The sequence below is a fragment of the Microbacterium hibisci genome (assembly GCF_015278255.1).
GTDB lineage: Bacteria > Actinomycetota > Actinomycetes > Actinomycetales > Microbacteriaceae > Microbacterium > Microbacterium hibisci.
In genome coordinates this window covers 227,968-285,019 of record NZ_JADIJC010000005.1, presented here as the reverse complement: position 1 = coordinate 285,019, position 57,052 = coordinate 227,968, and the positions used below count along the sequence as shown (strand labels likewise).

The 57,052-nt window shown below is 72.0% G+C and carries 51 protein-coding genes and 2 tRNA genes (2 of these 53 running past the window's edge); 15 read left to right on the top strand and 38 right to left on the bottom strand.

The window, feature by feature from the left end:
• Window positions 1-1,132, bottom strand: partial view of an AI-2E family transporter gene (locus IM770_RS11695; RefSeq protein WP_203581390.1) — the 5' portion only. The gene continues 59 nt to the left of window position 1, outside the view; only the first 1,132 of its 1,191 coding nucleotides appear in the window; it begins with the start codon at window positions 1,130-1,132; the stop codon falls past the left edge of the window.
• Between the two features lie 95 nt (window positions 1,133-1,227).
• Between IM770_RS11695 and IM770_RS11690 the strand changes: the two genes are divergently transcribed.
• Window positions 1,228-2,544, top strand: a complete 1,317-nt coding sequence (locus IM770_RS11690; protein ID WP_203581309.1) for a winged helix-turn-helix domain-containing protein — start codon at window positions 1,228-1,230, stop codon at window positions 2,542-2,544.
• 24 nt (window positions 2,545-2,568) lie between these two features.
• On the opposite strand, the gene IM770_RS11685 is transcribed toward IM770_RS11690, so the two are convergent.
• From IM770_RS11685 to IM770_RS11620, 14 genes are all read right to left on the bottom strand, one after another.
• Window positions 2,569-3,666 carry a DNA glycosylase AlkZ-like family protein gene (locus IM770_RS11685; protein ID WP_203581308.1) on the bottom strand — a complete coding sequence of 366 codons (1,098 nt, stop codon included), beginning with the start codon at window positions 3,664-3,666 and terminating at the stop codon, window positions 2,569-2,571.
• Between the two features lie 45 nt (window positions 3,667-3,711).
• On the bottom strand, window positions 3,712-4,278 hold the full coding sequence (locus IM770_RS11680) for a LemA family protein (protein WP_203581307.1): 567 nt from the start codon (window positions 4,276-4,278) through the stop codon (window positions 3,712-3,714).
• Between the two features lie 82 nt (window positions 4,279-4,360).
• A complete protein-coding gene (locus IM770_RS11675; RefSeq protein ID WP_203581306.1) occupies window positions 4,361-5,674 on the bottom strand; it encodes a D-arabinono-1,4-lactone oxidase in 1,314 nt (437 codons plus the stop codon).
• Complete coding sequence (locus tag IM770_RS11670) at window positions 5,671-6,900, bottom strand: alanine racemase (RefSeq protein ID WP_203581305.1); 1,230 nt, start codon at window positions 6,898-6,900, stop codon at window positions 5,671-5,673. The genes IM770_RS11675 and IM770_RS11670 overlap by 4 nt, the downstream gene beginning before the upstream one ends.
• 112 nt (window positions 6,901-7,012) lie before the next feature.
• Window positions 7,013-7,177: a hypothetical protein gene (locus tag IM770_RS11665; RefSeq protein WP_203581304.1), complete on the bottom strand. Its 165-nt coding sequence runs from the start codon at window positions 7,175-7,177 to the stop codon at window positions 7,013-7,015.
• Between the two features lie 86 nt (window positions 7,178-7,263).
• Window positions 7,264-7,336, bottom strand: a tRNA-Leu gene (locus IM770_RS11660).
• Between the two features lie 73 nt (window positions 7,337-7,409).
• Window positions 7,410-8,852 carry an NAD(P)/FAD-dependent oxidoreductase gene (locus tag IM770_RS11655; protein ID WP_372430670.1) on the bottom strand — a complete coding sequence of 481 codons (1,443 nt, stop codon included), beginning with the start codon at window positions 8,850-8,852 and terminating at the stop codon, window positions 7,410-7,412.
• Window positions 8,853-8,874: 22 nt separating this feature from the next.
• Complete coding sequence (locus IM770_RS11650) at window positions 8,875-10,155, bottom strand: S8 family serine peptidase (protein ID WP_203581303.1); 1,281 nt, start codon at window positions 10,153-10,155, stop codon at window positions 8,875-8,877.
• The gene (locus IM770_RS11645) at window positions 10,152-10,670 is read right to left on the bottom strand and encodes a DUF501 domain-containing protein (RefSeq protein ID WP_203581302.1); all 519 of its coding nucleotides are present in this window, start codon (window positions 10,668-10,670) and stop codon (window positions 10,152-10,154) included. Before IM770_RS11645 ends, IM770_RS11650 begins: the two co-directional genes overlap by 4 nt.
• Window positions 10,671-10,754: 84 nt before the next feature.
• Window positions 10,755-11,225 (bottom strand): FtsB family cell division protein, encoded by a 471-nt coding sequence (locus IM770_RS11640; RefSeq protein WP_203581301.1) that lies wholly within the window; start codon window positions 11,223-11,225, stop codon window positions 10,755-10,757.
• A 146-nt stretch (window positions 11,226-11,371) separates the two neighbouring features.
• Window positions 11,372-12,652, bottom strand: a complete 1,281-nt coding sequence (gene eno, locus IM770_RS11635) for a phosphopyruvate hydratase (protein WP_203581300.1) — start codon at window positions 12,650-12,652, stop codon at window positions 11,372-11,374.
• 128 nt (window positions 12,653-12,780) lie between these two features.
• Window positions 12,781-13,449 (bottom strand): O-methyltransferase, encoded by a 669-nt coding sequence (locus IM770_RS11630; RefSeq protein WP_203581299.1) that lies wholly within the window; start codon window positions 13,447-13,449, stop codon window positions 12,781-12,783.
• Between the two features lie 32 nt (window positions 13,450-13,481).
• Window positions 13,482-14,507, bottom strand: a complete 1,026-nt coding sequence (locus IM770_RS11625) for a DUF1648 domain-containing protein (protein WP_203581298.1) — start codon at window positions 14,505-14,507, stop codon at window positions 13,482-13,484.
• A complete protein-coding gene (locus IM770_RS11620) occupies window positions 14,485-14,856 on the bottom strand; it encodes a GntR family transcriptional regulator (RefSeq protein ID WP_203581297.1) in 372 nt (123 codons plus the stop codon). The genes IM770_RS11625 and IM770_RS11620 overlap by 23 nt, the downstream gene beginning before the upstream one ends.
• A 98-nt stretch (window positions 14,857-14,954) precedes the next feature.
• On the opposite strand from IM770_RS11620, the gene IM770_RS11615 reads away from it, so the two are divergent.
• Window positions 14,955-15,431, top strand: coding sequence for a PaaI family thioesterase (locus tag IM770_RS11615; RefSeq protein ID WP_203581296.1), 477 nt, complete (start codon window positions 14,955-14,957; stop codon window positions 15,429-15,431).
• Here IM770_RS11615 and IM770_RS11610 read toward each other — a convergent pair.
• Window positions 15,428-16,195 (bottom strand): AraC family transcriptional regulator, encoded by a 768-nt coding sequence (locus tag IM770_RS11610; protein ID WP_203581295.1) that lies wholly within the window; start codon window positions 16,193-16,195, stop codon window positions 15,428-15,430. The genes IM770_RS11615 and IM770_RS11610 overlap by 4 nt on opposite strands.
• An 89-nt stretch (window positions 16,196-16,284) precedes the next feature.
• On the opposite strand from IM770_RS11610, the gene IM770_RS11605 reads away from it, so the two are divergent.
• On the top strand, window positions 16,285-16,791 hold the full coding sequence (locus tag IM770_RS11605; RefSeq protein WP_203581294.1) for a VOC family protein: 507 nt from the start codon (window positions 16,285-16,287) through the stop codon (window positions 16,789-16,791).
• Window positions 16,792-16,938: 147 nt separating this feature from the next.
• Here IM770_RS11605 and IM770_RS11600 read toward each other — a convergent pair whose 3' ends face one another.
• Both IM770_RS11600 and IM770_RS11595 read right to left on the bottom strand, forming a co-directional pair.
• The gene (locus tag IM770_RS11600) at window positions 16,939-17,757 is read right to left on the bottom strand and encodes an SGNH/GDSL hydrolase family protein (protein ID WP_203581293.1); all 819 of its coding nucleotides are present in this window, start codon (window positions 17,755-17,757) and stop codon (window positions 16,939-16,941) included.
• 96 nt (window positions 17,758-17,853) lie between these two features.
• On the bottom strand, window positions 17,854-18,294 hold the full coding sequence (locus tag IM770_RS11595) for a YdeI/OmpD-associated family protein (protein WP_203581292.1): 441 nt from the start codon (window positions 18,292-18,294) through the stop codon (window positions 17,854-17,856).
• A gap of 78 nt (window positions 18,295-18,372) precedes the next feature.
• On the opposite strand from IM770_RS11595, the gene IM770_RS11590 reads away from it, so the two are divergent.
• Window positions 18,373-19,626, top strand: coding sequence for an APC family permease (locus tag IM770_RS11590; RefSeq protein ID WP_203581291.1), 1,254 nt, complete (start codon window positions 18,373-18,375; stop codon window positions 19,624-19,626).
• Between the two features lie 126 nt (window positions 19,627-19,752).
• On the opposite strand, the gene hisS is transcribed toward IM770_RS11590, so the two are convergent.
• The 3 genes from hisS to nhaA are packed head-to-tail and all read right to left on the bottom strand — an operon-like array spanning window position 19,753 to window position 22,971.
• Complete coding sequence (gene hisS, locus IM770_RS11585) at window positions 19,753-21,036, bottom strand: histidine--tRNA ligase (RefSeq protein WP_239066132.1); 1,284 nt, start codon at window positions 21,034-21,036, stop codon at window positions 19,753-19,755.
• Between the two features lie 31 nt (window positions 21,037-21,067).
• A complete protein-coding gene (locus IM770_RS11580) occupies window positions 21,068-21,856 on the bottom strand; it encodes a nucleoside triphosphate pyrophosphohydrolase (RefSeq protein ID WP_203581289.1) in 789 nt (262 codons plus the stop codon).
• Complete coding sequence (nhaA, locus tag IM770_RS11575; protein ID WP_203581288.1) at window positions 21,811-22,971, bottom strand: Na+/H+ antiporter NhaA; 1,161 nt, start codon at window positions 22,969-22,971, stop codon at window positions 21,811-21,813. Before nhaA ends, IM770_RS11580 begins: the two co-directional genes overlap by 46 nt.
• 177 nt (window positions 22,972-23,148) lie before the next feature.
• Here nhaA and IM770_RS11570 point away from each other — a divergent pair, with 177 nt between their 5' ends.
• Window positions 23,149-25,848: a phosphoenolpyruvate carboxylase gene (locus tag IM770_RS11570; RefSeq protein WP_203581287.1), complete on the top strand. Its 2,700-nt coding sequence runs from the start codon at window positions 23,149-23,151 to the stop codon at window positions 25,846-25,848.
• 97 nt (window positions 25,849-25,945) lie between these two features.
• Window positions 25,946-26,116 carry a hypothetical protein gene (locus IM770_RS11565; protein ID WP_203581286.1) on the top strand — a complete coding sequence of 57 codons (171 nt, stop codon included), beginning with the start codon at window positions 25,946-25,948 and terminating at the stop codon, window positions 26,114-26,116.
• A gap of 57 nt (window positions 26,117-26,173) precedes the next feature.
• Here IM770_RS11565 and IM770_RS11560 read toward each other — a convergent pair whose 3' ends face one another.
• Window positions 26,174-27,868, bottom strand: a complete 1,695-nt coding sequence (locus tag IM770_RS11560; protein ID WP_203581285.1) for an MFS transporter — start codon at window positions 27,866-27,868, stop codon at window positions 26,174-26,176.
• Between the two features lie 39 nt (window positions 27,869-27,907).
• On the bottom strand, window positions 27,908-28,507 hold the full coding sequence (locus tag IM770_RS11555) for a gamma carbonic anhydrase family protein (protein WP_203581284.1): 600 nt from the start codon (window positions 28,505-28,507) through the stop codon (window positions 27,908-27,910).
• Window positions 28,508-28,641: 134 nt separating this feature from the next.
• Between IM770_RS11555 and gdhA the strand changes: the two genes are divergently transcribed.
• Window positions 28,642-30,000: an NADP-specific glutamate dehydrogenase gene (gene gdhA / locus IM770_RS11550; RefSeq protein WP_203581283.1), complete on the top strand. Its 1,359-nt coding sequence runs from the start codon at window positions 28,642-28,644 to the stop codon at window positions 29,998-30,000.
• A 142-nt stretch (window positions 30,001-30,142) separates the two neighbouring features.
• On the opposite strand, the gene mfd is transcribed toward gdhA, so the two are convergent.
• Entirely contained in the window at window positions 30,143-33,760 is a 3,618-nt protein-coding gene (gene mfd / locus IM770_RS11545; protein ID WP_203581282.1) for a transcription-repair coupling factor, read from the bottom strand.
• Window positions 33,761-33,855: 95 nt separating this feature from the next.
• On the opposite strand from mfd, the gene IM770_RS11540 reads away from it, so the two are divergent.
• A complete protein-coding gene (locus IM770_RS11540) occupies window positions 33,856-34,488 on the top strand; it encodes a hypothetical protein (RefSeq protein WP_203581281.1) in 633 nt (210 codons plus the stop codon).
• A 21-nt stretch (window positions 34,489-34,509) separates the two neighbouring features.
• On the opposite strand, the gene pth is transcribed toward IM770_RS11540, so the two are convergent.
• Together pth and IM770_RS11530 are read right to left on the bottom strand one after the other, a co-directional pair.
• Complete coding sequence (gene pth / locus IM770_RS11535) at window positions 34,510-35,094, bottom strand: aminoacyl-tRNA hydrolase (RefSeq protein ID WP_203581280.1); 585 nt, start codon at window positions 35,092-35,094, stop codon at window positions 34,510-34,512.
• Between the two features lie 103 nt (window positions 35,095-35,197).
• Window positions 35,198-35,842, bottom strand: a complete 645-nt coding sequence (locus IM770_RS11530; RefSeq protein WP_203581279.1) for a 50S ribosomal protein L25/general stress protein Ctc — start codon at window positions 35,840-35,842, stop codon at window positions 35,198-35,200.
• A gap of 257 nt (window positions 35,843-36,099) precedes the next feature.
• On the opposite strand from IM770_RS11530, the gene IM770_RS18060 reads away from it, so the two are divergent.
• The 3 genes from IM770_RS18060 (at window position 36,100) to gnd (ending at window position 38,616) form a co-directional block, all read left to right on the top strand.
• Window positions 36,100-36,222, top strand: coding sequence for a hypothetical protein (locus tag IM770_RS18060; protein ID WP_275403153.1), 123 nt, complete (start codon window positions 36,100-36,102; stop codon window positions 36,220-36,222).
• Between the two features lie 94 nt (window positions 36,223-36,316).
• Complete coding sequence (locus IM770_RS11525; RefSeq protein WP_203581278.1) at window positions 36,317-36,829, top strand: gluconokinase; 513 nt, start codon at window positions 36,317-36,319, stop codon at window positions 36,827-36,829.
• A gap of 359 nt (window positions 36,830-37,188) precedes the next feature.
• The gene (gene gnd / locus IM770_RS11520; protein WP_372430672.1) at window positions 37,189-38,616 is read left to right on the top strand and encodes an NADP-dependent phosphogluconate dehydrogenase; all 1,428 of its coding nucleotides are present in this window, start codon (window positions 37,189-37,191) and stop codon (window positions 38,614-38,616) included.
• A 125-nt stretch (window positions 38,617-38,741) separates the two neighbouring features.
• On the opposite strand, the gene IM770_RS11515 is transcribed toward gnd, so the two are convergent.
• Window positions 38,742-40,085 carry an FAD-binding oxidoreductase gene (locus IM770_RS11515; RefSeq protein ID WP_203581277.1) on the bottom strand — a complete coding sequence of 448 codons (1,344 nt, stop codon included), beginning with the start codon at window positions 40,083-40,085 and terminating at the stop codon, window positions 38,742-38,744.
• Window positions 40,086-40,260: 175 nt separating this feature from the next.
• Here IM770_RS11515 and IM770_RS11510 point away from each other — a divergent pair, with 175 nt between their 5' ends.
• The gene (locus IM770_RS11510; protein WP_203581276.1) at window positions 40,261-41,250 is read left to right on the top strand and encodes an SDR family oxidoreductase; all 990 of its coding nucleotides are present in this window, start codon (window positions 40,261-40,263) and stop codon (window positions 41,248-41,250) included.
• Between the two features lie 9 nt (window positions 41,251-41,259).
• Here IM770_RS11510 and IM770_RS11505 read toward each other — a convergent pair whose 3' ends face one another.
• Window positions 41,260-41,985 carry an ABC transporter ATP-binding protein gene (locus IM770_RS11505; protein ID WP_203581387.1) on the bottom strand — a complete coding sequence of 242 codons (726 nt, stop codon included), beginning with the start codon at window positions 41,983-41,985 and terminating at the stop codon, window positions 41,260-41,262.
• Between the two features lie 53 nt (window positions 41,986-42,038).
• Window positions 42,039-43,505 (bottom strand): ABC transporter permease, encoded by a 1,467-nt coding sequence (locus tag IM770_RS11500; protein WP_203581275.1) that lies wholly within the window; start codon window positions 43,503-43,505, stop codon window positions 42,039-42,041.
• Window positions 43,506-43,776: 271 nt separating this feature from the next.
• Between IM770_RS11500 and IM770_RS11495 the strand changes: the two genes are divergently transcribed.
• Window positions 43,777-44,505 (top strand): response regulator transcription factor, encoded by a 729-nt coding sequence (locus IM770_RS11495; RefSeq protein ID WP_275403152.1) that lies wholly within the window; start codon window positions 43,777-43,779, stop codon window positions 44,503-44,505.
• Window positions 44,502-46,067 (top strand): sensor histidine kinase, encoded by a 1,566-nt coding sequence (locus tag IM770_RS11490; RefSeq protein WP_203581274.1) that lies wholly within the window; start codon window positions 44,502-44,504, stop codon window positions 46,065-46,067. Before IM770_RS11495 ends, IM770_RS11490 begins: the two co-directional genes overlap by 4 nt.
• A gap of 80 nt (window positions 46,068-46,147) precedes the next feature.
• Here IM770_RS11490 and IM770_RS11485 read toward each other — a convergent pair whose 3' ends face one another.
• The 8 genes from IM770_RS11485 to IM770_RS11450 form a co-directional block, all read right to left on the bottom strand.
• Window positions 46,148-47,734, bottom strand: a complete 1,587-nt coding sequence (locus IM770_RS11485) for an FAD-dependent oxidoreductase (RefSeq protein ID WP_203581273.1) — start codon at window positions 47,732-47,734, stop codon at window positions 46,148-46,150.
• 4 nt (window positions 47,735-47,738) lie between these two features.
• Complete coding sequence (locus IM770_RS11480) at window positions 47,739-48,293, bottom strand: MOSC domain-containing protein (protein WP_203581272.1); 555 nt, start codon at window positions 48,291-48,293, stop codon at window positions 47,739-47,741.
• Window positions 48,290-49,297, bottom strand: a complete 1,008-nt coding sequence (locus tag IM770_RS11475) for an FAD:protein FMN transferase (protein WP_203581271.1) — start codon at window positions 49,295-49,297, stop codon at window positions 48,290-48,292. The genes IM770_RS11480 and IM770_RS11475 overlap by 4 nt, the downstream gene beginning before the upstream one ends.
• Before the next feature lie 3 nt (window positions 49,298-49,300).
• Window positions 49,301-49,771, bottom strand: coding sequence for an FMN-binding protein (locus IM770_RS11470; RefSeq protein WP_203581270.1), 471 nt, complete (start codon window positions 49,769-49,771; stop codon window positions 49,301-49,303).
• 81 nt (window positions 49,772-49,852) lie between these two features.
• Window positions 49,853-52,696 carry a cation-translocating P-type ATPase gene (locus tag IM770_RS11465; RefSeq protein ID WP_203581269.1) on the bottom strand — a complete coding sequence of 948 codons (2,844 nt, stop codon included), beginning with the start codon at window positions 52,694-52,696 and terminating at the stop codon, window positions 49,853-49,855.
• A gap of 53 nt (window positions 52,697-52,749) precedes the next feature.
• Window positions 52,750-53,784 carry a ribose-phosphate diphosphokinase gene (locus IM770_RS11460; protein WP_203581268.1) on the bottom strand — a complete coding sequence of 345 codons (1,035 nt, stop codon included), beginning with the start codon at window positions 53,782-53,784 and terminating at the stop codon, window positions 52,750-52,752.
• Window positions 53,759-55,231, bottom strand: a complete 1,473-nt coding sequence (glmU, locus tag IM770_RS11455) for a bifunctional UDP-N-acetylglucosamine diphosphorylase/glucosamine-1-phosphate N-acetyltransferase GlmU (RefSeq protein ID WP_203581267.1) — start codon at window positions 55,229-55,231, stop codon at window positions 53,759-53,761. Before glmU ends, IM770_RS11460 begins: the two co-directional genes overlap by 26 nt.
• A 1-nt stretch (window position 55,232) precedes the next feature.
• Window positions 55,233-55,304, bottom strand: a tRNA-Gln gene (locus IM770_RS11450).
• Between the two features lie 149 nt (window positions 55,305-55,453).
• On the opposite strand from IM770_RS11450, the gene IM770_RS11445 reads away from it, so the two are divergent.
• Entirely contained in the window at window positions 55,454-55,957 is a 504-nt protein-coding gene (locus IM770_RS11445) for a MarR family winged helix-turn-helix transcriptional regulator (protein WP_203581266.1), read from the top strand.
• Between the two features lie 112 nt (window positions 55,958-56,069).
• On the opposite strand, the gene IM770_RS11440 is transcribed toward IM770_RS11445, so the two are convergent.
• Window positions 56,070-57,052 carry the 3' end of a lamin tail domain-containing protein gene (locus IM770_RS11440; protein WP_203581265.1) on the bottom strand. Its footprint extends 4,510 nt past the window's final position, so only the last 983 of its 5,493 coding nucleotides appear in the window; its start codon lies beyond the right edge, outside the window; its stop codon occupies window positions 56,070-56,072.

Here is a 57,052-nt window from a genome sequence, read left to right as displayed (position 1 = left end):
TCGCACCCGTCTCCCACGCGCGTTCGGCGAGGTAGACGGCGACGACGTTGACGAAGGCCGCGAGCGGCACGGCGAACAGGGCGCCGGGGATGCCGGCGATCATCGCGCCGCCGGCGACCACGAGCACGACAGCCAGCGGGTGGACCTTGACGGCCGAGCCCATGAGCAGCGGCTGCAGGACGTGGCCCTCGAGCTGCTGGACGCCCAGGACCACGACCAGCATCCACAGCGCGATCCAGGGGCCGTTGTAGACGAGCGCGAGGAAGACCGCGACCGTGCCGGTGACCACCGCTCCGACGATGGGGACGAAGGCGCCCAGGAAGACGAGCACGGCGACGGGGATCGCGAGCGGGACTCCCAGGAGCGCCGCGCCCAGTCCGATGCCGACCGCGTCGATCGTCGCGACGAGCAGCTGCGTGCGGGCGTAATTGACCACGGTGATCCACCCGGCCCGGCCGGCGCCGTCGGCGGCGGGCCGTGCCTTCTTCGGGAAGAGCCGCAGGGTCCAGCGCCAGATGCCCGCGCCGTCGGCGAGGAGGCACAGCAGGATGAACAGCGCCAGCACCGCCCCGGTGACGACATGACCGATGGTCGAGCCGATCGCGAGCGCCCCCGACCACAGCAGTTCCGCCTGCTCCTGCACGAACGCCCAGCCCTGATCCAGCAGGTCGTCGATCTGCTCCGCGCTCAGATGCAGCGGCCCGTCGATGAGGTACTGGCGGAACTGCTCGATGGCGGCGACCGTGCTGTCCCGCACCGAGTCCCACTGCTGCACGATCTGCCAGACGACGAGCCACAGGAGCCCGCTCACGATCGCGAGGGTGCCGACGACCGCGATGACGATGGCGAGCCAGCGCGGCACCCGGTGCCGCAGCATCCAGGCGAACGCGGGCCACAGCAGCGCAGTGATGAGGATCGCCACGAGGAGCGGGATCACCAGGAGCTTCAGCTGGATGACGAGCCACACCGCGATGCCGACCGCGACCGCGACGACGATGAGACGCCACGAATACGCCGTCGCGACGCGCAGGCCGCGCGGGACGGCGGCCGAGGTGTCGGTCGTGACGACCCGGCTGCGGTCGCGGACCGCGTCGAAGATCGAGCCGCGGGGCTTGTCGTCGGAGCCGCCCATCCGCCCAGTGCTCATTCGCCCAGTCTAGGCGCGTCGCATTCCGCAGCAGTCATGGACCGCGAGCGGTGTCGGAGCCGGTCACTAGGCTGACGCCCGTGAGATCCACGCTGAGCGCCGCGGAGGCGCGCCGGGTCGCGCTCGCGGCGCAGGGCTTCGGCCGGGCCCGTCCCGCCGCGGCCGGCACCCGCCAGCTCAACGGCGCGCTCGCCCGCATGAGCACCCTTCAGATCGATTCCGTCAACGTCTTCGCGCGGTCGCACTACATGCCGCTGTTCTCGCGGCTCGGGGCGTACGACACCGCGACGCTGGACCGCCTGCTCTTCGAACGCCGCGGACCCTACGTCGAGTACTGGGCGCACATGGCGGCGTTCATCCCCGCCACGGACTGGGGACTCTTCGATTTCCGCATGCGGGCGATGCGCGCGAAGTACGGGTCGAAGCCCGGCGGGTGGTTCGACGCGAACCGCGACATCGTCGACTGGGTGCGGGCCGAGCTGGCCGACCGCGGGCCGCTGCGCCCCGCCGAGATCGAGCACGACGCCAAGACGGCCGCGCGCGGGCCGTGGTGGGACTGGGACGTCGTCAAGCACGCCCTGGAGCACCTGTGGCTGTTCGGCGAGGTGGCGATCGCCGGCCGGCGCGGCTTCGAGCGTCGCTACGCGCTCGCCGAGCAGGTCATCCCCCGCGAGGTGCTGGATGCACCCGTCGCCCGCGAAGACGCCATCCTCGAGCTCGTGCGGCGCGCGGCGCGCGCCTACGGCGTGGCGACCGCGGCCGACATCGCCGACTACTGGCGCATCGCCGATCGCAAGGCGATCACCGCTGCCCTCGACGACCTCGTCGACGCCGGCGAGCTGCAGCCGGTCAACGTCGAGGGCTGGACCACCGCCGGCCGTCCCGCCAAGGCGTGGCTGCACGCCGATGCCGCCGTTCCCCGGCGCATCGACGCCGCCGCCATCCTCACGCCGTTCGATCCGGTGGTGTGGTTCCGCGACCGCGCCGAGCGCCTGTTCGACTTCGAGTACCGCATCGAGATCTACACCCCCGCGCCGAAGCGCCGGTACGGCTACTACTCGCTGCCCGTCCTGATCGGCGACGACATCGTCGGCAGGGTCGACCTCAAGGCCGACCGGGCCGCATCGACACTGCTCGTGCAGTCGGCCTGGTGGGAGCACGGCAAGCCCGCCCATGCTGCGGCACGTCTCGCCGATGAGCTGCGGCTCGCAGCGAACTGGCAAGGGCTCGAGTCGCTCTCGGTGTCGCGCTGGGGCGACGCGGTCGAAGACCTCGCGCGCGCGCTGCCCGAGGCGGCTCGTCACGACGCCGGGCCGGCGGAACCGGTGCCCCTGGCGCCCGATGAGCCCGCTGGATCCGGGGCGCGCGGACCGGTCCCTCTGGCGTCGACGGGCTGAGGCCGACGCCACCGCGCCGGAGCGTCATGCAGCCGGCCGGCCGACGATCTCGAGCCCCAGCCACCCGGCGAGGGCACGGAGCTCGGCATCCACCGCCTCCCTCACCTCGTCGCTGAACGGCTGGTCTTCGTGGACGGCGTTCACGCGCAGCACCCCCGCCTTGCGGTCCGCCTTCGCATCGAGCTTGCCGACGAACCGGTCGCCGTACAGGATCGGCAGCGCGAAGTAGCCCCACCTCCGCTTCGCCGCCGGCTTGTACATCTCGAGCAGGTACTCGTAGCCGAAGACCTCTTCGAGGCGTCGCCGGTCGAAGACCAGCCGATCGAACGGCGAGAGCAACGCGGTCCGCGGGGCGAACGCGTCGGCCGCCGCGAGGATGCCCGGATCGACCCGCCACACTCCCGGCGTGTCGTCGACCGTCGCCTCCTCGCCGATCTCCCCCACGTCGACCGGCTCGAGCGGCTGCGCCACGCCCTTCGCGCGGGCGATGCCCAAGGACGCCAGTCGCCGCTCCGCGCGCTCGCGAGCCGCCTCTTCGTCGGTCAGCACCGGGACGTCGGACGGGTAGACCCGGTCGGCGACGTCGAACAGCCGACCCGCCGCATCCCTCGACGAGATCGCCACGTCGCCGCAGAGCACGAGCATCTCGAGGAGCTGCATCGAGTTGCGGTTGTTCGTCCATCCTGTCGACCGCCACGACACCTGCGCGGTGTCGGGGATGTCCGCGGCGCGCAGCGGCCCGTCGGCCCGCAGCCTCGCCATGACCTCGCGCCGGAACCTGTCGTTCGCCGCGAGCCACTCGCGCGCCTCCGCGGCTCGCGGGCGCTGCCGCATCTCGGGAAGCAGGAGCGGGAGGTCGGTCATGGCGCGGTAGAACCCGCCCCATTCGAAGACCGCGCGGTCCTCTTCGACGAGCCGCACGAGGTCGGCGGGCTGGTACGGCCAGCCGAGCCTGCTCCAGAGGATGAGATCGGCGCTCGGCGCGATCGCCGACGTCGGCTCGATGTTCACGACGGTGAGCGCGTCGACGGTCTCGACGATGCCGGCGGGCCGTTCCGCCGCGAGCAGCTGAGCCGTCACCGCCACGCGGCGCGCCTGCTCACGAGTCAGCCGATGGGGCATGAGGCGACGCTACAGCCCGGCGCCGACAGGGGTCGCCTGATCGTGTCAGAACTGCACGCGGGGCGGCTCCGAGATTGCGGCACCGTCGATGACCTCGAAGAACTCGCGCTCGTGGAAGCCGAGGTTGCGGGCGAAGAGATTGTTGGGGAACACCTTGATCTTGGTGTTCAGCTCGCGCACACCGCCGTTGTAGAACCGGCGGGAGGCCTGGATCTTGTCTTCGGTGTCGACGATGGACTGCTGCAGCTGCAGGAAGTTCTGGCTCGCCTGCAGCTGCGGGTACGCCTCCGCCACCGCGAACAGCGACTTCAGCGCCTGCTGCATGCGCCCTTCCGCGGCACCGGCCTCGGCCGGACCGGTCGCCGACAGCGTGTCGGCGCGCGCCTGAGTGACGCGCTCGAACACGGCCTTCTCGTGCGTGGCGTAGCCCTTCACCGCCTCGATGAGATTGGGCAGCAGGTCGGCTCGTCGCTTGAGCTGCACGGTGATGTCGCTCCAGGCCTCATCGACTCGCACATTCAGCTGGACCAGGGAGTTGTAGGTGGCCCAGAGATAGATGCCGACGATGACGACGAGCGCCACCACGATGAGGACTGGGATCAGCCATTCCATTGCCGAGGCTCCGTTCGATAGTGCCCTCATCCTACCGACGCGCGTGGAGCCCTCACGTGGCCGATCCGCCTACTCTCAGCCGTTACCCACCGAGCACCCGATCCAGGTACGGGTTGCGGAACAGTCGCTCCGGATCGAGGCGGTCCCGCAGGGCGACGAAGTCGTCGAACCGGGGGTACCGCTCGCGCAGCACGTCCGCCCCGAGCGTGTGCATCTTCCCCCAGTGCGGGCGACCCTCGAAACGCAGCATGATCTCTTCGACCGCCTCGAAGTACTCGGCCGGGTCTTCGCGCCAGTACCGGTGGACGGCGATGTAGCCCGAGGCACGTCCGTGCGCCGTCGACAGCCAGCGGTCGTCGGCGGCGGCGAAACGCACCTCGACCGGAAAGCCGATCCGCCAGCCACGCTCGTCGATCAGAGCGCGCATCGCCTCGAAGGCCGGACGCACATGGGCCGCCGGCAGCGCGTACTCCATCTCACGGAACCGCACGGACCGGTTCGTCGCGAACACGCGGGCCGAGGCATCCGTGAACTCGCGATCCCCCCAGATCCGCGCGGACAGCCGGTTGATCGGCGGGACGAGAGCGGGGATCGCCTTGCCCGTCGCGCACGCGATCCGGTGAAGGCCGGTGCCCACGAGCGTGTCGTCGATCCACTTCCCCACCGGAGCGAGCGGATGCCGTGGCGCGCTCTCGGGCAGCCGCGTGTTGGTCTTCGTCATGGCCCGGTCGGTGTGAGGGAACCAGTAGAACTCGAAGTGGTCGGCGCCCGCGACGCGGTCGTCCATCGCCGCCAGCACGTCGTCCAGGGCCTCCGGCTGCTCGACGGCATGGAGCACGAACGCGGGCACGCACTGGATCGTGACGTCGACCAGGATGCCGAGAGCCCCGAGGCCGAGCGCGACGGCGGGGATCAGCTCGGGATTCTCGTGCTCGTCGACGGTGAGCAGCTCGCCCGTCGCGGTGACGAGCGTCGCGCCGACCACCTGGCCGGCGATGCCGGTGAACCGCCCGCCCGTGCCGTGCGTTCCGGTCGAGATCGCACCGGAGATCGATTGACGGTCGATGTCGCCGAGGTTCTCCATGGCCAGCCCGAAGGGCGCGAGAAGAGCCGGGACCTGGTGCAGCCGCGTGCCTGCGAGGAGCGTCGCCCGACCACGATCCGGGTCGACCGATACGAGCCCGCTGAGATCGGCCAGCTCGAGGAGCACACCGGGCGCCACCGCGATGCCGGTGAAGCTGTGACCGGCACCCACGGCCTTGACCGGGAGCCGCTGCGCCGCGGCGGCCGTCACTGCGCGCTGCACCGCGGCCACGGTGGGCGGATATTCCACGCGTTGCGGTCGCACCGATTCGGACCGCCCCCAATTGCGCCACACACCACCGGGACGGGTCACAGGAACGCCTTCCCTTCACCGCGGTAGGTCGCGAGCTCGCCGACGCGCGCGTCGCCCTCGACCACGTGATAGCGATCGACGCGCTCTGCCAGCTCGCCGCTCTTGGAGTGGCGGAACCACACACGATCGCCCGGCCGCAGGTCGCGGGCGGCGGCACCGCGCAGCGGCGTCTGCACCTCGCCCGCCCCCTCGCGGCTCGCCGTGCGCAGCTCCGCGGGCCAGACCGCCCGCGGCTGACGCGACTCCAGAGCGGGTCCCGACGCGATCCAGCCGCCGCCGAGCACGGTCGCGACGTCGGGCTGCGGCTTGCGGACGACCTCCAGCGCGAAGGCCGCGGCGGGTGCCGGGTCGAAGGCGCGGTAGCCGTCGAAGAGGTGGCCGGCGAGCAGTCCGCTGCCGGCGGTGAGCTCGGTGACGGACTGATCGGATGCCGTCAGCTCGAGCGATCCCGTTCCGCCGCCGTTGACGAACTCCAGCGGGGCGATGTCGCGCAGGGCCGCGACGATCGCGGCGCGACGCTCGAGCAGCTCCGCGCCGGAGCGCCGCTGCATCCAGCGGACGACGGCATCCCCCGCTCCCGTCGCATCGCCCTGACCGGCGATCTGCGCCTCGTACATCATCAGCCCCACCAGGCGGAAGCCCGGCCGGGCGGCGATCGAGCGCGCCAGCGAGGCGACCTCGGCCGCCTCGTGCACGGGCGAGCGCAGCACGCCGATGTGCCCGAGGCCGGGAGCCCGCCACGAGGCGTCGGCGTCGATCGCCACGCGGATCTCGGGCCGGGTGGAGGGCGCCGCGACGGCATCGACGATGTCGAGCTGCGCGAGGTCGTCGACCATGAGCGTGACGCGCGACGCGGCGTGTCCAGACGCCGCGAGGGCGGCGATCGCGGCTCGGTCGACGGTCGGGTAGCCGAGCACGATGTCGTCGTGGGTGACGGCCAGCCAGAGGGCCTCGGGGAGCGTGAAGGCGAGGATGCCGTGGTAGCCCGGAAGCGCCAGCACGGCGTCGAGCACCTCGCGCACGCGCACGGACTTGCTGGCGACGCGGATCGGCACGCCGCCGGCCCGCACGACGAGGTCGAGGGCGTTGTAGCGGAGCGCCGCGGCGTTGACCGCGGCGACGGGCCCGCTGAGGTCTGCCACGGCATGACTCATGGCGCCCCAGTAGGTGGCGGGGTTCTCCCACGGCTTCGTCGCGGTGGGCGTGGACAGCAGATCGAGACTCATACGGCTCGCTTCGGGTGCGCGCGCATCGCCCCAGCCTAGAGCCAGCCGCCTCCCGCGAATGACCGGCTGTGGAGGGGGCACGATCAGTGCCCCGGACCGGCTCAGCGGGGGTCTATTCGGCGGCTCGCTCCGCCCGCTCCCGCTCCACGTCCTCTTCCGCCCCGTAGACGGCGATGGGGGGCGCGCCCGACAGGAGCGCGGTGAGTTTCCACCACCAGCCGCTCTTCTGCCCGCCGGCGCCCTCAGCCTCGTGCCGGTTCGTGCCGCTCTCGCTCATCTCCGAGCCCTCTCGCTCGCTTTTCCCCAGGTTAGCGGCAGATCCCGGAGATCACGAGGGGTCGCTTCCACGATGATGCGTGACGGTGCCCCCGCTGGGACTCGAACCCAGACTGAAGCGATTTTAAGTCGCCTGCCTCTGCCATTGGGCTACGGGGGCCGGCCACGCTCGCCCGGGAACGCGGAAGCCGCAGGCTCATCTTCTCAGACGAGCCTGCGGCATCCGGTCGAACTCAGTTGGCGGCGACCTTCTCGGCGTCGGCGGTGGCCTTCGCGGGCGTCTTGCGCACAGGCGCCTTCGCGGCCGGAGCGGCCTTGTCAGCCGGCGCCTCGACGGGCTGCGGCGGGCGCGGACGCGCGGCGAACTCTTCGAAGACGTAGCGCGGGTTCTGCACCGTCGACAGGTTCACCATGTCGCGGCCGAGCCAGAAGTTGTTCCACCAGCCCCACAGCACGCGCCACTTGCGCTCCCACGAGGGCATGGCCAGGCCGTGGTAGCCGCGGTGCGCGAGCCACGCGATGGGTCCCTTGAGCGCGAGCTTGCCGGACTGGAACACGCCGACCCAGAGGCCGAGGCCCGCGACCGCGCCGAGGTTCTTGTGGTAGTACTCGCGGGGCAGCTCGCCGCGGAGCACCGCGACGAGGTTCTTCGCGAGGAGCTTGGCCTGGCGCACCGCGTGCTGGGCGTTGGGGACGCAGTAGCCGCCCACGCCGCCGCCCGTGAGGTCGGGCACCGCCGAGACGTCGCCGGCCGCCCACGCGCCCTCGACGATCTCGTCCTCGGAACCCACGCGGAGGTCGGCGCGGGTGCGGATGCGACCGCGCTCCTCGACGGGCAGGTCGCCGCCGCGCACCACCGTGGGATTCGCCATGACACCGGCGGTCCAGATGATCAGATCGCTCGGGATCGTCTCGCCGGTGGACAGCTCGATGTCGCCGCCGACCGCGCCGGTCACCTGCGTGTCGAGGTGGACGTACGCGCCGCGCTGGGCGAGGTTCTTCAGCACCCACTCGCTGGTCTTCAGCGACACCTCGGGCATGATGCGGCTCATCGCCTCGATGAGGTGGAAGTGCGTGTCGTCGAACGTCAGCTGCGGGTAGCTCTTGACGAGGGCGGATGCGAGCGAGCGGAGCTCTGCGAAGACCTCGATGCCCGCGAAGCCGCCGCCGACGACGACGACGGTGAGCAGGCGGTCGCGCTCCGGCCCGGGGGGCAGCGTGGAGGCCTTGTCGAAGTTCGACATCAGCCGGTCGCGGATCGCGACGGCCTCTTCGATCGTCTTGAGGCCGATGGCGTTGTCGGCGATGCCGGGGATCGGGAAGGTGCGCGAGACGGCGCCCGCGGTGACCACGATCTGGTCGTACTCGAACTCGTACGGCTCGCCCGCGATCGGCGTGATGGTGGCCACCTTGTTCGCGTGGTTGATGCCGGTGACCTTCGCGGCCACGACGTTCGTCCGCTTGAGGTGACGGCGCAGCGCCACGACGGAGTGGCGGGCCTCGATCGAGCCGGCCGCGACCTCGGGGAGGAACGGCTGGTAGGTCATGTAGGGCAGCGGGTCGACGATCGTCACGTCCGCCTCGCCCTTGCGCAGATGCTTCTCGAGCTTCCAGGCCGTGTAGAAGCCTGCGTATCCGCCACCGACGATGAGGATCTTGGGCACGGTGTTGGTCACGGTTTGGAGTTCTCCTCCTGTGTCAGCGGCTCGGCGCGCGGGACGCCAATCGGATGCGTCGGACAGCAGCGGTGACGCCGAGCGCCACCAGTATAGCCGCCGTGGTGACCAAGGTGAGCGGCAGGGTGCCGTACAGCACGGTGCCGCTGTCGGGCAGAAGAGGCGATGTGGCACGGGTCGCGAGGTCGGGCTCGGGCAGCGGCGGCACCTCGACGGTCGGCGCCGGCTCCTCGGGGACCGGCGCCACCGGCGCCCGCCGGTACAGGCGCACCCAGTCCTCGAGATTGCCCATGGGGTTCGCGGTCACACTGGCGATCCCCGGTGCGGAAACGGCCGCTGCGGCGTCGATCAATCCGTAGCCGTAGAGCACGTCGCGGCCGTCGGTCGCGTCGGTCGCAGGACGCGCGGTCTTCACGATGCGGTTGATGACGTTGTTCGCGTCGAGGTCGGGATGAGCCGCCCGCACGAGCGCCGCCACGCCGGCGACGATGGGGGCCGCGCCGCTCGTGCCGTCCCACGAGACCAGCGTCGAGTCGGCCGAGACGCCGACCAGCTCTTCGCTGGGCGCCGTCACGCCGATCGTGATGCCCTGCGTCGAGGCGTCCACGCTCGCCGTGCCCGAGCGGTCGACGCCGCCGACCGTGAGGACGCCGGGGATCGTCGCGGGCGCACCCACGCGCGTCGTGCCGCTCCCCCGGTTGCCGGCGGCGACGACGATCACGACATCGTGCTCGAAGGCGTAGAGGAAGGCATCGTCCCAGCTCTCGGGCCAGTCGGGCACATTGGTGGTGAGCGACATGTTGATGACGTCGGCGCCGTTGTCGACCGACCAGCGGATCGCGTCGGCAATCTGGTCGGAGAACGAGCGGGGCGCGGAAGCACCGAACGCGACCGACACCGAGAGCAGTTCCGCCTCGGGGGCGACGCCGATCATGCCGGTGCCGGGCCCGGTGCCGCGACCAGCCGCGAGTGAGGCCACCCAGCTGCCGTGGTCCTTGTCCACGGCGCCCACCGGGGTGCGTCCATCGGACGAGCCGGCGCCCGACACGTCGGTGCCGCCGACGACCGCCCCGGCGAACTCGACCGGTCCGCGGCCGATCCCGGTGTCGATGATCGCGATCTTCACGCCCGCGCCGCGCGTGGTCGCCCACGCCTGCTCGATCCCGTAGTCGGCCAGCCAGTACTCCGCGGCGCGCACCGGATCCTCCGTCACGGGCGCCGCCTGGGCAGCAGCCGGCCCCGCCGCGACGAGCGTCGTCGCGACGGCGGCCGAGGCGGCTGCAGCCAGGAGGCGCCTGATCATCCGCCCGATCCCGGCTGCGCGCAGACGCAGCGCTCGGGCGACCACGACGACATCGCGAGCGCGCGGTCGCCGATGGGGTTGACGCCCGGACCCGCCGCGAGCGCGTGACCGGCGAGGGCGTGCAGGCACTTCACGCGCGTCGGCATGCCGCCGGCCGAGATGCCCGCGATCTCGTCGACCTCGCCGTACTCCCCCCGGTCGCGCAGGTAGGCCTCGTGGGCGAGCCGGTATGCGGCGGCGATCTCTTCGTCGGCGGCCAGCTCGTCGGACAGCTCGCGCATCACGTGGTCGGCCTCGAGTACCGACATCGCAGCGGTGGCGGCGGGATGCGTCAGGTAGTAGAACGTCGGGAAGGGCGTGCCGTCGGGCAGGCGGGGCGACGTGGCCACGACGGTGGGATTTCCGCAGATGCACCGCGCCGCGATGCCGACGACGCCGCGCGCGGGGCGTCCGAGCTGCTCACGGAGCACCGCCAGGTCGGCGTCGCGGACAGGGGGGTACGGCGGGGTCGTCACAGAGCTGCTCCTTGGTCGGGCTCAGGCTACCGGGGCCACCTGGGACGGTGCTGGACCACGCACCGCGGCGGTCGGACGCCGCCCCTACGGGGTCGGGGTGGACGAGGGCTCGGGGTCGGGGATCCCGATCGTGACGGGCGCGACCGACTGTGCGAGCCCCGCTTCGGTCACCGACCGCACCAGCTTCGTCATCCAGTCCGCGTCCGCGGCCTCGAGCTCGTCGCTGATCGGAGCCTGCTCCTGCGGTTCGAGCTCGGGAGGGAGGTCGTCGTCGACGAGGTAGACGACCTCGCCGGGTTTGACGTAGTACAGCCGCTCGCGCGCCTGCGTGGTGATGTACGCGGGATCCTCCCACCGCTCACGCTGCGACTCGAGCTCGGCCACCTCTTCCCGGCTCAGCTGCACCGCCTCCTCGAGGGCGGCGATCTGCTGTCGCTGATCGACGTAGGTGCCGATCGTGGGCACCAGCACGAACGCGGCGAGGACAACGAGACCCATCATGATCACCATGAAGCCCGACAGGCGGATGCCGCCCAGCCATGCCCGCACGTCCACCGGGCGACGTCCCGCCACAGGCCGGCGCCTGGCCGGCGTCGGGGTGCGCAGGGAACGAGGAGGGGGAGCCGTCGTCTTGGCCACGGCTCCCCCTCCTGTCAGCACGCCGCTTCGCGGCGTGGTTCGTTCAGTGCGCTGTCAGCGCATCAGCCCTTGAACCGGGGGAACGCTCCGCGACCCGCGAACACCGCGGCGTCGCCGAGCTCTTCTTCGATGCGCAGAAGCTGATTGTATTTCGCAACGCGCTCACTGCGGGCGGGCGCGCCGGTCTTGATCTGACCTGCGTTCACGGCGACCGCGAGGTCGGCGATCGTGGTGTCCTCGGTCTCGCCCGAGCGGTGCGACAGCATCGACCGGTAGCCGTTCTGGGTGGCCAGGGCGATCGCGTCGAGCGTCTCGGACAGCGTGCCGATCTGGTTCACCTTGACCAGCAGCGCGTTGGCGACCTCGAGGTCGATGCCCCGCTGCAGGCGCTCCGGGTTGGTGACGAACAGGTCGTCGCCGACGAGCTGGACCTTCTTGCCGATCTTGTCGGTGAGGGCCTTCCACGCGTCCCAGTCGTCCTCGGCAAGGGCGTCCTCGATCGTGACGACCGGGTAGTTCGCGACCAGGTCGGCGTAGTAGTCGGTCAGCTGCTCGGCCGACCAGGCCTTGCCCTCGACGGTGTACACGCCGTCCTTGAAGAACTCGGTCGCCGCGACGTCGAGGCCGACGCCGATGTCCGTGCCCGGGGTGAAGCCGGCCTTCTCGATCGCCTTGATGAGGAAGTCGAGACCCTCGCGGTTGCTGGGCAGGTCGGGCGCGAAGCCGCCCTCGTCGCCGAGTCCCGTCGAGAAGCCGGCGGCCTTCAGCTCGCCCTTGAGGACGTGGTAGACCTCGGTGCCCCAGCGCAGCGACTCGGCGTAGGTCTCCGCACCGATCGGCGCGAGGAAGTACTCCTGGAAGTCGATGCCGTTGTCGGCGTGCTCTCCGCCGTTGATGACGTTGAACAGCGGCACGGGCAGGACGTGCGCGTTGGGTCCGCCGAGGTAGCGGAACAGCGGCAGGTCGGCCGAGTCGGCCGCGGCCTTGGCGACCGCGAGCGAGATGCCGAGGATGGCGTTGGCGCCCGTCCGCGACTTGTTCTCGGTGCCGTCGGTGGCGATGAGGATCTCGTCGATGACGCGCTGCTCGCTCGCCTCGACGCCCTCGATGGCGGGGCCCAGCTCGTCGATGACGGCCGCGACCGCCTTCAGCACGCCCTTGCCGCCGTAGCGGCTCTTGTCGCCGTCGCGCAGCTCGTACGCCTCGAAGGCGCCGGTCGACGCGCCGGAGGGAACGGCCGCGCGCTGGACGATCCCGTCGTCGAGCAGCACCTCCACCTCGACGGTCGGGTTTCCGCGCGAGTCGAGGATCTCGCGCGCGCCTACAGCCTCGATCTGTGCCACAGGGTTTCTCCTTGCTTGTGGAGCGTGAATCGTCGGAGCGTCGTCGGTCCGCCCCCGAGTCTAGTGAGAACGGATGCCGCGGCCAGAGGCATCCGTCATCAACCGCGCCCGCCGGCCCACCAGGGGGTTCAGACGAGAAGGGCGATCGCGAAGCCGTCGTAGCCCTTCGCGTCGAGCGTCTGGATCGCCGTCGCGTCGAAGCGCGGATCTCGGCCGAGCATCTCGAGCCCGCGCTGCACCCCGATGATCTGGGGATTCTCGGTCGCGGGATTGGCGACCTCTCCCCCGCGGACCGTGTTGTCGACCATCACCACCGTGCCGGGCCGCCCGAGGCGGGCGGCCCAGTCGAGGTAGATCGTGTTCGACTCCTTGTCGGCGTCGATGAAGACGAGGTCGAAGGCCTCACCGCCCTCGAGGGTCGGCAGCACGTCGGCGCCGCGACCCAGCCGGATCTCGACCTTCTCGCCCACCCCGGCGCGATCGAGGTTCGCACGGGCTAGGTCGGCGTTGCGCGGCTCGGCCTCGATGGTGACCACTCGCCCGTCGTCGGGGACGGCGCGGGCCAGCCAGATCGTGGAGTACCCGCCGAGGGTCCCCACCTCGAGCACGCGCCGCGCGCCCGACATCCGAGCCAGGAGGTGCAGCAGCTTGCCGTTGACGGGCGCGACCTCGATAGCGGGGAGCCCCGCATCGTTCTGATCGGCCACCGCCTGCTCGAGACCGTCGTCGTGGCCGACGAGCAGTTCGGTCAGGTACGCGTCGACACGGCGCCAGGTGTCAGGTGTGGGTTCGGGCATATGCACAGCCAATCCTCGACGGCCGCCGGGCGTCAAGGCCTGGCGCCGGCCCGCTCGACCAGCGCCTCGAGCAGTGCCGCGCCCGTGCCCGCGTCGTCGACGGTCACCACGAACCGCTTGCCGCTGCGTCGCAGCACCTCGATCGCCTCGCCGGCGCGCAGCACCACCCCGAACCTGCGCCCGTGCGGCGCGATCCGGACGCCCCAGCCGCCGAACTCTGCCATGGGCGTCACCTCGACGCGGCTGGCCGAATCGATCTCGGCGAGCGGGACGTGGAAGCGCGGGATGCCGAGCAGCGAGTCGACGTGAAGTCCGGTGCCGTCGACGCGCACGTGGAATGCGAGCGTCGTCGCCGCCAGCGCCAGCAGCGCGAGAGCGAGGACGGTCAGCACGCCCGCCAGGACCGCTCCCCCACCCGTCAGCCACGCGACGGCGGCGGCGACGGCCACCGCGAGCGCCGCGACGACCACGGCGACCGCCCCGCCGGTGTTCATGGCGGTCGTGCGCACCCAGACAGCGCGTTCGGTGGCGCTGAGCGCGAGCGGCGTCGCCGGAGCGGGGTGCCCGGTCGCCGCGTCCTGCCGGGGCTGCAGGAACCACGCGGCGACGCCGACCGCCACTGCCGACGCGAGCGAGGCGACGAGAGCCTGCCAGACCGAGGGGGCGTCATCGGCGCTGTCCAGACCGACCTGCAGCGCGAAGGTCGTGGTGAAGGCCACGGTGGTGAGTGCCGACACCGCCGCCGCCGTGGCACCCATCAGCCGGTAGGTCGCGCCGCGCTCGCCGCGCCGCAGGCCGGGCAGCACGGTCAGGGCGATGAGCAGCGGGAGGCCCAGCCCGAACCCGATGGTCGCGAGCGGCTGCGTCCACGCCGGGGCGAAGCCGTCCGGCTCGCCCGTTGCGTTCCAGTGGATCGCCACGGTGGACGGCACCTGCGGCAGGAGGACGAGCTGCACCGCCACCCCCACGGCGACGAGTGCGACGGGCAACCACACCGCGACGAGCAGGAAGCGGCGGACGACGAGGTCGGAGCGGTCAGCGGGCGGTGCGGTCGTCATGGGTGGCGATCTCCTTCACAAGGGCGGCGAGTGCGTCGGGCGGAAGCCCCGCCGCGCGCGCCCGCGCGACGAGGCCTTCGATGTCGTGGTGCAGGGATTCCAGCGTCGCCGCCTGCTCGGTGACGACGGCGCCCCGGCCGCGCCTGAGCTCGACGAGCCCCTCGTCGCGGAGGTCCTGGTAGGCGTGGAGCACGGTGTGGACGTTGACGCCGAGGGCGTCCGCGATGTCACGGGCCGCCGGAAGCCGGTCGCCCGCGCGCACACGCCCGGCCGCGGCATCCGCTCTCACCGACGCGGCGATCTGCGCGAACAGCGGCGCATCGCTCTCGGGGTCGATTCTCACTAACACGCACTAATTCTATTGCAACTAGAACAATATCCAGACCGTTTTGTGGAAATCGGCCAAGCGAGTTTTCCGAGTCCTCGGAGGGCCACCATGCTGACGTGATGCGCATCACTCCTCGCCGCCTCGCCGTCGGCATGAGCCTGTGGATCCCCAACCTGTTCAGCGGCATCCGCGTGAGGAGGTTCGCGGACGACTGGACGAGCGCCACCGTCGAGCTGCACGTCAACGTCTTCACCCGCAACTACGTCAAGACCGCGTTCGGCGGGTCGATGTCGGCGATGACCGACCCCTATTACTTCATGCTCGTGATGCACCAGCTCGGCCGCGACTACGTCGTGTGGGACACACGCGGCGAGATCGAATTCGTGAAGCCCGGCCGCGGCGTGCTCACCGCCCACTTCGAGGTGCCGCGTGAGAAGGCGGCGGAGCTGCGGGAGCGCGCCCGCGGCGGCGCGAAGGTGCTCGAGTGGTTCGAGACCGACATCACGGATGCCGCGGGCGATGTCGTCGCCCGCGTCCGGCGCGAGGTGTACATCCGGGAGAAGAAGCGGGTCACGGAGGCGACGGCCGCCGCCTAACCACCGACCTCTGCACGGTAGTCGGATGCCGTCAGCCCGAGCACCGCACGGAAGTCATGGGCGAGATGCGCCTGGTCGGAATAGCCGAGGTCGGCGGCGATGCCCGCGAGCGTCGCATCGGGATCCTGTCTGATCCGCTGCGCCGCCTCCTGCAGCCGGCGACGCCGGATCATCGCCGCCGGCGAGACCCCCACAGTGCGATGTCCCAGCCGCTGCAGCGTCCGCACCGAGACGCGCAGGCGCTCCGCCGCGTCATCCAGACGCAGCACGCCGGGATCCGTCATCAGCAGCTCCGCCATCGCGTTGGCGAGGCGCCCCTCCGCGGACGGCGCGCCCACCCGATCACCCAGCCACTCGGCAGCGGCGCCGGCGGCGGCCTCGGGGTCGGGTATCGCCGCCGCCACGGCGAGCTGCAGCGCCGGTTCGTCGAGCCGGAGGTGGGAATCGACCAGTTCGCTGGGCGCGGGGTGGAGGCGGGCGAACGCGGCGGGCCTCAGGACCGCGCCGACGGCCCACCCGCTTCCCCGCAGCTCGCGCTCCGATGCCCGCGTGCTGGCGCCCCAGAGCGTGACGCCGTCGGGCTCGACCACGAGGTTCGCCGCGGGGTAGCCGAGAACCGGTTGCGGCGACGCGACGCCCGCGGGCAGGTCCCACTGCGGGATCCAGAACCACGCCACGAGATCGGATGCCGCACCCGTCGGCGCGAGCCGCGTGAAGCGCGGCAGGCGCTCGGGGTACAGCACCCCCCGCGTCGGGTCGGTCACACCGTCACGGTAGTGCGCGGCGCCGACAGGCGCCGAAGGTGTCGCGAATCTCCAAGCCCACGGCATCCGCCCGGCGAGAGCATGGCCGCATGACCACCGAGAACACCGCCGGAGTGACCGGCGCCCACACCACCGACGGCCGTCCGCACGGCGCGACCAGCCTCACCCCGTTCCTCGCGATCCGCGGCGCGAAGGACGCCCTCGAGTTCTATCGCGACGTGTTCGGCGCGCGGATCACCGACGTCACCGAGTTCGACGGGCTCGTCGTCCACGCCGGTCTCGACTTCGGCCTGGGCCTTCTCCAGCTCGGCGAGCCGTCGACGGCGTACGGGCTCGTCCCCGCGCCCGAGGGCGACGACGACTGCTACTCGCTGGGCATCTACGTGCCCGACGTCGACGCGGCGACCGCGCGCGCGGTCGCCGCCGGCGCGACCGTGCGCGAAGAGCCGTCGACCTTCGTCTCGGGCGACCGGTTCGCGAGCATCCGCGATCCGTTCGGCGTGCGCTGGTCGATCATGACGCGCGTCGAGGATCTGTCCGAAGACGAGAGCGCCGCCCGGGTGGCGGAGTGGGCGGCCTCGGTCAGCGCGGGCTGACGTCCTCGGCGACGCTCGCTGCTGGGCACCGCCGAACCGCCCCGGGCTGCGTCCGAAAACCTGGTCCGTCGCGCGACACGCGGAGGGCCCATCCGTGCACCGGCGTTTCGCCGTCACCGGCCAGGTTTTCGGATCCGCGAGCGTCCGTCACACATCGTCCTCTTGCGCGGCGGCGAGCGCGCCGATGATCGCCGGCAGCAGCGCTTCCGCGGTGCGACGGTAGCCCAGGGCGCTCGGGTGGAACCGGTCGAGACTGAACATCTCGTCGGGCTGGGTCACGAAGAACGGGCCCACGGCACGGCGAAGCGACACGGCCCGGGCGCCCGACCGCACGGCCGCCTGCGCCTGGGCGTCGGCCAGCTGACGCGACAGCCGCGAGCCGAGGGCGCGCAGCGGCTGCGGCACCGGGCGCAGGGCACCGAGGTCGGGGCACGTGCCCACCACGACTGCGGCGCCGCGGGCGCGCAGGCGCACGATCGCCTCCTCGAGATGGGCGACCGACATCGCGACGGGCACGCGGTGCGTGATGTCGTTGCCGCCGACCACGATGACGGCGGCATCCGGGCGGTAGCCGGCCGGGAGCCCGTCGATCTGCCCGGCGAGCACCGACGATTCGGCGCCGACGACCGCCGCCGTGCGCAGCCGTACGGGCCGCCGCTCGGCGCGCGCGAGCCCCTTGGACAGACGCGCCCCCAGCGTGTCCTTCGGCCGCTCCGCGCCCAGGCCCGCGGCGATCGAATCTCCGAGCACCACGAGCTCGAGCGGCGGTCCCTCGAGCCGCCGACGCCAGACGCGGTCGGCATCGAGCGCCTCCTCGCCGAGCGGCTTGCCGATGCGGCGACGGGCGACCGCCGCTTGACGGGTCAGCACGGCACGGCCCCCCAGCAGCACCAGTCCGGCGCCGAGCGCGGCACCCGCGAGGCCGACGACGAGCGGCCAGGGCACGGTCTCACGCGAACGGGCCATGCCGTCATGCCACCGCATCCGGGTGAACGGATGCCGTCAGCCCGGTGACGGCCGGGTGCGAGCGTCCCCGCCGAGCCTCGGGCCGCGGCTCGGCCGCTACGAGGTGGAGAGCTCGGTCACCACGGCGGCGACGCGGCGGTCACGGGTCTCGGGCCGCTTCGCCTCCGCGACGCTGCGGGCGAGCTCCTTGCGCCGCGAGAACGACAGCGCGTCGAACGCCGCCCGCGCTCCCGCGGCGTCCAGCGCGGCGGCCAGCTCGGCCGGCACCTCGACCTCGCGCTCCGCGGTGTCGAGGTCGACGGTCACGTCCACCTCATCGCCCAGGTCGACACCGAGCTGCGCGCGCACCGCCTTCGAGAGGCCAATGACGTTGCGCCCGTCCATGACGGCGAGCCTCACGCGGGCGGTGCGCCCGCCGACGCTCACGACCACCGCGGCACGCTTGCCGCCGCCGAGCTCGGTCACCTGTTCGTCGGTCAACTCGATCGCCGTGGCCGGCCCGAAGGGCTCGAGCACGGTGCGGATCTGCAGCGTCATGGCCCCATCCTGGCGGTCCCGGGCTTGTGCGCGTAAGTCCCGGATCGCGCGTTCGCCGCGGCGCGCTAATCTTCGCCCGTGACGTCCCCTTCGCTTCAGCGCCGGCTCGGCCTCGGCGACGCCGTGTTCATCGGGCTCGGCTCCATGGTCGGCGCCGGCGTCTTCGCGGTGTGGGCTCCGGCGGCGGATGCCGCGGGCACCGGCCTGCTCATCGGTCTCGCGATCGCCGCCGTCGTGGCCTTCGGCAACGCCACCTCATCGGCCCAGCTCGCCGCGGCCCATCCGACCTCCGGCGGAACGTACGCGTACGGACGAGCGGAGCTGGGTCCGTGGTGGGGCTTCGCCGCCGGCTGGGGCTTCGTCATCGGAAAGACCGCCAGCTGCGCCGCGATGGCGCTCACCTTCGCCGCGTACGCGGCTCCGGCCGGCTGGGAGCGACCCGTCGCCATCGCCGCCGTCGTGGTGCTCACCGCTGTGAACTGGTTCGGCGTCACTCGCACGGCGAGCGCCGCGCGCGTCATCGTCGTGATCTCGCTCGGCGCCCTCGCGGCAGCCGTCACTGCCGCATTCTCCGCCGGCGCGACGCCGGAGTGGCTGTCGGCCGAGGCGGTCGGGGCGGGCGGCGGCTACGGCATCCTGCAGTCCGCGGGTCTGCTCTTCTTCGCGTTCGCGGGGTACGCGCGCATCGCCACCATGGGCGAAGAGGTGCGCGATCCGCGCCGGGTGATCCCGCGGGCCATCGTCATCGCGTTCGTGATCGCCCTCGCCGTGTACGCCGTCGTCGCGGTCGCCGTGCTGAGTGCGCTCGGGCCGGACGCCGTCGCGGCATCGACCGAGCCCGTGGCCGAGGCTGCCGGACAGTCGGGGTGGGCGTCGATCGACCCTGTCGTGCGGGTCGGCGCCGCCGCGGCCTCGCTCGGCGCGCTGCTCGCCCTCATCGCCGGCGTGAGTCGCACCGCCTTCGCGATGTCGCGCGAGCGCGATCTGCCGCGGTTCCTCGACGCGGTGCATCCGCGCTGGCATGTGCCGCACCGCGCCGAGCTGGCCGCGGCCGCCGCAGCGGTGCTGCTCGTGGCTTTCGTCGACCTGCGGGGCGCCATCGGCTTCTCGTCGTTCGGCGTGCTGCTTTACTACTTCGTCGCGAACGTCGCGGCGCTCCGGCAGCGGGGCGACGCGCGGCGCTACCCGGTCGCACTGCAGGTCATCGGAGGCATCGGATGCCTCGTGCTCGCCGTCACGCTCCCGTGGCAGTCCGTCGCGGCCGGTGTCGTGGTGGTCGCGGTCGGGGTGGCCTACCGGGCGCTGCGGCTGCGCCGCGCCGCGTCGCGCTGACGTCGCCCCACCCCTCCCGGCCCACCGTCATCCGCGTGAGACGACAGTCCGGGGACGAGACCGGGGGTGAAACCCGGGGTCTCGTCCGTCGACTGTCGTCTCAGCGGACAGGGCGGGTGGGCCTCCTCAGGCGAGCGGCTTGACCTCGAGGGACTCGGCCGTCGTGCCGGAGCCGACCGTCGCGAAGGCCGTGTAGCCGTCGGCCGCCGCCCGCTCGAGCAGCGCCTTGAGATTCTTCGTGCGCTGCTCCAGGCGCACGCGCGAGCCCTGGCCGACCAGTCCCGCCTTGAGCGCGAGCAGCTCGGCCTGCGACACGTCGCGGTCGTGCACCAGGACGACGGCCGGGGCCGCGGCATCCGTCCCGTCCGCCACCAGGTCGACGATGCGCTCGAAGCCGATCGAGAACCCGACGGCGGGAGCGTCCTGACCGAGGAAGCGGCCGATCATGCCGTCGTAGCGGCCGCCGCCGCCCAGGGAGTAGTCGACCGAGGGGTGGGCGAGCTCGAAGATCGTGCCGGTGTAGTAGCCCATGCCGCGGACGAGGAACGGGTCGAACACGAGCGGGATGTCGCCCTCGATCCCCTCGGTTGCCGAGCCCGTCGACGCACGCGCCGCCGCGACCGCCTCGCCGATGCCGACGAGGTGCGCCACGACCTCGTCGGGCGCGCCCTCGGGCAGCGCCTTGCGGATCTGACGTTCGCCGTACGGGTGGTACTCGAGCGTCATCGGGCGACGCAGGAACGCGTCGAATGCGTCGACCGCCGCGGCCGTCGCACCGCGCTCGCGCAGCTCGGCGACGATGCCGTCAGGCCCGATCTTGTCCAGCTTGTCGATTGTGATGAGCACGCCGGGGCGCTCCCCGGCATCGAAGCCGAAGCTGTCGAGCATCCAGTCGAGCGCGCGGCGGTCGTTGATACGGACGCTGCCGCCCTCGAGCCCGAGCGCGTCGACGGCGTCGAGCGTCGCGACCACGAGCTCGGCCTCGGCGCGGGCGGACGCATCGCCGATGATGTCGATGTCGCACTGCACGAACTGGCGGTAGCGACCCTTCTGCGGGCGTTCGGCGCGCCAGACCGGGGCGATCTGGATGGCCCGGAACACGGACGGCAGCTGACCGCGGTTCGTCGCGTAGAACCGCGCGAGCGGCACCGTGAGGTCGTAACGCAGTCCCAGGTCGGTGAGGCTCGCAGGGTCGTCGGCGGCCGCGCGGATCGCGTCGGCGTCGAGGCCCCGCTTGAGCACGTTGTAGGCGAGCTTCTCGTTGTCGCCGCCGATGCCCGCGTGCAGCCGCGAGTACTCCTCCATGACGGGCGTCTCGATCTCGTCGAATCCGTGCGCGCGGTAGCGCTCGCGGATGACGGCGAGCACGCGCTCGCGACGGGCCTTGTCAGCGGGGAGGAAGTCGCGCATGCCGCGCGGCGGATTGACGGATGCCACACCCTTATCCTTCCAGGTCCGCTGGGGTGCCTTCGGCCGCGCGGATGTCGCGCTCGAGGCCGCGCAGGCGCTCGCGCAGCGCGCGCTCGGCGTCCCACCCGTTCGCCCGGGCCGTCGCGACGAGCCCGAGGAGGGCCTCCCCGAGCTCGGCCTCCGACTCCGGCGCTCCGGCATCAGACCCGCGAGAATCCGACGGGACGCCGAGACCCTGGGCGGCACCCGCGGTCTCGTGCTCCGGCTGGATTCTCGCCGAGGGGACGGCGGGGACCCCGGCCTGGGCCGCCTTCGGCAGGAGCTTCTGCGCGAGCGCGAGGCTCGGCATCCGCTCACTCACACCGTCGAGCACCGAGCGGCGCTGGTGCTTCTCGGCGGCCTTCGCGGCGTTCCAGTGGACGAGCACCTCCTCCGGCGTGGTCGCGACCGCGTCGCCGAAGACATGCGGATGCCGCCGCACCATCTTGTCGGTCAGCCCCCGCGCGACGTCGTCGATGTCGAAAGGGTCGTCTTCGTCGCGCGAGGCGATCTCGGAGTGGAACAGCACCTGCCACAGCAGGTCTCCGAGCTCTTCACGCAGCTCGGCGCGCGAGCCGTCCTCGACGGCGTCGATGAGCTCGGCGCTCTCCTCCACGAGGTAGGGCACGAGCGCGCGGTGGTCGATCTGCTGCGTCCACACGCAGCGATCCCGCACGGCGCGCATGACGTCCGCGGCCTCGCGCAGCGGGTCGGGAGCGCCGTCGCCCGGCGGGCTCAGCTCGAGGCGGCTGCGGTCATCGTCCGGCGTCGGTAGTGCCATGCCCGCCACGATACGAGGCCTGCGGCCAGAAGGAGCGAAATCACCGACCCCGCCAGCACGCCGAGCGTCGCCTGGTCGCGCAGCGCGGGCGCGTCCGAGAAGGCCAGCTCCGACAGCAGCAGCGACACCGTGAACCCGATGCCGCCGAGCGCGCCCGCGGCCAGCAGGTCGCCGAAGGCGAGCGGAGACGGCCCGCCCCGATGCGACACCCTCAGCGACAGCCAGCCGAACAGCGCGATGCCGATCACCTTTCCGACAGGCAGCGCGATCAGCACGCCCCAGAACGCGGGTGACAGCTGCGGGGGAGACACCGACGGGATCACCACGAGCGCCGCCGAGAACGCGAACACCGGCAGCACGATGCCGTTGACCCACGGCTCCAGCTCGTGCCGCACGCGCAGTGCGGGCCGCTGCGCCATCGCCAGCCCCAGCACCACGCCGGCGATCGTGGCGTGCACGCCCGAGTTGTACACCAGCACCCACGTCGTGATGGCCAGGAGAACGAGGAGGATGGCGATCGGCACGCGGGCACGCGTGTCGAGCTGTCTGCTCAGGATGCCGAACGCGATCACCGCGACCGCCGCTCCGGCGAGCGCGCCGAAGTCGACGCCGGTCGTGAACAGCACCGCGATGAAGATGATGCCGACGATGTCGTCGAGGATCGCGAGCGCGAGGAGGAACACCCTGAGCGCGGCGGGCAGTCCCTTGCCGAACACCGCGAGCACTCCCAGGGCGAACGCGATGTCGGTCGCCGTGGGGATCGGCCAGCCGGCGGCGGCGTCCGAGCCCCACGCCACCGCGAGGTAGATCGCGATCGGCACGAGCACGCCGCCGGCGGCCGCGATCGCGGGCTGCAGCGCCTTGCGCGCCGAGTTCAACTGGCCGGACGTGAGCTCGTACTGGAGCTCGACCGCCACCACGAAGAAGAAGATCGCGAGGAGGCCGTCCTTGATCCAGTGCGACACACTCAGCTCGAACACGCTGGGAATCCCGAGGTACGCGTGCATGGCGTCGCCGACCGCCGGTCCCAGCGGGGAGTTCGCGACGATCAGGCCGAGGGCGGCGGCGATCAGCAGGACGATCGCGGGAAAGCGGGCGGAGCGAAGAAGCGACATCGGGCCTCCAGGAGGTGATCGAGGGGTCGACAGGGACGTGCCGACCAGACTTCCCGGCGCTCCGAGCCGCCAGTCTACAGACCACCTCTCCCTGCGCGTCGCGGGTCCCCAGAGGTCCCGCTGTCACACAACGCCGCCCGTGTCATCGGCGAAACCACGCGCCGTTAGCCTGGAGAGATGCGTGAACTCACCCACACCGAAGCGATCGACCTCGTCGGACGGTTCGAGGCGGAGCAGGCGATTCCCGAGAAGATGCGCGGGGACGTGCGCATGCTCGGGACGCTCCTGGGCCAGGTGCTGCGTGAGAGCGGATCGCCGGGCCTGTACGAGGACGTCGAGCGTCTGCGCACCGCGACGATCCAGGCCTACACCGACGAGACGCCCGAGGCGTTCGCCCGCGCCGCCGCCATCGCCGACTCGTTCACGATCGCCCGGGCCGACGAGGTCGCACGTGCGTTCACCGCGTATTTCCACCTCGTGAACCTCGCCGAGGAGCACCAGCGCGTGCGCATCCTCCGCGAGCGCGACGGGCGCCCCGACCGCGAGCAGGCGACCGACTCCGTCGCCGCGGCGTTCGTCCGGCTGGCCGCCGAGGTCGGCGACGACACCGCGCTGCAGCGCCTGCAGAGCATGCGCTTCCATCCGGTGTTCACGGCGCACCCCACCGAGGCCCGCCGTCGCGCGGTGTCCACGAGCATCCGGCGGCTCGCGACCCTCCTCGAGGAGCACGACGCGTCGCTGCGGGGCGGCGCCGACGAGCGCCGCGCCGAGCGCCGCATGCTCGAGGAGATCGACACGCTGTGGCGCACGGCGCCCCTCCGTCCGGAGAAGCCCGCGCCCACTGACGAGGTGCGCGCCGTCATGGCCGTGTTCGACGACACCCTGTACACCGCCGTCCCGCACGTGTACCGGCGTGTGGACGACGCGCTGCAGGGGCCCGCCGCCGGCGGCCGCGCCCCGGTCGTGCGCCCGTTCGTCCGCATCGGGTCGTGGGTCGGCGGCGATCGCGACGGCAACCCCTTCGTGACGGCATCCGTCACCCGCAAGGCGTCCGCGATCGCGAGTGAGCACGTCCTGATCGGCCTCGCCCGCACCACCAGCCGCATCGGCCGCACGCTGACGCTCGACGCCACGACCACGCCGCCGAGCGACGCGCTGCTCGCCCTGTGGCGGCGCCTGAAGGCGGCCGACGAGGACGCCGCGAAAGACATCGCCAAGCGCTCCCCCGACGAGCCGCACCGCCGCATCGTGCTGCTGATCGCGCGCAAGATCGAGGCGACCCGTGCGCGAAACGCCGACCTCGCCTACCGCGACCCCGAGCACCTCCTCGCCGACCTCCGCGTGGTGCAGGACTCGCTCGTGCAGGCGGGCGCTCCGCGCCAGGCGTACGGGCACCTGCAGCAGCTGCTCTGGCAGGTCGAGACCTACGGCTTCCACCTCACCGAGCTCGAGGTGCGCCAGCACTCGGCCGTGCACGCCAAGGTGCTCGCCGAGCTCGACAATGCACAGGGCACGGGACCTGAGGGCTCCGGCGGGCCGCGGAGCGAGCTCGCCGAGGAGGTGCTCGACGTCATCCGCACCGTCGGGTTCCTGCAGGAGCGGTACGGCCCCCGCGCCGCCGGCCGCTACATCGTCTCGTTCACGCAGTCCGCCGACGACCTGGCGAACGTCCACCGCCTGGCCCGGTACGCCGTCGGCCCCGACGGCACGCCGCCGGTGCTCGACGTCATCCCGCTGTTCGAGACGTTCGCCGACCTGCAGGCGGCGCCCCGCATCCTCGCCGAGATCGTCGAGCATCCCGAGTTCGCCGCACGTCTCGAGGCCACCGGGCGCCGCCTCGAGGTCATGCTCGGCTACTCGGACTCGTCGAAGGACGTCGGCCCCGTCGCCGCGAACCTCGCGCTGTACGAGGCGCAGGCGAAGATCGCGGCGTGGGCAGACGAGAACGGCATCGAGCTCACGCTCTTCCACGGCCGCGGCGGCGCTCTGGGGCGCGGCGGCGGACCCGCCAATTCCGCGATCATGGCGCAGCCGCCGCACTCCGTCGACGGCCGATTCAAGCTCACCGAGCAGGGCGAGGTCATCTTCGCCCGCTACGGCGACCCGGCGATCGCCATGCGGCACATCGACCAGGTCGCTGCCGCGATCCTGCTCGCCTCGTCGCCGTCGAACGAGGAGCGCAACCGCGCGGCCGCCGACACCTATGCCGACATCGCGGCGACCCTCGACGCCGCCTCGCGCGAGCGGTTCTTCTCGCTCGTGAAGGCCCCCGGCTTCGCACCGTGGTTCGCGCGCGTGACGCCGATGGAGGAGATCGGCCTGCTCGCCCTCGGCTCACGGCCCGCGCGCCGTGGTCTCTCGGTGGAGTCGCTCGAGGACCTCCGCGCCATCCCGTGGGTGTTCGCGTGGACGCAGGCCCGCATTAACCTCGCCGGCTGGTTCGGCCTGGGCACCGCGCTCGACGCGGTCGGCGACGAGCCGCTGCTCCAGCGGGCGTACCAGGAGTGGCCGCTCTTCCGCACGCTGATCGACAACGTGGCGATGAGCCTCGCCAAGACCGACGACCGCATCGCGCGGCACTACCTCGAACTGGGCGACCGCGACGACCTCGCCGGCCTCGTCCGCGACGAGATGCGCCTCACCCGCGACTGGGTGATCCGCATCACCGGCGGCACCGAGCTGCTGGGCAACAAGCCCGTGCTCCAGCGCGCGGTCAAGATGCGCAGCCCCTACGTCGACGCGCTGTCGCTCCTGCAGCTGCGGGCACTCCGGGCGCTGCGCGAGGCACCCGAGGGCGCGCCCGTCGACCCCGAGCTGCAGCGCCTGCTGCTGCTGTCGGTGTCGGGCGTCGCCGCCGGCCTGCAGAACACCGGCTGACCGCTGCGCCGGGGCGGGGGTCGCCGCACACCTGGGCATCGCCCCACACCCGCGCGTCGCGGCCGGCATCGCGCGGGCCGCGGCGTACCGTGGCGCCATGGCACGGATCGTCGTCGCCGAAGTCTGCCCCGAATGCGGGTCGCTCGATGTGCGGGCGACCGAGCCGAGGTGGTTCCGCATCGAGTGGGATCGTCGAGACGCCCTCGACGACGGCTGGGTCGACCGCCTGGAGTTCGGCTGCCGCGACTGCGGCCTCGTCTGGGACTGACAGCGGACGAGAACGGATGCCGCGGTCCGCGGCATCCGCTCCTCTCGATCGCCCGCGTCACCGCACGCCGGGCGGTGGCCCTCCCGCGGCCTCATCCGGCGAGAAGCGGTCGAGCTCCAGGGCGACGCTCGCCTCGGCCGCGCGGGCGCTGGGCGTGAAGCCGAGGACCACGGCGATGAACCGGGCGCTGGTCAGACTCTGCAGGTCCAGCGGAGTCCGCGCCACGATGGTCGCCGTGCGCGGCGTGCGGCGCAGCAGCGCGATCTCACCGAACCCGTCGCCGGGACCCAGCGTCGCCACGACGCGCCCGTCGCCGAGCACGTCGGCCGCGCCCGACTCGATGACGTAGTACCGATCGCCGGGCTCGCCCTGTGAGAACACCACCTGCCCGCCGGGCACCGACATCGGCTCGAGACCGCGCGCCAGCTGCTCGATCGCGGGGAGCGGCAGCGGATCGAACATGGGCACCTGCTGGAGAAGCCCGATCTCGCGGTCGAGCACCTCGACAGACCGGTCCAGCCGACGCAGCGGCCACCATGCCGCGAGCGCGGCCAGGGGGCAGATCGAGCCGATCAGGATGAGCGTCGGCGCGATGCCGATCCACTCGATGAGGGCGGCGGCGAGGATCGAGCCCGTGCCGATGGACACCGCGACGAGCGATTCGAGCACCCCGAACACCCGCGCCATCACGGCGTCGGGGGTCAGCCGGCCGATGAGCGTGAATCCGGCCGCATCGATCAGCGCGTTCGCGACGCCCACCGCCGCGAGCAGGCAGAGGGCGGTCGCCTGCTGCGGGAAGACGCCGATCAGCGCGATGGGCAGTCCCCAGACCGCGACGCCGATCGCGAACCACCCGCCCAGCCGCCACGTGCTGACGAGCATCGACACGGCGAGTGAGCCGATCACCGCTCCCACTCCGAAGGCGGCCATCAGCCCGCCGGCGCCGGACTCTCCCATCCCGAGGAGCTCGATGGCGACCACCACCGAGAACACGGTGAGCGCGCCGCGGGTGAAGGTCTGCGCCGCGACGAGTCCGAGGATCAGCTGCAGGTCGCGCCGGCGACCGACGGCGCGGAGCCCCTCGAGGGCTTCCGCGACCAGGGCCGGGCGCCGCGGCGAGGCCTCCTTGGGTGGCGCCTCGTACCTCAGGCCGACCACCAGCAGCCCGCCGGCGAAGGCGGAGGCCGAGGCGACGGCGATCAGGACCGCCACCTCCGAGAACGCGAGCAGGACCGCCGCCACGAGAGGTCCGATGAGGCTCGCCGCCGAGTCCAGCAGCCCGCGCACGACGTTGGCGCCCGCCAGCTCGTGCCCGGTGTGCGACAGCGTCGGGAGCAGCGCGGAGTGGGCGGGGCGGAAGAGCGTGGAAGGCACCGCGGATGCCGCGACGAGCACGAAGACGAGGGCGATGGGACCCCCGATCGCGACGATGACCGCAGCGGCGGCCATCGCCGCGCCGCGGATCATCGACACCACCACGAGGACCCGCTCGCGACGCCCGCGATCGGCGAGCGGCGAGAGCAGCGGCGTGAGCACGGCCGAGGGCAGCATCGTGATGAGCCCCACCAGTCCGACCGCCAGCGCACCGCCCGCCTCGTACGCGACGATGCTGAGCGCGACGGTGAACGCGCACTCCGCGCCCCACATCGCGAAGAAGCTCAGCTGGGCGCGACGCAGACTCACGTTGCGCCAGGTGCTCGCGAACACGACGAACGCGTCGGCGAGTCGGGCCCGGCTCCCCCGCAGCCCCATGCGGAAGACTCTAGGGCTGCGGTCTCGCCTCGGCCAGAGTCAGTCCAGGCGGCGGTCGTCGGCGTGCCGGGCGAGACTGCGACCGTAGCGCTCGGTGAGCTGCACCATGAGGTCGGGGGTCTCGCGGTCGAGGCCGAAGACGTACCCCGGGAAGTCGAGCTCGCGCTGGGCGGCCCAGATCTCCTCATGCCTGTCGGGCGGCAGGATCTGCACCGGGTCGCCGACGGCGACCCAGCCGATCGGCACCGTGGCGTCGGCGGGCAGCGTCGTGCGCAGGTGCACCACGCCGTTGATGCGCACCTCGCTGCGCGCGCCGATGCGGGCGCCGTTGAACACGCGCGTTCCGGTGGCGAGGAACGCCTCCTCCTCCACGACGGCGCCCGAGACGCTGGCCATCGGCCCGACGAGCACGTGGTCGGCGATGTGCACCGGGTTCGTGGCGGTGGCGCGGACGAGCGCGTTCTCCATCACGATCACATTCGTGCCGAGGGTGATCGGGCCGCCCTCCGCCGTGATGACCGCGCCGTGCAGGATCTGGCAGTCCGCTCCGATCTCGACGTCCCCGCTGATCACGGCGGTCGCGGCGATCACGGCCTCGGGGTGGATGCGGGGCTGCGCCCCGAGGTGCTCGAACCTCATCGTCGTGCCTCCCGCTTCGTGGATCAGGGCCAGCGTAGCCCCGCGTCATACGTACGATCGCTCGCGTGGACGGTAGGTAGGGTGAAAAGGCGCCTTCTCTGCGCACCGCTCCACGCTCTGAAAGCTCCACCGCCATGCCCTCTGCGATCCTCACCTCCACCGACTCGGTCCGGCTCGTCCTCGACACCGTCGAGGCCCGCAACCCGAACGAGCCGGAGTTCCTCCAGGCCGTGCACGAGGTGCTGGAGTCGATCGCACCGGTGCTCGAGGCGCATCCCGAGTTCGTCGAGGGCGGCATCCTCGACCGCCTCGTCGAGCCCGAGCGGCAGATCCTCTTCCGCGTGCCGTGGGTCGACGACGCCGGCCGGCTGCAGGTCAACCGCGGCTTCCGCGTGCAGTTCTCGTCGGTGCTCGGCCCCTACAAGGGCGGCCTGCGCTTCCACCCGTCGGTGAACCTGTCGATCATCAAGTTCCTCGGGTTCGAGCAGATCTTCAAGAACGCGCTCACCGGTCAGGGCATCGGCGGCGCCAAGGGCGGCAGCGACTTCGACCCGCATGGCCGGTCGGACGCCGAGATCATGCGCTTCTGCCAGTCCTTCATGAGCGAGCTCTACCGCCATCTCGGCGAGCACACCGACGTGCCGGCCGGCGACATCGGCGTCGGCGCCCGCGAGATCGGCTACCTGTTCGGCCAGTACCGCAAGATCACCAACCGCCACGAGTCGGGGATGTTCACCGGCAAGGGCGTGCAGTGGGGCGGCGCCGAGGTCCGCACCGAAGCCACCGGCTACGGCGCCGTGTTCTTCGTCGAGGAGATGCTCGCCGTCCACGGTGAGACGCTGCACGGCAAGCGCGTGGGCGTCTCGGGCTCGGGCAACGTGGCGATCTACGCCATCGACAAGGCGCGTCAGCTCGGCGCGACCGCGGTCACGGCATCCGACTCGTCCGGTTACGTCGTCGACGACGCCGGCATCGACGTCGACCTCCTCCGCCAGATCAAGGAGGTCGAGCGCGCCCGCATCTCAGAGTACGCCGCCCGGCGGCCCGGCGCCCGCTACATCGAGGGCGCCCGTCCGTGGGAGGTGCCCGTCGACGTGGCCGTTCCGTCGGCGACGCAGAACGAGCTCGACGCCGATGACGCGCGCGCCCTGATCGGCAACGGCGTGCGGGCCGTGGCCGAGGGCGCCAACATGCCCTCCACTCCCGAGGCGATCGAGCTGCTCCAGGGCGCCGGCGTGCTGTTCGGGCCTGGCAAGGCCGCGAACGCCGGCGGCGTCGCCACCTCGGCGCTCGAGATGAGCCAGAACGCCGCGCGCCAGCGCTGGAGCTTCGACGACAGCGAGGCCAAGCTCCGCTCGATCATGGCCGACGTGCATGACGCCGCCTTCCGCGCCGCCGAGAAGTACGACCGTGCGGGCGACTACGTCGTCGGCGCGAACTCCGCGGGCTTCGAGCGCGTCGCGCACGCGATGCTCGCGCAGGGCGTCATCTGACGACCCCCGCCCTCTCCGAGATCAGGAGATCTGGCCGGCGCAGGTCGATCCGTCGCGGATCGTCCTGTCTCCGCCAGATCTCCTGATCCCGCGGACGGCGACCGCCGGCCGAGCCGAGCACGAACGCGGCGGGGTGTTCGCGTCAGGCGCCGGCGGCGGCATCCGCCTCGGCGCTCTTCACCGGCCAGAGCTGGTCGATCAGCTGCGCGACCCACGCGATGAGCTCGTCGTCGCCGAGCGGCTCGCCGCCGGCCGACGGGAGCGGCACCACCATGGCCTCGCCCCCCGCCACGAGCTTCGCCTTGGGGTGCAGGCGCTGCAGCCGCACGCGCATCGAGTCGGGCAGGTTCGCCGGCGCGATCCGCAGGTTGGGGCCCATGGCGACGACGTCGGCGAGGCCGGCCGCGGCCGCGCGGCGCCGGAGGCGGGCGACGGCGAGCAGGCCCTCGACCTCCGACGGCGGCTCGCCGTAGCGGTCGCTGAGCTCCTCGATCACGAGGTCGATCGCGTCGGCATGGGCGGTGACGGACGCCGCGGCCGAGAGCTTCTGGTACGCCTCGAGGCGCAGCCGCTCGCTGTCGATGTACGACTCGGGGATGCGGGCCTGCACCGGCAGCTCGAGCCGGAGCTCGGTCGGCCCCTCGGTCTCTTCGCCGCGGAAGGTCGCGACCGCTTCGCCGATCATGCGGAGGTAGAGGTCGAAGCCGACGCCGGCGATGTGCCCGGCCTGCTCGGCGCCCAGCAGGTTGCCGGCGCCGCGGATCTCGAGGTCTTTCAGGGCGACCTGCATGCCCGAGCCGAGGTCGTTGTTGACGGCGATGGTCTCGAGCCGGTCGGCAGCCGTCTCGCTCAGCGGCTTCATGTCGTCGTAGAGGAAGTACGCGTAGGCGCGCTCGCGCGCGCGACCCACGCGCCCGCGCAGCTGGTGCAGCTGGCTCAGGCCGTACTTGTCGGCGCGGTCGATGATGATCGTGTTCGCGTTGGCGATGTCGAGGCCGGTCTCGATGATGGTGGTCGAGACGAGCACGTCGGCCTTGCGCTCCCAGAAGTCGTCGACGACCTGCTCGAGCTGGTGCTCGCCCATCTGCCCGTGCGCGACGGCGATCCGCGCCTCGGGCACGAGCTCGGCGAGCTCGGAGGCGACCCGCTGGATCGACTGCACGCGGTTGTGCACGTAGAAGATCTGCCCCTCGCGCAGGAGCTCCCTCCGGATGGCCGCCGCGATCTGCTTGTCGTTGCGCGGACCCACGTACGACAGGATCGGATGCCGGTCCTCGGGCGGGGTCTGCAGCGTCGACATCTCGCGGATGCCGGTGACCGCCATCTCGAGCGTGCGCGGGATCGGGGTCGCGCTCATGGCGAGGATGTCGACGTTGGTCTTGAGCTTCTTCAGCTGGTCCTTGTGCTCGACGCCGAAGCGCTGCTCCTCGTCGATGATCATCAGCCCGAGGTCTTTGAAGAGGACCTTCTCGGTGAGGATGCGGTGGGTGCCGATGACCATGTCGACGGTGCCGTCGGTGAGCCCGGCGATCGTGTCGCGCGCCTGCTTGTCGGTCTGGAAGCGCGACAGCGGGCGCACCTTGACGGGGAAGCCGGCGAAGCGCTCGGTGAAGGTCTCGAGGTGCTGCTTGACGAGGAGCGTCGTGGGCACCAGCATCGCGACCTGCTTGCCGTCCTGGATCGCCTTGAACGCGGCGCGGACGGCGACCTCGGTCTTGCCGAAGCCGACGTCACCCGACAGCAGCCGGTCCATCGGGATCGGCTTCTCCATGTCGGCCTTGATCTCGTCGATCGTCTGCAGCTGGTCGGGCGTCTCGGCGAACGGGAACGCCTCCTCGAGCTCGCGCTGCCACGGGGTGTCGGGTCCGAAGGCGTACCCCTTGGCGGCCATGCGGGCCGAGTAGAGCTTCACGAGCTCGACGGCGATGTCGCGCACCGCGCGGCGCGCCTTGCTCTTGGCCTGCGCCCAGTCGCTGCCGCCCATCTTCGACAGGCTCGGCGCCTCGCCGCCGACGTACCGCGACAGCAGGTCGAGCTGGTCGGTCGGCACGAACAGCTTGTCTCCGGGGTAGCCCCGCTTGGACGGCGCGTACTCGAGCACCAGGTACTCGCGCACGCTCTTGACCGCGTTGCGACCGCCGCTGGACACCTCGCGCTGAGTGAGCTCGACGAACTTGCCGATGCCGTGGGTGGCGTGCACGACGTAGTCGCCCGCGGTGAGCTTGAGCGGGTCGACGACGGCCTTGCGCCGCGAGGCGAGCTTCTTCACGACGCGGTTGTCGCCGCCGATCGTGCGACCGTAGAACTCCGACTCGGTGATGACCGCGAGCTTCGCCTCGGGCACCTCGAACCCGCGCTCCAGCGCGCTGAGCACGATGTGGGCGATGCCCGGCTCAGGGGCATGGAGCACGTCGTCGACCTTGCGCGCGGCGATGCCGCGCTCGGCGAGGACGTCGCGGGCGCGCTCCACGAGCCCGGCGCCGGACGCCGCGACGACGACCCGCCAGCCGTCGGCGAGCAGGGCGCCGACGTGCTGGGTCGCGCCCTCGACGTTGCCCTGGAATGACGGCACGGCCGCGCCCGGAACCCGGATGGCGGCGGCGGCCTCGAGCGCGACGTCGATGTCGTCGAGAAGGCCCTCGGCTGCGGCATCCGCCTGCCCTGAATCGAAGGCGCTGAGGGTCCACCAGACGCCGCTGCGGTCGCGCGCTGCCTCGCGCAGCTCGGGCAGGGTGAGGAAGTCGCCCGCGCCGAGATCCACCGGGGTGCTGGCGCCCGCGGTCGCGGCGCTCCACGCGGCATCGAGGAATTCGCGGTTGGTCTCGCCGAGCGTGATGGCGCGGGTCACGGCGCGCTCCGGATCGACGAGCGCCACCGCCGACCCCTCGGGCAGGTAGTCGACGAGCGTCACGAGCCGGTCGACGACGGCAGGCAGGAGCGACTCCATGCCCTCGACCGGGATGCCCTCCGACATCTTCTCGAGCATGCCCGCGAGGCCGGGGAACTCGTCCTTGAGCTGGCGGGCGCGGCCGCGCACGGCGTCGGTGAGGAGCAGCTCGCGGCTGGGCCGCAGCGTGACCTCGCGCACCTCGCCGGGGAGCGAGCGCTGGTCGCCGACCGAGAACGCCCGCATCTCGTCGACCTCGTCGCCGAAGAACTCCACGCGATACGGGTGCGGCGCGGTCGGCGGGAACACATCCAGGATGCCACCGCGCACGGCGAACTCGCCGCGCCGCGAGACCATGTCGACGCGGTGGTACGCCAGCTCGACGAGGCGCGCCGACACGTCGCCCAGGTCATGTCCGCGACCGCCGACGACGAGCTCGACGGGCGGCACGTCGGTCAGCCCGGCGGCGAGCGGCTGGATCGCCCCTCGCACCGACGCGGTGATCACGAGCGGGGTCTGCGCGTCCCACTCGGCGATGCGGGCGAGGATCTCGAGCCTCGCTCCGACGGTCTCGGCGCTGGGGCTCAGCCGCTCGTGAGGCAGGGTCTCCCACGCGGGGAAGTGCAGCACTTCGGCGCCCGGCAGCAGCGCTCCGAGGGCGGGGCCCAGCGACTCCGCCCGGCGGCCCGTGGGCGCGACGAGCAGCACCACCGGCGGCTTGCCGGCGGCGCGGCGTCTCTCGAGCAGGGCCGCGAGGAGCGGAGCATCGAGCCCTTCGACGAGCGAGAAGTCGGCATCGACGGATGCCGCCGCCACCGCATCCCGAAACGGTTCAGCCTGTTCGAGGGCGCGCACGATCCCGGGAACTGTCACCGGACGAGTCTAGTTGCCGGCGGCGACATCGGATTCGGTGCGTCGCCGTCCGCCGGGCGAGTCGTGGGGGCGGGGGCCACTCCTAGGATGAGCGTGTGAGTGAGCCCGACGTGCCCCCGCACCCGCCTGCCCCGACGGGATGGTCCGCTCCCCCGGCGGGCGCGTACGCGCCGCCCCCGGGCTACGCGCCGCCCCCCGGCTACGTGCCACCGGCCGGCTACGCGCCGCCCGCCGGCTACGCGCCGGGCGTCCCGGCCCTGGGCACGGGCGCACCGGTGCCGGACTACGACGCCGCGGGCGCGGCATCCGTCTCCCCCTACGGCAGTCCCGCTCCCGTCCGCCGCGGCGGCGCACTCGGTCTCGTCGCGCTCGTGCTGGCGCTCGTGGCGACCGTCGGCGCCGGTGTCGTCGGCGGCATCGCCGCCTACAGCATCGGACTGGGCGCCGGACGCGAGATCACGACCCGCCCGTTCGACGCGGATTTCGACTGGTCGGTGCTGGCGCCGGTCCGCGACTGGGTGCTGACCGGCGAGGTCGCCTTCTGGGCCGGCACGGTGCTCGGCCTGTGGGCGCTCGTGCAGGGCGTGATCGCGATGATCAGCGGGCGCGGACGGGGCGCGGGCATCGCCGCCGTCGTGATCGCGGCGCTCGGTCCGATCGTCTACGGCATCGTCGTGCAGGGCTTCCTGACCGCCGGGCTCACCGCCGGCAGCGGCATCGGCAGCTGATCCGACGCGCGCCCCTGCGGGTCAGACGCGGGGGGCGTGGTGCTTCTGCTGCGCCGCGAGCAGACCCTCTGCGACGAGCTGCTCGACCGCGTCGGCGGCGTCGCCCACGAGGATCGGAAGGTTTTTGCGCTCTGTCGTGCCGAACGGGTCGAGCACCCAGTCCGCGGCATCCTGGCGGCCCGCCGGCCGCCCGATCCCCACGCGCACCCGCGGGAAGTCGGCCGTGGCGAGCGCCTTGGCGACGTCGCGCACGCCGTTGTGGCCGCCGTGCCCGCCGCCCACCTTGAGCTTGATCGTGTCGAACGGGATGTCGAGCTCGTCGTGCACGACGACGACGTGGTCGGGCGCGATCCCGTAGAACTTGGCGAGACCGGCGACAGGGCCGCCCGAGACGTTCATGAACGTGTTGGGCTTGGCGAGCACGAGCTTCGCGCCGCCCGGGCGCAGCCAGGTCTCGACGACCCGCGCGTTCGCCTTGTGCGCCTTGAAGGTCTCGGAGCGCCGGCCCGCCAGCTCGTCGACCACGAGCTGGCCGACGTTGTGCCGCGTGAGCTCGTACCGGGGCCCGGGGTTGCCGAGGCCCACGATCAGCCAGGTCTCTGCCATGTGATCCATCCTGCCCGAGCCCGCGTCGATGCCGCGCGGACCGTGGTGAGACGAGAAGAGGGGGTGCGGCGACCGCACCCCCTCGCTCTGAGATCGAGTCCGATTACTCGGAGTCGGCCTGCTCGGCCTCTCCCGACGCCTCCGACTGCTCGGCAGCGACCTCGGCGTCGGCCTCGGCGATCTCGTCCTCGGCGGCGAGCGTCGCGGCCGGGACCGAGATGGCCACGACGAGCAGTTCGGCGTCGGCGACCAGGGCGGCGCCCTTGGGCAGCTTCAGGTCGCCGGCGGTGATGTGGGTGCCCTCCTCGAGGCCCTCCACGTCGACCTCGACGTGCTCGGGGATGTGGGTGGCCTCGACCTCGAGCGTGATCGTCTGCGCGTCGAGGTTGGCGATGGTTCCGGGCGCGGGCTCTCCGTTGACGACGACGGGAACCTCGACCTGGACCTTCTCGCCCTTCTTCACGACGAGGAGGTCGATGTGCTCGATGATCTGGTGCACCGGGTCCTTCTGGACGTCCTTGACCAGCGTGAGCTGCTCCTTGCCGGCCAGGTCGAGCTCGAGCACGGCGTTGGCGCGGCGGACGAGCAGCGAGACCTGGTGGCCCGGCAGCGCGACGTGCACCGGGTCGGTGCCGTGGCCGTAGATGACGGCGGGGATCTTGCCGGCGGCGCGCAGGCGGCGGGCGAAGCCCTTGCCGAAGTTCTCGCGAAGCTCGGCCTGGACCTTGGTGTCGACCTCAGTGGACATGGGTTCTCCTTGCGGGCGCGGGGCCCGTTCATGATCGGCCTGCGCGGCGGCGGGCCCTGGTATGTGGGTGTTTTCGACTCGAACGCGAGCGCGTGAGGAAAGCCTGTCGGGGCCGGCATCACCGCGTCGATCACGGATGCCGCAGCCCGCCGCGATCGACGGGCGCGAGGCATCCCTCGCCGAAGTTCGACACGAGTCTACCAGCGCCCCCGCTACGATGAGGAACGCACTGCTTCCCGCTCACCACGGAGGATCCCATGGACTACGGCTTCTGGAGCCACGCTCTTCTCTGGCTCATCGGCGCCATGGCCGCCGTCGGCGCCCTGGGCACGGTCCTCGCCTTCTGGAGCCTCGGCCGCCAGGGGTACCGTAAGGACTGAGCCCCACCGTCCCACCCGAAGCCTCACCGGGCTCGTTGCCGCGGCGCGCCGCCGGCCACACGATCGGGCCCCGGCATCCGTCGCGGAGTCGCACATGACCACCAACGCACCGATCCTCGTCCTCATGGGACCGTCGGGCACCGGCAAGTCGACGGTCGGCGCCATGCTGTCGGGGCGGCTGGGCTGGGCCTTCCAGGAGGGCGACGACCTCCACCCCGCCGCGAACGTCGAGAAGATGCGCCGGGGGCACGCCCTCACCGACGACGACCGCATCCCGTGGCTGCGGCTCATCGCCGAGTGGATCGACGAGCGTCGCGCGGCGGGAGAGCCGGGGATCGTGACCTGCTCGGCGCTCAAGCGCTCGTACCGCGACATCCTGCGCCGAGAGAACGTCACCTTCGTGAACTTCACGGGCGACCCAGCGGTCGTCTTCGAGCGCATGATGCGGCGCCAGGGCCACTTCATGCCGCCCGCGCTGCTGGACTCGCAGTTCGCCACGCTCGAGGCTCCCGGCCCCGACGAGCGGGCGCTCGACGTCGACCTCGCGCTGGCTCCCGACCAGCAGGCCGATGTCATCGCGTCGGAACTCGGACTCGAAAGCCGCTGACGCCTAGCCGGTCCGTCCGAATCGGCCCGGCTAGGCTCGTTGCATCAGCCGCGAGCCGGCGCGCCCCGGGCCCCCAGCTCACATCCGACCGCGTCCCGGCGTGAGCACCCGGCCATGCCGTGTAACACGAACGCGCCAGACTCTAGGCTGAAAGCGACGATTCAACCTCAGGAGCACGTGTGTCCTCGAACGACCCGACAGTGACCGACAGCCCGGCCCAGACCAACATCTCGACGGATCAGGACCAGGCTCCTGACGAGGCGACGACGGCGCATGAGGCCGCACCGGCGCCGGAGGACGTCGAGCGTCCCACCCCCGAACCCGAGGGACCGGAGTCGGCGGCCGCCGCGACGGCGAACATCGGCGTCGTGGGCCTCGCGGTGATGGGGTCCAACCTCGCCCGCAACCTCGCCTCGCGCGAGGGCAACACCGTGGCGGTGTACAACCGCAGCCGGTCGAAGACCGACGAGCTGACCGAGGCCCACCCCGAAGCCGAGTTCGTGCCGGCGTTCACGTACGAGGAGTTCGCGGCGTCGCTCACGAAGCCCCGCACCGCCGTGATCATGGTCAAGGCCGGCCGCCCCACCGACGCCGTCATCGACTCGCTCATCGAAGTGTTCGAGCCGGGCGACATCATCGTCGACGGCGGCAACGCGCTGTTCACCGACACCATCCGCCGCGAGAAGGCGGTCCGCGAGACCGGCATCAACTTCGTCGGCGCCGGCATCTCGGGCGGCGAGGAGGGCGCGCTGAACGGGCCGTCGATCATGCCCGGCGGCTCTGACGAGTCGTGGGTCACGCTGGGCCCGATCCTCAAGTCGATCGCCGCGGTCGCGGAGGGCGAGCCGTGCGTCACCCACGTCGGTCATGACGGCGCCGGCCACTTCGTCAAGATGGTGCACAACGGCATCGAGTATGCCGACATGCAGCTCATCGCCGAGGCCTACGACCTCATCCGCCGCGGTACGGGCAAGTCCCCCGCCGAGATCGCCGAGGTCTTCGCCGAGTGGAACCGCGGCGAGCTCGAGTCCTACCTCATCGAGATCACCGCCGAGGTGCTCCGCCAGGTCGACGCCGAGACCGGCAAGCCGCTGGTGGACGTCATCCTCGACCAGGCCGGCGCCAAGGGCACCGGCGCCTGGACCGTGCAGACCGCGCTGTCGCTCGGCGTGCCGGTGTCGGGCATCGCGGAGGCCACCTTCGCGCGCTCGCTGTCGTCGCACCCCGAGCAGCGCGAGGTCTCGCGCGACCTCCCCGGTCCCTCGGAGGGCCTGCAGGTCGACGACGCCGACGCGTTCATCGAGGATGTGCGCCTCGCGCTCTACGCCTCGAAGATCGTCGCCTACTCGCAGGGCTTCGACGAGATCCGCGCCGGCGCCGCCGAATACGACTGGACCATCGACCTCGGTGCCGTCTCGAAGATCTGGCGTGCCGGCTGCATCATCCGCGCGCAGTTCCTCAACCGCATCGCCGAGGCGTACGACGCGCAGCCCGAACTGCCGGTGCTGCTGACCGCGCCGTACTTCGTCGAGGCGCTCGGCCGTGCCCAGGGCGCGTGGCGACGGATCGTGTCGGCCGCCGCCGGCTCGGGCATCCCCGCCCCCGCGTTCTCGTCGTCGCTGTCGTACTACGACGGGCTCCGCGCCGAGCGCCTGCCCGCCGCCCTCATCCAGGGCCAGCGCGACTTCTTCGGAGCGCACACCTACAAGCGCATCGACAAGGAAGGCACCTTCCACACCCTGTGGTCGGGCGACCGCACCGAGATCGAGGCCGAAGACACGCACTGACGCGTCGCACACGTCCGAAGGCGGGATCCCCTCAGGGGACCCCGCCTTCGGCGTCTCGTGGCGCCGATCACCTCGGCCCCGCCCTGCCCGTCCGAGACCCCGGCAGCCTGCTCGGGCGCGCGCGATCAGGCGGCCTGGCCGTCCGACCCGGGCTTGACGTTGTGGTTGCGGCAGAACACGTTGCCGGGATCCCACTCGCGCTTGACTGCGGCGAGGCGCGCCATCGTCGCCGGCGGATACATCCGCTCGGCGAACTCGGCCTCGGTGGTGACCGAGAAGTTGCCGTAGACGCCGCAGCCCTTCGCCTCGATCGCCTCCCAGGCGTCGACAGCCGCGGCACGCGACTGATCGTCGAGCATGCCCGGCACATCGAACGCGCCGGCCATCGCGAACCACGTCGCGGCGCGGCCCGGGAAGGCGGAATCCTCCTGCGCGACGTCGCCGTACGCCCCGCCGAGCGACCGCAGGAACGCGACCGACGCCGGGTGCTGCTCCCGGAACGTCACGAGCCGGTCGATCGCGTCGTCGTCGAGCGCCGTCAGCAGCGCGTTGCCTCCCACGAAGCCGGGCATCGGCTGCTCGGGGTCGAATTCCGGCGCCTCGAGCAGCACATCGGGGTACTCCTGCACGCCGAACTCGCGCTCGGACACTCCGGGAGCACCCGCCAGCGGGGCGAGGGCCCGCCGCGCCGCCTCTTCGTCGGTGCCGATCCACACCGCGGTGATCGACGCGCCCGCGGGGGCGCTCGGGTCCATCGCCGGCACGTCCATGTAGGTGACGGTGAGATCGCGGGGAGCATCGGCCATCAGATCGCGCAGCGCACGGAGGATCGGGCGGGCGTCGCCGTCGATCCCGTACACGGCATGCACGACGCCGTCGAGGGGATGCGCCTCGAAGTCGAATCGCGTCACGACGCCGAAATTGCCCCCGCCGCCCCGCAGCGCCCACAGCAGCTCCGGGTGCGAGGCATCCGTGGCCTCCACCACCTCGCCGCGCGCCGTGACGAGCTGGGCTCCCACGAGCTGGTCGGCCGCGAGCCCCCACGCCCGGACCATCCATCCGATGCCGCCGCCGAGCGTCAGGCCGCCGACGCCCACGGAGGCCGTGTCGCCGGAGCTGATGCCCAGCCCTCGTTCGGCGAGCGCGTGGGCGACCGCGCCCCACTGTGCTCCCCCGCCGATGCGAATGCGGGTGCCGTCGACCTCGATGTCGTCGAGGGCGGAGATGTCGAGGGTGAGGCCGCCGGGCACGCCGCCCCAGGCGCTGTGCCCGCCGCCGCGGATCATAACGTCGAGATGCTCGGCCGAGGCGTAGCGCAGGGCGCCGCGCACGTCGTCGACCGTCGCCGCGCGGATGACGGCGGCCGGGGTTCCGATGCCGGAGTGGAAGCGGCGGGCGGATTCCCACTCGGGATCGCCCGGACGGATGACGGTGCCGACGGCACCGCCGCTGAGTTCGTCGTTGCTCATGACGGACACGCTAGGGCGCTCCGCCGACATTGGCGAGGGCGATGTCGCGACCGGCCCGGAAACCGGCGACGACCCGGCGCGGCGCCCATGCCCGAATCCCCGCACCCGCGCCCGGCGCCCGGCGCCCGGCCCGGCGCGCGCCGCCCCGTCGCCGGTGCGGCGTAGGCTCGCGAGGGTGACGAGCATCCTCTACATCGGCGGCACCGGAACCATCAGCGCGGCGTGCGTGCGCCGCTCCATCTCCCTCGGACACCGGGTCGCCGTCCTCAACCGCGGCAGCGCGCGGCGTCCTCTCCCGCCCGAGGTCGAGCTCATCGAGGCCGACATCCGCGACGCCGACGCGGTGCGCGCCGCGATCGGCGACCGCCGCTTCGACGTCGTCGCGGAGTTCCTCGCGTTCACGCCCGAGCACGTCGCGACGGACCTCGACCTGTTCGAGGGGCGCACCGGGCAGTACGTGTTCATCAGCTCGGCATCCGCGTACGAGAAGCCGCCCCGTCGGCTGCCCGTGACGGAGTCCACGCCCCTGCGCAACCCGTTCTGGCAGTACTCGCGCGACAAGATCGCGTGCGAAGACGTGCTGGTCGGCGCCCACCGCGAGCGCGGCCTGCCCGTGACGATCGTCCGGCCGTCGCACACGTACGACGAGCGGATGCTGCCCACCATCGGCCACTGGACCGACATCGCCCGCATGCGGGCTGGCAAGCCGGTGATCGTCCACGGCGACGGCACGAGCCTGTGGACCATCACGCACTCCGACGACTTCGCGGTCGCCTTCACCGGCCTCCTCGGCAATCCCGCAGCCATCGGCGAGGCCTTCACCATCACCGGCACGCACGCGCCGACCTGGAACCAGATCTACGGCTGGCTCGCGGACGCCGCCGGCGTCGCATCGCCCGACCTCGTGCACGTCGCCTCCGACACGATCGCCGCGTTCGAGCCCGAGCTCGGTCCGACGCTCATCGGCGACAAGGCGCACTCGATGGTCTTCGACGTGTCGAAGGTGACCGAGCTCGTGCCGGAGTTCCGCACGACGGTGACGTTCGACGAGGGCGCCCGGCGCATCCTCGCGTACCACGACGCGAACCCCGAGGCCCAGGTGGTGGACGAGGGCCGCGACGCGCTGTTCGATCGCCTCGCGGCCCATGCCCGCTCCGCGGGCTGACGCCCGACGTCAGCGGGTGATGTCGCGCACCGCGCCCTTGTCGAGGCGCAGGCGCCGGTGCGCGCGGCGGGCGACCGCCGAGTCGTGGGTCACGACGATGAGGGTCAGCCCCTCGTCGTTGAGCGACTGCAGCACGCTGAGGATCTCGTCGCGCATCCTCTCGTCGAGGTTGCCGGTCGGCTCGTCGGCGAGGAGCACGCGCGGCCGCTTGACGATCGCCCGCGCGATCGCGACGCGCTGCTGCTGACCGCCCGACAGCTCGCCGGGGCGGTGGTCGGCGCGCTCGGCGAGGCCCACGTGCGTGAGGGCCTCGGTGACCCGCGCGGCCCGCTCCTCCTTCGGCAGCGCCAGCGGCTCGAGCGCCATGTCGACGTTCTCGTGGGCGGTGAGGGTCGGAATCAGGTTGAAACCCTGGAACACGAAGCCGATCTCGTGCGCGCGGATGCGACTCAGCTCCCGGCTGCTCGCGGTCGCGATGTCGATCTCGCCGAGGTGGACCGACCCGGTCGTGGGACGGTCCAGCGCGCCGAGAAGCTGCAGCAGCGTGGACTTGCCGCCGCCGGTCGGCCCCTGGATGGTGACGAAGTCGCCCGCGTCGATCGTGAGGTCCACGCCGGCGAGCGCCTTCACCACGCGGCCCTTCGGCGTATAGGTGCGGGTGACGCCCTCGAGGCGGTAGAGCGCGCGGGGCGCGGCATCCGGTGCCGCTGCGGGCTGGGTGTCGATCATGGTCATGACGTTCTCTCCCGTCGTGGGGTGGGTGGAGGGGGTGGTGGACATCGGATGCCTCAGCCGATCGACCGGAGGGCTTCGGCCGGGCTCAGCCGTGCCGCGCGCCAGCCGCCGAACGCGCCCGCGACGAGGCCGCCGAGCACCGCGATGCCGACGGCGGCGGCGATGACCCACAGCGTGATCGGCGCGGAGAGGACGATGTCGGTGGTGGCCTGAGCCATCGCCGGGCCGAACGCGCCGCCGCGTCCGCCGGGGAACGCACCGCCGTCGCCGCCGGGGAATCCTTCGGTCGAGGGCGTGGTGGAGATCGTCGGCGAGATGAGGTTGATCGCCACGATGCCGGCGAGGCCGATGACGATTCCGACGACGCCGCCGATGATGCCCTGCACCGCCGACTCGCCGGCGACCTGTCCGACCACGCGGCCGTTCGACCACCCGATGGCCTTGAGGGTGCCGAACTCGCGGGTGCGGCGCGAGACCCCTGAGATGGTGAACAGCACCGCGAGCACGAGTGCGACCGCCAGCACGATGACCGAGAGCCACGTGCCGAGGTTGGTGATGAGGGCTGAGGCGCTGGAGAGCGATCCGGAGACCGTCGAAGCGAGGTCGGACTGCGAGCTCACCGTCGCGTCGGGAAGCTCCTCCTGCAGCGCCGCCTGGACCGAGGCGATCGCGGCGGAGGACTCGGCCTGGACGTAGATCGTGGAGAGCACGTCTCCCGCGCCGGAGAGCTCCTGCGCGACGCCGAGCGGGATGTAGACGTTCGAGGCGGTGTCGGCCTCGTCCGAGGTCGAGGCGACGATCCCCACGATCTCGAAGTCCTGGCCGCCGACGTCGAGCGTGTCGCCCACGGCGAGCTCCGCCGTGGTGGCGTAGGTGGCGTCGAGCACCGCGACGTACTCGCCCTCGTCGGAGGTCTCGAGGCCTCGTCCGTCGGTGAGCTCGACCGCGGAGAGCGGGCCGACCGCGTCTGCGGCCGGGTCGATGCCCAGGACGGTGAACGAATCGATGTCGAACGAGCCGCCGCCGAAGCCGCCGCCCTCGCCCTGCTGCGGCGGCTGCCCCTGCACCACGTCGCCCTCGTCGCCCTCGGCCGGCCGCCGCGGCAGCTCGCCCGAGAACGTGGAGTTGGTGAGGCTGAGCGCCCCCGATGCGGCGTCGACGCCGTCGACGCCGGTCACGGTGTCGACGGTGGAAGCCTCCAGCGTGCCCCGCAGGAAGTCGGTCATCAGGCGGGACTGGCTGAGCTCGGTGGTGCCGTCTTCGGCGGTCTCCCCGCCGTCCTCGCCGAACTCGAATCGCGGCCCGCCCCCCTGGCCGGGCTCGGCCTGCGCGCCCGTGACGGTGAGGTCGGTGCCGACGCCGTAGACCGACTCGAGGGCCTGGGCCTGCGCGGCACTCACGCCCGCGGCCAGTGAGTTCACGATCATCACGAGCGCGATCGCGATCGCGAGGCCCGCGGCCACGATGATCGTCTGCTTCTTGCGGCCGGCCAGCTCCCGCCGCAGATAGGTCAGGTACATGGGTCTCCTCCTGGCGGGCGGTGTGCCGGCCGTCGCAGCGACGCTACGAACGGTCGTCATGCACCGCGCCAGGAAGAGCTATGCGGAGCTTATGAGAACGGATGCCGGGAGCCCCGGCATCCGTCCCCCCGTTCGATTCGCGCACTTGGCGGTTCGCGAGCCGCCAGAAGCGCCAAGTGCGCGATTCGAAACGGGAGATGGCCGCGGATTTCACAGCGGGCGCATAGCGCGCTCCATAGGAAGCGCATAGGAAGGCGTCCACAATGGACGCATGACGAACCCCGCCCCGGCCCTGCTGCGTCCCGACGGCTCGAACCTGCGCGTCCTCGTGGTCGACGACGAGCAGATGCTCACCGACCTGCTGTCGATGGCGCTGCGCATGGAGGGCTGGGAGGTCCGCACCGCCGGCTCGGGGTTCGAGGCGCTCCAGGCGGCACGGGAGTTCGAGCCCGACGCCATGGTGCTCGACATCATGATGCCCGATCTCGACGGCATGGCCGTGCTGCAGCGACTGCGGCAGGCCGGCGATGACGTGCCGGTGCTGTTCCTCACCGCGAAGGACGCGGTCACCGACCGCGTCGCCGGACTCACCGCGGGCGGCGACGACTACGTCACCAAGCCCTTCAGCCTCGAAGAGGTCGTGGCGCGGCTGCGCGGGCTGATGCGCCGCGCCGGCACCGCGCACGCCGCGGGCGCCGAGCCGATCCTGCGCGTCGGCGATCTGACGCTCAACGAGGACAGCCACGAAGTCGAGCGCGCCGGCACCGAGATCGAGCTGACCGCCACCGAGTTCGAGCTGCTGCGCTACCTCATGCGCAATCAGCGTCGCGTCGTGTCGAAGGCCCAGATCCTCGACCGCGTCTGGAACTACGACTTCGGCGGACGTTCCAGCGTCGTCGAGCTCTACATCTCGTACCTGCGCAAGAAGATCGACGCCGGCCACGAGCCGCTGATCCACACCGTGCGCGGCGTCGGCTACATGATCAAGGCGCCGCAATGACCGATGGCGCCGCGACCACGGTGAGGGAGACGGATGCCGCAGCCGAGGCATCCGTCTCCTCCGCAACGCCGCCCGAAGAGGAGCGGCTGCCGCGCCGCGCGCCGTGGACCCTGCAGCGCAAGCTCATCGTCACTGTCGTCGGCATCACGTCGTTCATCATGGTGCTCGTCGCCGTCGCCACGAGCGCGATCCTGGGGACGGTGCTCGAGGACGGCCTCGCCCGGGACCTCAGAACGCAGCTCAACCGCACCGCGAGCATGGTGCACGGCTACGTCGTCGCGGGCCTGACCGCGGAGGAGATCCTGGCGGAGCAGCCACTCCCCCCGGGCACGCTGCTGGTGGTCGAGACGCCGCCGCAGCCGCCCACCGCGGCCTACGTCGACGACGACACGTCCGTCGTCGCCCTCACCGAGAAGCAGATCGAAGAGCTCATCGCGAGCATCCCCGAGGAGGGGCCGCTCGTGGTGACGGTCGACGGCGTCGGCACGTTCCGGGTGGAGGGCGAGCAGCTCGGCCCGAACTCGATCATCGTGGTCGGGCTCTCCCGCGACGACGTCGCCGCCACCATCGGCCGCATGCTCACGACCATCGGCCTGCTCACCGCCGGCGGCCTGCTCCTGCTCGCCGTCGCGACGGCGTGGACCATCCGGCGGGGCCTCGCGCCGCTGCGCGCCGTCGCCGACACCGCGGCCCGCGTGTCGACGCTGCGGCTCGATCAGGGCGACGTGTCGATCGCGGAGCGCGTGCCCGTGCGCGAGGCCGATCCGCGCACGGAGGTCGGCCGCGTGGGCGAGGCGCTCAACACGCTGCTCGACCATGTCGACGAGTCGCTCACCGCGAGGCAGCGCAACGAGGAGCGCATGCGCGCCTTCGTCGCCGACGCCAGCCACGAGCTGCGCACCCCGCTGGCGTCGATCCGCGGCTACTCGGAGCTGTCGCTGAAGGCGCTCGACCGAGGCCAGGGCGCGGCGACGCTCGAGACGACCGAGGCGTCGCTCGAGCGCATCCAGGCGCAGTCGCTGCGGATGACCTCGCTCGTCGAGGATCTGCTGCTGCTCGCGCGCCTCGACGAGGGACAGGAGCTGGTGTACGGCACCGTCGACCTGACCCGCCTCGCGATCGACGAGGTCGGCGACGTCACCCCGACCGGCCCCGACCACGAGTGGGTGCTCGAGGTGGGCGACGAGCCCGTGCTCATCGCCGGCGACGCGGGACGACTGCACCAGGTCGCCGCGAACCTGCTCGCCAACGCCCGCACGCACACTCCCGCAGGCACGACGGTGACCGTGAGCGTTGTTCGCGACGGCGACGACGCCGTCCTGCGCGTCCACGATGACGGCCCCGGCATCGATCCCGCGCTGCAGGGCGAGCTGTTCGAGCGCTTCTCGCGCGGCGACCGGTCGCGTGCGCGCCAGACCGGCGGCACCGGCCTCGGCCTCTCGATCGTCCGGGCGATCGTCGACGCCCACGGCGGCGGCATCCGTGTCACGAGCGCCCCCGGCGACACGACGTTCGAGGTGCGCCTCCCCGCTCGTCCCGCCGATCCCGTCGCACCCGCCTGACCCCCGCTCGGCCGCGCCCCACCCCTCTTCCCCGCGAGACGGAAGTGAGGTCCGCCGTCGGGGCGCCGGGGCGGGTGGGATCAGTAGCCGCTGAAGGCGTCGGTCGTGATCGAGCGGGCTCGCTCCAGGGCAGGAGCGAGCTCGGCGATGAGGCCGGCGGGGCCCGAGATGTACGCGTGCCGCGATCCGATGTCGGGCACGACGCGCACGAGGCCGTCGGCGTCGAGGCGCACTCCCTTCGCCCACTGCCAGTGCGGCTGCAGATCGGCGGGCCGGTCGCGCGTGAAGACGACGACCTGCGCGCCGGATGCCTCGATCTCGTCGCGGTACGCCAGCTCCGAGGCATCCGACGCCACGTACACGAGCACGATGTCGCGATCCAGCCCGGCGGCGCGCGCGTGGTTCAGCTGCGACACGAACGGCGTGACGCCGATGCCCGCCGCGACCATGAGGATCGGGGCCGCGTCGCGCTTGGGCAGGAGGAAGTCACCCCACACGCCGGTGATCGCGAGCTCGTCGCCGGGCTGCACCTGAGCGAGCGCCTTCTTGTACGAGCTCTGTGCGGCGGTCGTCTTGCCCTCTTTGAACGCGACCTTGAGCAGCGGCAGCTCCTCGGGCGACGAGGCGATGCTGAACTCGCGGCGCGTGCCGCGGGCGTCGGGGTGGCGGTGCGGCACCTCGAGCTCGAGGTACTGGCCGGGCAGGAAGCCGAGGCGGTCGTGCACGCGGAAGGTGAGCTCCTGCACCGTCGGCGTCGGCTCGTCACGCGCGACGAGGGTGAGCCGCACGGCGGTGCGCACGGCGAAGGCGAAGGCGACGAGGTTGCCGATGAGGAGCGCGCGTTCGAATCCGAGCGACACCGCGCCGAGCGAGATGGGCCACCCGACGAGGACGCCGACGATCGCGGCCACCGTCAGCTGCTGCCACCGGCGCGGGGGCAGCGTCAGCGGCTCCGACAGCATGAAGGCGCCCAGGAACAGGTACGGCCCCGACCACAGGAGCGGACCGAGGATGTCGAGCACTTCGACGGACTGGCCGAGCTGCTGGTACTGGGCGGCGGTGCGGAAGACCGCCACCCCGACGGCGATCACGAGGAACACCGCGATCACGCGCACCTTCTCGGTGCGGATCAGGACGGCGAGGCCCAGGAGGATCACGGGCGCCGCGAGCGCCGGAGTGCCGACCCACCAGGCCGAGGCGCCGAGGTCGGGCCAGGCCAGGCTCAAGAGCGTCAGCGCGGTCGCGCCGACGGCGGCCGGGTTGAAGATGTGGCGCCCGCGCCAGGCGAGCACGTACTTCGACAGCGAGGCGACGGCCGCCGCGATCGCGATGCCGAGAAGGCCCACCAGCTCGTACGTGGGTCGCAGCACGAACAGCAGGATGTGGGCGGTGATGAGCGAGGACTCCAGGCGCCACGGCAGGTGCATGACGCGCTGGGCTGCGGCATCCACCCCCACGCACACGGCCGACAGCACGACGAGCGTCGCGACCAGCTGCAGCGGGTCGGGGCCGACGAGCTGGTTGCCGACCGGGAGGGCGAGGTCGATCAGCGAGAGCAGCAGCGCGATGACGGCCAGCGCGGCGAGCGCCAGGTACACCAGGCGGTACATCGAGACGCGGCCGAGCACCGCGAAGACGCGGTTCCAGACGGCGGTGAGGGTGCCCATCGGGTCAGACCGGCTGCAGGGGCTCGGGGGCGCCGGCGGGCAGGATGACACGGATGCCGTCGCCCGGGCGCACGACGCCGCCTCGCAGCACGACCGACATGACGCCCGCCAGGCGGACCGTGTCGCCCGCGTCGTCGACGTAGACCAGTTCCTTCATGAGACCTTCCGAGATGCCGTTGATCTGCGCGCAGGGGTTCCGGAGTCCGGTGATCTCGACCACCGCGTCGTCGCCGACCTCGAGCCGCGTCCCGCGCGGCAGCGCGAGGAGGTCGACCCCGGCGGTCGTGATGTTCTCGCCGAGCGCGCCAGGGGTCACCTCGTGGCCGCGGGCGGCCACGTCGTCGAAGAGCTCGGCGTGGATGAGGTGCACCTGACGCAGGTTCGGCGTCGTGGGGTCGCGCCGGATGCGGGAGAGGTGCTGCACGGTGGTGCCGGCGTGGGCGTCGCCCTCGACGCCGAGACCGGCGATCAGGGTGATGCTCTCGCGCGTCGGCTTGCTGAAGCGATGCGCGTCGTCGCGGGCGACCGCGACGACGTGTCCGGGGAGGGGCTCGGTCACGCTTCCAGGCTATTCGGTCGCGGGCCGGGCTCGGTTCGCACGCCGCCGGCCGGTCGCGGGCCGGGCTCGGTTCGCACGGGGCCGGTCGGTCGCGGGCCGGGCGCGCTCCGCCCGCCGGCATCCGTTCCCACGAACAGGTCGGCGCCGCACCCCGGCGACCACTCGACCCGGCCGTCCGTGGTCATGCGGACCCACTCGACGCCCCACTCGTGCGCCAGCTGCGCGCCGCCGTCGAAGAACAGGGCCGTGGCGATCGCGTCCGCCGTCATCGCCTCCGGCGCGACCGCCCACGTCGCGGCGATGGTGCGCACCGGCTGCCCCGTCCGGGCGTCGAGCACGTGGTGCAGCGTCTCCCCCGTCGCCGACGGCCAGGCGCGCCGGTTGATCGCGGAGGCGCAGAGCGCGGCATCCGTCACCTCCCACACGCCGATCGCGCGACGGGCATCGTACGGATGCTCCAGCCCGATGCGCTGCGGGCGCCCGCGGACGGCGAGGTCGCCGCTCGCGTCGACGCACACGTCGCCGGTCACGGAAGCCGCGACGATCTCGAGCACGAGGTCGACGAGCCGGCCCTTGCCCAGTGCCCCGACGTCGACGGGGGCAGGCTCGCGGAGCGTGAGACGACCGTCCGCCCAGCCGAGGCGCTCGCGCCAGTCGCCGGGCGCCGCCACGGGCCCGCCCGCACGCAGCGAGTAGTCCGCGCCGTAGCCGAGCGCTTCGAGCGAGGCGCCGACGAACGGGTTCACCGCTCCCGCGGTCGCGTCCGAGACGGCGGCGAACGCGTCGAGCATGGCGACGGCGTCGGCGGGCGCCGGAATCGACCCGCCGTCGCGCGCGAGGGCGCTCACCGCGGAGTCGGCCCGGAATCGCGACCACTCCCGGTCGAAGGCCTCGATCCGCGCCGTCACGGCGTCGCGGACCGGCGCGGGGAGTGGTCGCTCCGTGACGACCCCCCAGCCCGTGCCGATCGCGTCGAAGCGCCACGACGCCGCCGCGGCGATCATGGCCTAGCTCGCGGCTTCGGACTTGATCGTCTCGATCGCGTCGTTGAAGCCCGTGCTGGTGAGCGACGAGCCGGCGACGCGACTGACCTGGATGTCGTCGATGTCCTGCCCCACGACGACATCGGCGATGCCGCCGATGAACTGCCCCTGGTACTGCTCCGACTCGCGCTTCTGCGGGTCTCCCGTCACCTCGACGTCGGTGATCACGTCGTCGGCGAGGGTCACCGTGACGGTGATCTGCTCGACCGACTCGGGCGTGGGGTACGACCCCTCGGCGGTATAGGTGCCGTCGGCGTACGAGCCCGAACCGGCCGAGCCGGAGTCGGTGGACTCGGACGAGCCGGTGTCGGGGGTCGTCGGCTCTTCGGCCTCGGACGCGGTGGGCGCACATCCGGCGAGGAGCGCGATACCGGCGGCGGCGGAGAGGGCCGCGCCGGCGCGGACGGGTCGGGAAGCGAGTGCGGTGCGGATCATGACGGTCCTCCTGGCTCGGGTCTGGCTCGTGTGGGATGGTGCGCGACGCGGGTGCGTCGCCCACGATCCTGTCAACCGGTCCTATGAGCCGCCTTTGAGCGAGCCCGCCGCACGCGATGACGCGCCCCGTGGGCGGAGCACCGCCTTCAGCGCCTCCACCGCCAGGAAGATGCCCGCCGAGACGACGAGCGGCAGGATCCAGGATGCCGCGGGCAGCGGGCGCGACTCGAACAGCACGTTCATGAACGGGACGTAGGTGTAGATGAGCTGCAGCACCACGAGGGCGATCGCCGACCACCAGACCGCGCGGTTGCCGCGCAGCACGTCGAGGGTGAAGCTCGAACGGCTCAGGAAGCGGCAGTTGAACAGGTACGCGAGCTGTCCGAACGCGAGCATGAGCACGGCCTCGGTGCGGGCCACCTCGAGGTCGACGCCGGTCGCCACCACGCCGTAGAAGACGCCCATGGCGGCGCCGCCGATGAGGAGCGAGACCACGAGGATGAACCCCAGCTCGCCGCGGTCGATGATCGGGCCGCCGGTGGCTCGCGGCGGTCTGCGCATGATGCCCCGCTCGGCAGGCTCGTACGCCAGGGCGAGCGACAGCGTGACGGCGGTCACCATGTTGACCCACAGCACCTGCACGCTCGTCAGCGGCAGGGCGAGGCCGAAGACCACCGCCACGAGGATGACGAGCGACTGCGCGCCGTTGGTGGGCAGCAGGAACACGATCGATTTGCGCAGGTTGTCGTAGATGCGCCGGCCCTCGGCGATGGCACTGCGGATGGTCGCGAAGTTGTCGTCGGCGAGGACGAACTCCGCCGCCTCCTTCGTGGCCTCGGTGCCCTTGATGCCCATCGCGATGCCGACGTCCGCGCGCGTCAGCGCGGGGGCGTCGTTGACGCCGTCGCCCGTCATCGCCACGACCTCGCCGTGCGACTGCAGCGCGCGCACGATGCGGATCTTGTGCTCGGGGCTGGTGCGAGCGTAGACGTCGACGTCGCGGACGACCTCTCGCAGCTGCTCCTGGCTGAGCGCCTCGAGCTCGGCCCCCGTGAGCACCTCGGCGTCGGCGCCGGCGAGGCCCATCTCGTGCGCGATCGCGAGCGCCGTGCCGGCGTGGTCGCCCGTGATCATCTTCACGCGGATGCCGGCGGTGTGGCAGTCCGCGATCGCCGCGATGGCCTCGGGCCGGGGCGGGTCGACGATGCCCCACAGCCCGAGGAACTCCAGGTCGACCAGGTCGTCGAGGGCGAACTCGTCGGTGGTGGGCCGCACCGGCTTGCGGGCGGCCGCGAGGACCCGCAGGCCCTGCGCGCTCAGGTGCGCGACGGCGTCCTCCCAGCGCGCGAGGTCGAGCGGCTCGGCCCCGTCGGCGCCGCGCTGGGTGAGCGAGCGCTCGAGCAGCCGGTCGGGGGCGCCCTTGACGAGGATCGCGCGCGAGACCTCGCCCGTGGCTCCGCCGGAGCGGGGACCCTCGTTGAGGGTCGCCATCAGCTTGTTGGCGGAGTCGAAGGGGATGACCGCCACACGGCGCCCGCCCGCGCTGCCCACACCGCCCTTCATGGCCGCGACCTTGAGGGCTCCCTCGGTCGGCTCGCCGACCAGCGACCACGCGCCGTCGTCGCCGCGCACGATGTGCGCGTCGTTGCACAGGGTCGCGATCGCGAGGATCGCCGCGAGGTCGCCCCGGTCGCCGGACGCGGGGGCGGCGCGCTCGGAGCCGGCCGACGCGGGATCCGCCGCGGCGTCGGACGACACGGGAGCGCCCGCCGCAGCGGCCCCGCCGACGAGGACGATGTCGCCCTCCGGCACGTATCCGAGCCCGGAGACGTCGTACTCCGCCAGCGGGGTGACGATGTGGCGCACCGTCATCTCGTTGCGGGTCAGCGTCCCGGTCTTGTCGGAGCACACCGTCGTGACCGAGCCCAGCGCCTCGACCGCCGGAAGCTTCCGCGTGATGGCGTTGTGCCGGGCCATCTGCTGCACGCCGATCGCGAGCGTGATCGTCACGAGGGCGGGCAGACCCTCGGGGATCGCCGCGACGGCGAAGCCGATGGCGGCCGAGATCAGCTCGTCGAACGGCATCCCGTGCAGGAAGCGCCCGATCATCAGCATGACCGCCGCCATCGCCAGGATGACGACGGTGAGCACGCGCCCGAAGCCGTCGAGCTGGCGCGTCAGCGGCGTGGCGAGCGTCTCTGCCTCGTCCGCGAGGCTCTGGATCCGGCCCAGCTCGGTGTCGGACCCGGTCGCCGTCACCACGCCCCGCCCCTGGCCGGCGCTGACGATCGTGCCCGAGAAGGCCATCGACGCGCGGTCGCCGACGCCGGCGTCGGTCGCGACGGGGTCGATCCGCTTCGACGACGGCACCGACTCGCCCGTGAGCGCGGCCTCGTCGACGCGCAGCTGGAACGCCTGCAGCAGCCGGAGGTCTGCCGGCACCTTGTCGCCCGGCATGAGCCGCACGACGTCGCCGGGCACCAGATCCGCGGCCGGCACGGTGACCCACCCGCCGTCGCGGCGTGCGCTCGCATCGGCCGACAGCATCCCGCGGATGCCGGCGAGCGCCTTCTCGGCACGGCCCTCCTGGATGTAGCCGATCACCGCGTTGATGATCGCGACGACCATGATGACCCAGAAGTCGAGCCAGTCGCCCATCAGAGCCTTGATCACGGCGGCACCGAGCAGGATGTAGATCAGCGTGTCGTTGAAGTGCGAGAGGAAGCGCACGATCGCCGGCTTGCGCGCCGGCTCGGGGAGCCGGTTGGGACCGGCGATCTCGAGGCGCACGGCCGCGTCGTCGGCGCGCAGCCCGGCCGCGTCGGCCTCGAGGTGCGCCAGCACATCGTCAGCCGGCAGCGCCCACGGACGGGCGACGGTGAGGCGGGCTTCGGTCAGTGGTGCGGAATCGAGCGGCTGCGTCATGGATGCCTCGTCCTTCCGTCGCCGCCGCGGAGCCGGTGCTCAGCCCGTCGGCGTCAGGCGGCCCCGTCGAACATGCTGGTGACGGAGCCGTCCTCGAACACTTCGTGGATCGCACGTGCGAGCAGGGGTGCGATAGGCAGAATCGTAAGGGTCGAGAAGCGCTTCTCGGGAGGAATCGGCACGGTGTCGGTCACGACGACCTCGTCGATCGCCGGACTCTGCAGGCGCTGCGCGGCCGGGTCGCTGAAGATCGCGTGCGTCGCGGCGACGATGACCTTGACGGCACCGTTGGCCTTGAGCGCCTCGGCGGCCTTGACGATGGTCCCGCCGGTGTCGATCATGTCGTCGACGAGGAGGCACACCCGGCCGTCGACCGCTCCGACGATCTCGTTCACCGTGACCTGGTTGGCGACGTTCGGGTCGCGGCGCTTGTGGATGATCGCGAGCGGCGCGCCCAGGCTGTCGGACCACTGGTCGGCGACACGCACCCGGCCGGTGTCGGGCGAGACCACGGTGAGGCGCTCACGGTCATCGTCGCTGAGCGTCTTCTCGAAGTACTCCAGCAGCACCGGCTTGGCGAAGAGGTGGTCGACGGGGCCGTCGAAGAAGCCCTGGATCTGCGCGGCGTGGAGGTCGACGCTCATCACGCGGTCGGCGCCGGCGGTCTTGAACAGGTCGGCGACCAGACGGGCGCTGATCGGCTCGCGGCCGCGACCCTTCTTGTCCTGCCGCGAGTACGGGAAGTAGGGCGCCACGACGGTGATCCGCTTCGCCGACGCACGCTTGGCGGCGTCGAGCATGATGAGGGTTTCCATCATCCACTCGTTGACGGGCGGGCCGAAGCTCTGGATGAGGAACAGGTCGCAGCCGCGGATCGACACCTCGAAGCGGGTGAGGATCTCCCCCGATGCGAAGGTGCGGTACTCGGTGGGGACGAGTTCGGTGCTCAGCTGCTCGGCGACCTGCGCCGCGAGCTCGGGGTGCGAGCTGCCCCGGGCGACGACGAGACGCTTCTTCGTCTTGGCGACGAGTCCGGGGGCGATGTCGTTCGCCCGGTCGAGTTCAACGGTCTTCTTCTTGCGCCCCATCGTCCGCCTTCTGTGCGCTGCGGGCCTTGGCTGCGACATCCGCCGCCCCGGTTCCCGGCCTGTTCTTCTCGACCCACCCCTCGACGTTGCGCTGAGGAGCGACGCTGAGTGCCAGGGCACCGGCGGGCACATCCTTGCGGATGACCGCCCCGGCCCCGGTCTTCGCGCCGTCTCCGATCCTAACGGGCGCCACGAAGACGTTGTGCGAGCCGGAGTGCACCTCGTCGCCGATCTCGGTGCGGTGCTTGGCGAGGTCGTCGTAGTTGGCGGTGATGGCACCGGCGCCGAGGTTCACGTGGCGGCCGATCGTGGTGTCGCCGATGTACGACAGGTGCGGCACCTTGCTGCCCTCGCCGATCGTGGAGTTCTTCGTCTCGACGAAGGTGCCGATCTTGCCCTTGTCGCCGAGATAGGTGCCCGGGCGCAGGTAGGCGAACGGACCGACGGTCGCGCCCGCCCCGATGACCGCGAGGGTCGCGTCGGTGCGGGTGACGGTGGCGTCCTCCCCCACCTCGCAGGTGACCAGACTCGTGTCGGGACCGACGATGGCCCCCGACCTGATGACGGTGGCGCGCAGGATGTGCGTGTTGGGCAGCACCGTCACATCCGGTGCGAGCTTGGCGTCGACGTCGATCCACGTCGTGGCGGGATCGAGGATCGTCACGCCCTCGAGCTGCCACCGGCGCACGGTGCGCGCGTTGAGGATGCGGGCCGCCTCGGCCAGCTGCACCCTGTCGTTGACGCCCAGGGCGGCCGCGGCATCCGGAGCCGACTGCGCCGCGACGGCCAGCCCGTCGCCGCGCAGCAGCGCGACCACGTCGGTGAGGTACTTCTCGCCCTGCGCGTTGGCGGTGCCGACGAGCGCCAGCTCGGTGCGCAGCGCGGTCGCCTGGAAGACGTAGACCCCGGCGTTGATCTCGGTGACGGATGCCTCGTCCGCCGTCGCGTCCTTCTGCTCGACGATGCGCGACACGGTGCCGTCCGCGTCGCGGATCACGCGGCCGTAGCCGCTGGCGTCGGCGAGCGACGCGCTGAGCACCGTCGCGGCCACGGCGCGGTCACGGTGGGTGGCGACGAGCGTCGCGAGCGTGTCGGCCTCGAGGAGCGGAACGTCGCCGCTGAGCACGAGCACGTCGCCGGTGAAGTCGCCGAGGGCGTCGAGGGCGACCTCCACGGCGCGGCCGGTGCCGGGGATCTCGTCCTGGTCGACGACAACCGCACCGGGAAGGGCTTCGACGACCGCCGCGGCGACGAGGTCGCGCTCGTGGCGCACCACCACCACGACACGCTCCGGCTCGAGCGCGAGGGCCGTGTCGAGCACGTGCCCGACGAGCGGGCGCCCGCCGATGTGGTGCAGCACCTTGGGCAGGGACGACTTCATGCGTGTTCCCTGGCCGGCGGCGAGGACGATGACGGCCAGGGCGTTGTCGCGGGGGGTGTCGCTCATGCTCCGCCGCCAGGACTCGAACCTAGACCTCACAGCTCCAAAGGCTGTCGTGCTGCCATTACACCACGGCGGACCGCGACGCTTCGGGGTGCCGGGCGCCGCCCGACAAGTCTGCCAGATGCCCTGTGCGCGCCCGGCCGCCACGGGTGCGGCATCCGTCTCCGTCGGCACCCGATGTCGGCGCAGCGCGGGGTGCGGCACCGGTCTCGGGATAATGGGGGGATGACGGCGCAGAGCGACGAGGTCGACCGCATCGTCGAGGCGTGGACCACCCAGCGCCCCGACCTCGACTTCTCGCCTCTCGGCGTGCTGTCGCGGGTCGACCGGCTGTCGCGGCACCTCGACCGCGCGCGCCGCGACGCGTTCAAGCGCAGCGAGCTGGAGCCGTGGGAGTGGGACGTGCTGTCGGCCCTGCGGCGCGCGGGCGAGCCGTTCCAGCTCAGCCCCAAGCAGCTGCTGCTGCAGACGCTGGTGTCGAGCGGCACCATGACCAACCGCATCGACCGCCTGGTCGGCCGCCGGCTGGTGCGCCGCGAAGCCGACCCCGACGACGGCCGCAGCGTGCTGGTGACGCTCACCGACGAGGGCCGGATCCGGGTGGATGCTGCGATCACGCGCCTCGTCGACGCAGAGGCGCTCCTGCTCGACAGCCTGTCGCGCGCCGATCGCGAGCGCCTCGCCGCGCTGCTGCGCAAGCTCAGTCTGGGGTTCGACGCCGCCGACTGAAGCGCTCCCGGTGCGCCTCGCGACGCGGGAATCCGCCCTTTCGCGATTCTCGACGCTCGAGAACCGCGAAAGGGCGGATATACGCGCGGCGGGGACCGCCGGGCGGTGAGGACTACGGCAGTGACCGCCGCTGCCTGCGCGCGAGCAGGATGCCGACCCCGAGCAGCAGGAGCACGAACGCCACGGCGAGGGCGGGGATCACGTCGACCCCGGTGAACGGAAGCGCGGTCACGCCCGCCGCGGACGGCTCCGAGATCGTGAAGGCCGTCGACATCACGGACAGTCCGGAGGCCCCGATCGCCTCGAGGCGGTGGGTGCCGGGCTCGGCCTCAGCGGGGATCACGAGCACGCCGTCGACCGTGCCGTCTCCGCCGGCCGTGAGCACCTCTTCCAGAGCCAGCGGATCGGAGTGCAGGACGAACCGCACCTGCTCACCGGGCTGGAAGCCCGTGAACTCGACGTTCATGCGGCCGCCGGGCACCAGCGCCGATCCCGGCGCCGCCGTCACGCTGCCCGTCCGCTGGACATCCCCGCCGTCTCCGCCCGGCTCGCCCTCGCCCGGCTCCCCCGGGCCGGGGTCTCCGCCACCCGGCTCACCCTGGCCCGGGTCGCCGCCGCCCGGCTCACCCTCGCCCGGCTCGCCCTCGCCAGGGTCTCCGCCGCCGGGCTCGCCCTCGCCCGGGTCCGTCTGGCCGGGCACCGTCGTGAACGTGCGCACCGGCGAGTACTCGACGCCGCCGTGCGGACCCTCCGCGATGACGTACCAGCCGTGCTCGCCCTCGGCCAGATCCTCCCAGGTCACCGTGGCCGGCTCACCCGGCGATGCGCCGGTGACGCTGCCGATCTCGTGCGCGCTGAGGATCTCGGCGCGGAAGGAGTCGGTCGCGAGCGTCTTGGCCTGCGGCGTGATGCCCACCGCCGCATAGGGGATCTCGAACTCCTGCATGCCCGGCGGGTCGTTCAGCGACGCGTCATCGGAGTCGAAGTCGTCCAGCGACGGCGAGTAGGTGCGGAAGACGATCCTGCCGCCGTCGTTGTCGAAGTGCGCGAGACGCAGGTATCCCTGGCCGCCTTCCGGCAGCCCCTGGTAGTCGA

Bases quoted from the DNA above. Each gene is read 5' to 3' on its own strand.
- IM770_RS11685 (WP_203581308.1), bottom strand. From the start codon at position 3,666: ATGCCCCATCGGCTGACTCGTGAGCAGGCGCGCCGCGTGGCGGTGACG.
- IM770_RS11680 (WP_203581307.1), bottom strand. From the start codon at position 4,278: ATGGAATGGCTGATCCCAGTCCTCATCGTGGTGGCGCTCGTCGTCATC.
- IM770_RS11670 (WP_203581305.1), bottom strand. From the start codon at position 6,900: ATGAGTCTCGATCTGCTGTCCACGCCCACCGCGACGAAGCCGTGGGAG.
- IM770_RS11665 (WP_203581304.1), bottom strand. From the start codon at position 7,177: ATGAGCGAGAGCGGCACGAACCGGCACGAGGCTGAGGGCGCCGGCGGG.
- IM770_RS11650 (WP_203581303.1), bottom strand. From the start codon at position 10,155: ATGATCAGGCGCCTCCTGGCTGCAGCCGCCTCGGCCGCCGTCGCGACG.
- IM770_RS11630 (WP_203581299.1), bottom strand. From the start codon at position 13,449: ATGCCCGAACCCACACCTGACACCTGGCGCCGTGTCGACGCGTACCTG.
- IM770_RS11625 (WP_203581298.1), bottom strand. From the start codon at position 14,507: ATGACGACCGCACCGCCCGCTGACCGCTCCGACCTCGTCGTCCGCCGC.
- IM770_RS11615 (WP_203581296.1), top strand. From the start codon at position 14,955: ATGCGCATCACTCCTCGCCGCCTCGCCGTCGGCATGAGCCTGTGGATC.
- IM770_RS11605 (WP_203581294.1), top strand. From the start codon at position 16,285: ATGACCACCGAGAACACCGCCGGAGTGACCGGCGCCCACACCACCGAC.
- IM770_RS11600 (WP_203581293.1), bottom strand. From the start codon at position 17,757: ATGGCCCGTTCGCGTGAGACCGTGCCCTGGCCGCTCGTCGTCGGCCTC.
- IM770_RS11595 (WP_203581292.1), bottom strand. From the start codon at position 18,294: ATGACGCTGCAGATCCGCACCGTGCTCGAGCCCTTCGGGCCGGCCACG.
- hisS (WP_239066132.1), bottom strand. From the start codon at position 21,036: ATGCGCGACTTCCTCCCCGCTGACAAGGCCCGTCGCGAGCGCGTGCTC.
- IM770_RS11580 (WP_203581289.1), bottom strand. From the start codon at position 21,856: ATGGCACTACCGACGCCGGACGATGACCGCAGCCGCCTCGAGCTGAGC.
- nhaA (WP_203581288.1), bottom strand. From the start codon at position 22,971: ATGTCGCTTCTTCGCTCCGCCCGCTTTCCCGCGATCGTCCTGCTGATC.
- IM770_RS11570 (WP_203581287.1), top strand. From the start codon at position 23,149: ATGCGTGAACTCACCCACACCGAAGCGATCGACCTCGTCGGACGGTTC.
- IM770_RS11565 (WP_203581286.1), top strand. From the start codon at position 25,946: ATGGCACGGATCGTCGTCGCCGAAGTCTGCCCCGAATGCGGGTCGCTC.
- IM770_RS11560 (WP_203581285.1), bottom strand. From the start codon at position 27,868: ATGGGGCTGCGGGGGAGCCGGGCCCGACTCGCCGACGCGTTCGTCGTG.
- IM770_RS11555 (WP_203581284.1), bottom strand. From the start codon at position 28,507: ATGAGGTTCGAGCACCTCGGGGCGCAGCCCCGCATCCACCCCGAGGCC.
- gdhA (WP_203581283.1), top strand. From the start codon at position 28,642: ATGCCCTCTGCGATCCTCACCTCCACCGACTCGGTCCGGCTCGTCCTC.
- pth (WP_203581280.1), bottom strand. From the start codon at position 35,094: ATGGCAGAGACCTGGCTGATCGTGGGCCTCGGCAACCCCGGGCCCCGG.
- IM770_RS11530 (WP_203581279.1), bottom strand. From the start codon at position 35,842: ATGTCCACTGAGGTCGACACCAAGGTCCAGGCCGAGCTTCGCGAGAAC.
- IM770_RS18060 (WP_275403153.1), top strand. From the start codon at position 36,100: ATGGACTACGGCTTCTGGAGCCACGCTCTTCTCTGGCTCATCGGCGCC.
- IM770_RS11525 (WP_203581278.1), top strand. From the start codon at position 36,317: ATGACCACCAACGCACCGATCCTCGTCCTCATGGGACCGTCGGGCACC.
- IM770_RS11515 (WP_203581277.1), bottom strand. From the start codon at position 40,085: ATGAGCAACGACGAACTCAGCGGCGGTGCCGTCGGCACCGTCATCCGT.
- IM770_RS11505 (WP_203581387.1), bottom strand. From the start codon at position 41,985: ATGACCATGATCGACACCCAGCCCGCAGCGGCACCGGATGCCGCGCCC.
- IM770_RS11500 (WP_203581275.1), bottom strand. From the start codon at position 43,505: ATGTACCTGACCTATCTGCGGCGGGAGCTGGCCGGCCGCAAGAAGCAG.
- IM770_RS11495 (WP_275403152.1), top strand. From the start codon at position 43,777: ATGACGAACCCCGCCCCGGCCCTGCTGCGTCCCGACGGCTCGAACCTG.
- IM770_RS11490 (WP_203581274.1), top strand. From the start codon at position 44,502: ATGACCGATGGCGCCGCGACCACGGTGAGGGAGACGGATGCCGCAGCC.
- IM770_RS11485 (WP_203581273.1), bottom strand. From the start codon at position 47,734: ATGGGCACCCTCACCGCCGTCTGGAACCGCGTCTTCGCGGTGCTCGGC.
- IM770_RS11475 (WP_203581271.1), bottom strand. From the start codon at position 49,297: ATGATCGCCGCGGCGGCGTCGTGGCGCTTCGACGCGATCGGCACGGGC.
- IM770_RS11470 (WP_203581270.1), bottom strand. From the start codon at position 49,771: ATGATCCGCACCGCACTCGCTTCCCGACCCGTCCGCGCCGGCGCGGCC.
- IM770_RS11465 (WP_203581269.1), bottom strand. From the start codon at position 52,696: ATGACGCAGCCGCTCGATTCCGCACCACTGACCGAAGCCCGCCTCACC.
- IM770_RS11460 (WP_203581268.1), bottom strand. From the start codon at position 53,784: ATGGGGCGCAAGAAGAAGACCGTTGAACTCGACCGGGCGAACGACATC.
- glmU (WP_203581267.1), bottom strand. From the start codon at position 55,231: ATGAGCGACACCCCCCGCGACAACGCCCTGGCCGTCATCGTCCTCGCC.
- IM770_RS11445 (WP_203581266.1), top strand. From the start codon at position 55,454: ATGACGGCGCAGAGCGACGAGGTCGACCGCATCGTCGAGGCGTGGACC.